This is a genomic window from Rhodococcus sp. NPDC059234 (assembly GCF_042754225.1).
In the GTDB taxonomy this organism is placed as follows: domain Bacteria; phylum Actinomycetota; class Actinomycetes; order Mycobacteriales; family Mycobacteriaceae; genus Rhodococcus_G.
Genome location: NZ_JBHZAH010000013.1, coordinates 1 through 57234 on the forward strand (window position 1 = coordinate 1; position 57234 = coordinate 57234).

General features: G+C 69.9%; 49 protein-coding genes and 1 pseudogene (1 of these 50 only partly in view). 31 read left to right on the forward strand and 19 right to left on the reverse strand.

Features of this window, described 5'->3' with window-relative positions:
- Window positions 1-196: 196 nt before the first annotated feature.
- Window positions 197-553 (reverse strand): annotated as a pseudogene (locus ACFXGJ_RS04720) (DUF5319 domain-containing protein); the annotation flags it as partial.
- Window positions 554-777: 224 nt separating this feature from the next.
- Here ACFXGJ_RS04720 and guaB point away from each other — a divergent pair.
- The 7 genes from guaB to ACFXGJ_RS04755 all read left to right on the forward strand — a co-directional run bounded on the left by guaB (window position 778) and on the right by ACFXGJ_RS04755 (window position 10607).
- A complete protein-coding gene (guaB, locus tag ACFXGJ_RS04725) occupies window positions 778-2301 on the forward strand; it encodes an IMP dehydrogenase (protein ID WP_378616992.1) in 1524 nt (507 codons plus the stop codon).
- A gap of 67 nt (window positions 2302-2368) precedes the next feature.
- A complete protein-coding gene (locus ACFXGJ_RS04730) occupies window positions 2369-3511 on the forward strand; it encodes a GuaB3 family IMP dehydrogenase-related protein (protein WP_378616994.1) in 1143 nt (380 codons plus the stop codon).
- A gap of 199 nt (window positions 3512-3710) precedes the next feature.
- Complete coding sequence (locus tag ACFXGJ_RS04735) at window positions 3711-5519, forward strand: FAD-dependent oxidoreductase (protein ID WP_378616996.1); 1809 nt, start codon at window positions 3711-3713, stop codon at window positions 5517-5519.
- A 31-nt stretch (window positions 5520-5550) separates the two neighbouring features.
- The gene (locus ACFXGJ_RS04740; protein WP_378616998.1) at window positions 5551-6324 is read left to right on the forward strand and encodes a trypsin-like serine peptidase; all 774 of its coding nucleotides are present in this window, start codon (window positions 5551-5553) and stop codon (window positions 6322-6324) included.
- Window positions 6325-6379: 55 nt separating this feature from the next.
- On the forward strand, window positions 6380-7966 hold the full coding sequence (guaA, locus tag ACFXGJ_RS04745) for a glutamine-hydrolyzing GMP synthase (RefSeq protein WP_378617000.1): 1587 nt from the start codon (window positions 6380-6382) through the stop codon (window positions 7964-7966).
- 79 nt (window positions 7967-8045) lie between these two features.
- Window positions 8046-10112 carry an ArnT family glycosyltransferase gene (locus ACFXGJ_RS04750; RefSeq protein WP_378617002.1) on the forward strand — a complete coding sequence of 689 codons (2067 nt, stop codon included), beginning with the start codon at window positions 8046-8048 and terminating at the stop codon, window positions 10110-10112.
- 138 nt (window positions 10113-10250) lie between these two features.
- Window positions 10251-10607: a hypothetical protein gene (locus ACFXGJ_RS04755; protein ID WP_378617004.1), complete on the forward strand. Its 357-nt coding sequence runs from the start codon at window positions 10251-10253 to the stop codon at window positions 10605-10607.
- A gap of 5 nt (window positions 10608-10612) precedes the next feature.
- On the opposite strand, the gene ACFXGJ_RS04760 is transcribed toward ACFXGJ_RS04755, so the two are convergent.
- On the reverse strand, window positions 10613-12022 hold the full coding sequence (locus ACFXGJ_RS04760) for an alpha/beta hydrolase (RefSeq protein WP_378617006.1): 1410 nt from the start codon (window positions 12020-12022) through the stop codon (window positions 10613-10615).
- Between the two features lie 137 nt (window positions 12023-12159).
- Here ACFXGJ_RS04760 and ACFXGJ_RS04765 point away from each other — a divergent pair, with 137 nt between their 5' ends.
- On the forward strand, window positions 12160-12675 hold the full coding sequence (locus tag ACFXGJ_RS04765; RefSeq protein ID WP_378617008.1) for a sigma factor-like helix-turn-helix DNA-binding protein: 516 nt from the start codon (window positions 12160-12162) through the stop codon (window positions 12673-12675).
- A gap of 48 nt (window positions 12676-12723) precedes the next feature.
- On the opposite strand, the gene ACFXGJ_RS04770 is transcribed toward ACFXGJ_RS04765, so the two are convergent.
- Both ACFXGJ_RS04770 and ACFXGJ_RS04775 read right to left on the reverse strand, forming a co-directional pair.
- Entirely contained in the window at window positions 12724-12942 is a 219-nt protein-coding gene (locus ACFXGJ_RS04770) for a hypothetical protein (protein WP_378617010.1), read from the reverse strand.
- Window positions 12935-14323 (reverse strand): PspC domain-containing protein, encoded by a 1389-nt coding sequence (locus ACFXGJ_RS04775; protein WP_378617012.1) that lies wholly within the window; start codon window positions 14321-14323, stop codon window positions 12935-12937. The genes ACFXGJ_RS04770 and ACFXGJ_RS04775 overlap by 8 nt, the downstream gene beginning before the upstream one ends.
- Before the next feature lie 96 nt (window positions 14324-14419).
- Between ACFXGJ_RS04775 and ACFXGJ_RS04780 the strand changes: the two genes are divergently transcribed.
- A complete protein-coding gene (locus tag ACFXGJ_RS04780; RefSeq protein WP_378617014.1) occupies window positions 14420-15781 on the forward strand; it encodes a PspC domain-containing protein in 1362 nt (453 codons plus the stop codon).
- Window positions 15778-16452 carry a response regulator gene (locus tag ACFXGJ_RS04785; protein WP_378617016.1) on the forward strand — a complete coding sequence of 225 codons (675 nt, stop codon included), beginning with the start codon at window positions 15778-15780 and terminating at the stop codon, window positions 16450-16452. Before ACFXGJ_RS04780 ends, ACFXGJ_RS04785 begins: the two co-directional genes overlap by 4 nt.
- On the opposite strand, the gene ACFXGJ_RS04790 is transcribed toward ACFXGJ_RS04785, so the two are convergent.
- The 3 genes from ACFXGJ_RS04790 to ACFXGJ_RS04800 all read right to left on the reverse strand — a co-directional run bounded on the left by ACFXGJ_RS04790 (window position 16440) and on the right by ACFXGJ_RS04800 (window position 19791).
- Window positions 16440-16682 carry a hypothetical protein gene (locus tag ACFXGJ_RS04790; protein WP_378617018.1) on the reverse strand — a complete coding sequence of 81 codons (243 nt, stop codon included), beginning with the start codon at window positions 16680-16682 and terminating at the stop codon, window positions 16440-16442. The genes ACFXGJ_RS04785 and ACFXGJ_RS04790 overlap by 13 nt on opposite strands.
- Window positions 16679-18418, reverse strand: coding sequence for a cytochrome c oxidase subunit I (gene ctaD / locus ACFXGJ_RS04795; protein WP_378617020.1), 1740 nt, complete (start codon window positions 18416-18418; stop codon window positions 16679-16681). The genes ACFXGJ_RS04790 and ctaD overlap by 4 nt, the downstream gene beginning before the upstream one ends.
- A gap of 191 nt (window positions 18419-18609) precedes the next feature.
- A complete protein-coding gene (locus ACFXGJ_RS04800) occupies window positions 18610-19791 on the reverse strand; it encodes a serine/threonine-protein kinase (RefSeq protein WP_378617022.1) in 1182 nt (393 codons plus the stop codon).
- A gap of 237 nt (window positions 19792-20028) precedes the next feature.
- Between ACFXGJ_RS04800 and ACFXGJ_RS04805 the strand changes: the two genes are divergently transcribed.
- From ACFXGJ_RS04805 to ACFXGJ_RS04820, 4 genes are read left to right on the forward strand one after another with little or no spacing between them, the layout of a single operon-like run.
- Window positions 20029-20853 (forward strand): hypothetical protein, encoded by an 825-nt coding sequence (locus ACFXGJ_RS04805; RefSeq protein WP_378617098.1) that lies wholly within the window; start codon window positions 20029-20031, stop codon window positions 20851-20853.
- Window positions 20850-22448: a DNA polymerase Y family protein gene (locus ACFXGJ_RS04810; RefSeq protein ID WP_378617024.1), complete on the forward strand. Its 1599-nt coding sequence runs from the start codon at window positions 20850-20852 to the stop codon at window positions 22446-22448. The genes ACFXGJ_RS04805 and ACFXGJ_RS04810 overlap by 4 nt, the downstream gene beginning before the upstream one ends.
- 55 nt (window positions 22449-22503) lie before the next feature.
- A complete protein-coding gene (locus ACFXGJ_RS04815) occupies window positions 22504-24672 on the forward strand; it encodes a heavy metal translocating P-type ATPase (protein WP_378617026.1) in 2169 nt (722 codons plus the stop codon).
- A gap of 47 nt (window positions 24673-24719) precedes the next feature.
- On the forward strand, window positions 24720-25460 hold the full coding sequence (locus tag ACFXGJ_RS04820; RefSeq protein WP_378617028.1) for an alpha/beta fold hydrolase: 741 nt from the start codon (window positions 24720-24722) through the stop codon (window positions 25458-25460).
- On the opposite strand, the gene ACFXGJ_RS04825 is transcribed toward ACFXGJ_RS04820, so the two are convergent.
- The 3 genes from ACFXGJ_RS04825 to ACFXGJ_RS04835 all read right to left on the reverse strand — a co-directional run bounded on the left by ACFXGJ_RS04825 (window position 25457) and on the right by ACFXGJ_RS04835 (window position 26894).
- The gene (locus ACFXGJ_RS04825; protein WP_378617030.1) at window positions 25457-25765 is read right to left on the reverse strand and encodes a hypothetical protein; all 309 of its coding nucleotides are present in this window, start codon (window positions 25763-25765) and stop codon (window positions 25457-25459) included. The two genes, ACFXGJ_RS04820 and ACFXGJ_RS04825, sit on opposite strands and share 4 nt — an antisense overlap.
- 63 nt (window positions 25766-25828) lie before the next feature.
- Complete coding sequence (locus tag ACFXGJ_RS04830) at window positions 25829-26041, reverse strand: hypothetical protein (RefSeq protein ID WP_378617032.1); 213 nt, start codon at window positions 26039-26041, stop codon at window positions 25829-25831.
- 37 nt (window positions 26042-26078) lie between these two features.
- Window positions 26079-26894 carry a DUF6597 domain-containing transcriptional factor gene (locus ACFXGJ_RS04835; protein WP_378617034.1) on the reverse strand — a complete coding sequence of 272 codons (816 nt, stop codon included), beginning with the start codon at window positions 26892-26894 and terminating at the stop codon, window positions 26079-26081.
- A gap of 39 nt (window positions 26895-26933) precedes the next feature.
- Between ACFXGJ_RS04835 and ACFXGJ_RS04840 the strand changes: the two genes are divergently transcribed.
- From ACFXGJ_RS04840 to ACFXGJ_RS04860, 5 genes are all read left to right on the forward strand, one after another.
- Complete coding sequence (locus ACFXGJ_RS04840) at window positions 26934-27479, forward strand: hypothetical protein (RefSeq protein WP_378617036.1); 546 nt, start codon at window positions 26934-26936, stop codon at window positions 27477-27479.
- 81 nt (window positions 27480-27560) lie between these two features.
- On the forward strand, window positions 27561-28136 hold the full coding sequence (locus ACFXGJ_RS04845) for a YdeI family protein (protein WP_378617038.1): 576 nt from the start codon (window positions 27561-27563) through the stop codon (window positions 28134-28136).
- Between the two features lie 20 nt (window positions 28137-28156).
- Entirely contained in the window at window positions 28157-29035 is an 879-nt protein-coding gene (locus ACFXGJ_RS04850; RefSeq protein ID WP_378617040.1) for a sucrase ferredoxin, read from the forward strand.
- A gap of 28 nt (window positions 29036-29063) precedes the next feature.
- Window positions 29064-29240, forward strand: coding sequence for a DUF1737 domain-containing protein (locus ACFXGJ_RS04855; protein ID WP_378617042.1), 177 nt, complete (start codon window positions 29064-29066; stop codon window positions 29238-29240).
- A gap of 329 nt (window positions 29241-29569) precedes the next feature.
- The gene (locus tag ACFXGJ_RS04860; RefSeq protein ID WP_378617044.1) at window positions 29570-31678 is read left to right on the forward strand and encodes a P-loop NTPase fold protein; all 2109 of its coding nucleotides are present in this window, start codon (window positions 29570-29572) and stop codon (window positions 31676-31678) included.
- Between the two features lie 98 nt (window positions 31679-31776).
- Here ACFXGJ_RS04860 and ACFXGJ_RS04865 read toward each other — a convergent pair whose 3' ends face one another.
- The 3 genes from ACFXGJ_RS04865 to ACFXGJ_RS04875 all read right to left on the reverse strand — a co-directional run bounded on the left by ACFXGJ_RS04865 (window position 31777) and on the right by ACFXGJ_RS04875 (window position 37220).
- Window positions 31777-33780, reverse strand: coding sequence for an SDR family oxidoreductase (locus ACFXGJ_RS04865; RefSeq protein ID WP_378617046.1), 2004 nt, complete (start codon window positions 33778-33780; stop codon window positions 31777-31779).
- Between the two features lie 115 nt (window positions 33781-33895).
- On the reverse strand, window positions 33896-34984 hold the full coding sequence (locus ACFXGJ_RS04870) for a sulfite oxidase (protein ID WP_378617048.1): 1089 nt from the start codon (window positions 34982-34984) through the stop codon (window positions 33896-33898).
- Window positions 34985-35108: 124 nt separating this feature from the next.
- Window positions 35109-37220 (reverse strand): MMPL family transporter, encoded by a 2112-nt coding sequence (locus ACFXGJ_RS04875; RefSeq protein ID WP_378617050.1) that lies wholly within the window; start codon window positions 37218-37220, stop codon window positions 35109-35111.
- 170 nt (window positions 37221-37390) lie between these two features.
- Here ACFXGJ_RS04875 and ACFXGJ_RS04880 point away from each other — a divergent pair, with 170 nt between their 5' ends.
- From ACFXGJ_RS04880 to ACFXGJ_RS04900, 5 genes are all read left to right on the forward strand, one after another.
- A complete protein-coding gene (locus ACFXGJ_RS04880; protein ID WP_378617052.1) occupies window positions 37391-39823 on the forward strand; it encodes a penicillin acylase family protein in 2433 nt (810 codons plus the stop codon).
- 62 nt (window positions 39824-39885) lie between these two features.
- Window positions 39886-40890: a zinc-binding alcohol dehydrogenase family protein gene (locus ACFXGJ_RS04885; protein ID WP_378617100.1), complete on the forward strand. Its 1005-nt coding sequence runs from the start codon at window positions 39886-39888 to the stop codon at window positions 40888-40890.
- 123 nt (window positions 40891-41013) lie between these two features.
- Entirely contained in the window at window positions 41014-41928 is a 915-nt protein-coding gene (locus tag ACFXGJ_RS04890) for an ABC transporter ATP-binding protein (RefSeq protein WP_378617054.1), read from the forward strand.
- Entirely contained in the window at window positions 41918-42706 is a 789-nt protein-coding gene (locus ACFXGJ_RS04895; protein ID WP_378617056.1) for an ABC transporter permease subunit, read from the forward strand. Before ACFXGJ_RS04890 ends, ACFXGJ_RS04895 begins: the two co-directional genes overlap by 11 nt.
- Before the next feature lie 61 nt (window positions 42707-42767).
- On the forward strand, window positions 42768-43202 hold the full coding sequence (locus ACFXGJ_RS04900) for a helix-turn-helix domain-containing protein (protein WP_378617058.1): 435 nt from the start codon (window positions 42768-42770) through the stop codon (window positions 43200-43202).
- Between the two features lie 2 nt (window positions 43203-43204).
- On the opposite strand, the gene ACFXGJ_RS04905 is transcribed toward ACFXGJ_RS04900, so the two are convergent.
- The 4 genes from ACFXGJ_RS04905 to ACFXGJ_RS04920 form a co-directional block, all read right to left on the reverse strand.
- Complete coding sequence (locus ACFXGJ_RS04905) at window positions 43205-44296, reverse strand: alpha/beta fold hydrolase (RefSeq protein WP_378617060.1); 1092 nt, start codon at window positions 44294-44296, stop codon at window positions 43205-43207.
- A gap of 142 nt (window positions 44297-44438) precedes the next feature.
- Window positions 44439-44753 carry a hypothetical protein gene (locus ACFXGJ_RS04910; RefSeq protein ID WP_378617062.1) on the reverse strand — a complete coding sequence of 105 codons (315 nt, stop codon included), beginning with the start codon at window positions 44751-44753 and terminating at the stop codon, window positions 44439-44441.
- Window positions 44754-44834: 81 nt separating this feature from the next.
- Window positions 44835-46517: a PHA/PHB synthase family protein gene (locus ACFXGJ_RS04915; RefSeq protein WP_378617064.1), complete on the reverse strand. Its 1683-nt coding sequence runs from the start codon at window positions 46515-46517 to the stop codon at window positions 44835-44837.
- Window positions 46510-46989 (reverse strand): MaoC family dehydratase, encoded by a 480-nt coding sequence (locus ACFXGJ_RS04920; protein WP_378617066.1) that lies wholly within the window; start codon window positions 46987-46989, stop codon window positions 46510-46512. Before ACFXGJ_RS04920 ends, ACFXGJ_RS04915 begins: the two co-directional genes overlap by 8 nt.
- A gap of 658 nt (window positions 46990-47647) precedes the next feature.
- On the opposite strand from ACFXGJ_RS04920, the gene ACFXGJ_RS04925 reads away from it, so the two are divergent.
- A complete protein-coding gene (locus ACFXGJ_RS04925; protein WP_378617068.1) occupies window positions 47648-50941 on the forward strand; it encodes an error-prone DNA polymerase in 3294 nt (1097 codons plus the stop codon).
- A gap of 95 nt (window positions 50942-51036) precedes the next feature.
- Window positions 51037-52695 carry an FAD-dependent oxidoreductase gene (locus tag ACFXGJ_RS04930; protein ID WP_378617070.1) on the forward strand — a complete coding sequence of 553 codons (1659 nt, stop codon included), beginning with the start codon at window positions 51037-51039 and terminating at the stop codon, window positions 52693-52695.
- Between the two features lie 7 nt (window positions 52696-52702).
- Here the strand turns inward: ACFXGJ_RS04930 and ACFXGJ_RS04935 are convergent, their stop codons facing one another.
- The gene (locus ACFXGJ_RS04935; protein ID WP_378617072.1) at window positions 52703-53146 is read right to left on the reverse strand and encodes a hypothetical protein; all 444 of its coding nucleotides are present in this window, start codon (window positions 53144-53146) and stop codon (window positions 52703-52705) included.
- A gap of 175 nt (window positions 53147-53321) precedes the next feature.
- Between ACFXGJ_RS04935 and ACFXGJ_RS04940 the strand changes: the two genes are divergently transcribed.
- The 4 genes from ACFXGJ_RS04940 (at window position 53322) to ACFXGJ_RS04955 (ending at window position 55905) form a co-directional block, all read left to right on the forward strand.
- The gene (locus ACFXGJ_RS04940) at window positions 53322-53591 is read left to right on the forward strand and encodes a metal-sensitive transcriptional regulator (protein ID WP_378422264.1); all 270 of its coding nucleotides are present in this window, start codon (window positions 53322-53324) and stop codon (window positions 53589-53591) included.
- A gap of 5 nt (window positions 53592-53596) precedes the next feature.
- On the forward strand, window positions 53597-54190 hold the full coding sequence (locus ACFXGJ_RS04945; RefSeq protein ID WP_378617075.1) for a class I SAM-dependent methyltransferase: 594 nt from the start codon (window positions 53597-53599) through the stop codon (window positions 54188-54190).
- 32 nt (window positions 54191-54222) lie between these two features.
- Window positions 54223-54612 (forward strand): DUF302 domain-containing protein, encoded by a 390-nt coding sequence (locus tag ACFXGJ_RS04950; protein WP_378617077.1) that lies wholly within the window; start codon window positions 54223-54225, stop codon window positions 54610-54612.
- Window positions 54613-54750: 138 nt separating this feature from the next.
- Entirely contained in the window at window positions 54751-55905 is a 1155-nt protein-coding gene (locus tag ACFXGJ_RS04955) for a hypothetical protein (protein ID WP_378617079.1), read from the forward strand.
- 28 nt (window positions 55906-55933) lie between these two features.
- On the opposite strand, the gene ACFXGJ_RS04960 is transcribed toward ACFXGJ_RS04955, so the two are convergent.
- On the reverse strand, window positions 55934-57016 hold the full coding sequence (locus ACFXGJ_RS04960) for a TDT family transporter (RefSeq protein WP_378617081.1): 1083 nt from the start codon (window positions 57014-57016) through the stop codon (window positions 55934-55936).
- Window positions 57017-57108: 92 nt separating this feature from the next.
- Between ACFXGJ_RS04960 and ACFXGJ_RS04965 the strand changes: the two genes are divergently transcribed.
- Window positions 57109-57234, forward strand: partial view of a LysR family transcriptional regulator gene (locus ACFXGJ_RS04965; protein WP_378617084.1) — the start only. It continues 762 nt past the right edge of the window; only the first 126 of its 888 coding nucleotides appear in the window; the start codon lies at window positions 57109-57111; its stop codon lies beyond the right edge, outside the window.

Below are 57234 nucleotides of genomic sequence, written 5' to 3' on the forward strand. Positions count from 1 at the left end.
GCTCAAAACGGTCTGTAAAGCGAGGGTCCTCCGGATTTTTCTTAGCAAGAGGAGAAATCTCTACAGGGTGGCCGTAAATAAATGTAGGCTGAATGAGTGTTTCTTCAATTTTTTGTTCGAAGAATTCATTGATGATATGACCCACCGTCATTGAGTTTGTGATCTCGATACCATGCTCTTTTGCATGACCGCGCGCCGCGTATCCGCGGCAGTAGTCCCACGTCACGTAGGCCTCGGGGATCGGGTCGTAGGCCGGCTCGTGCGGTCGCACTGTGCCGTCCACGAGCAGTTGCAGCAGGTTCGCCCGCAGCATGTCCCAGTCGTGGTAGTGGTCCTGCTGGCAGTCGTCGCAGCAGACCACCAGGCCGCGAATGCCGCGGTGGCCCAGCAGGGCCTCGTAGACGGCGAGGTCCGCGAGGTCCTCTTCGACGGCAAGGCGCTCGTGGGCGTCCAGTGGCTGACCGGGCTCGATTGCGTCGAGCGCGGCGGAGGGATCGGCGGGGTCACCGGCGAACGGGTCCGGCGGCAGACCGGGGGGCAGTTGATCTCGCACAGGTCCACGGTACGCAGCGCAGGCGGGTCTGCGCCAGCGGATCGGTCACCGCGTTCGCTCGCATGCTCGTACAGCCGATACCATTGTGGGCGGGCTGAGGGAATAGGTCGCCCTCGATCGAGCATTCTTCCCAGACCCGAAGCAATCACGACTTGACCGCGCCGCGGGGTTCCGACGCCCTGCACGGCGGCGCACCACAGTTCCAGGAAAGGGTCCCGAGCCGCATGAGTATTTCCGGAGGACACGTGCGTACCGGAGGGGACCGCCCCGACAAGGTTGCCATGCTCGGCCTCACCTTCGACGACGTGCTGCTGCTGCCCGCCGCGTCGGACGTCATCCCGAGCCAGGTCGACACCTCGAGCCAGTTGACCCGCGACATCCGTCTGCGGGTGCCGCTCGTGAGCTCCGCGATGGACACCGTCACCGAGTCGCGGATGGCGATCGCCATGGCGCGTGCGGGCGGCATGGGCGTGCTGCACCGGAACCTGTCGACCGAGGCGCAGGCCGGGCAGGTCGAGACCGTCAAGCGGTCCGAGGCGGGCATGGTCACCGATCCGGTGACCTGCAATCCCAGCGACACCCTCGCCGAGGTGGACGCCATGTGTGCCCGCTTCCGCATCTCGGGCCTGCCGGTGACCGACGAGCAGGGTCAGTTGGTCGGCATCATCACCAACCGCGACATGCGCTTCGAGGTCGACCAGAACCGCCCGGTCTCGGAGGTGATGACCCCGGCGCCGCTGATCACCGCGCGCGAGGGCGTCACGGCCGAGGCCGCGCTCGGCCTGCTGCGTCGCCACAAGATCGAGAAGCTGCCGATCGTGGACGGTCAGGGCAAGCTCACCGGACTGATCACGGTCAAGGACTTCGTCAAGACCGAGCAGCACCCCGACGCCACCAAGGACCGCGACGGCCGCCTGCTGGTCGGCGCCGCGGTCGGTGTCGGCGACGACGCATGGGCCCGGGCGATGACGCTCACCGATGCCGGTGTCGACGTGCTCGTCGTCGACAGTGCCCACGGCCACTCCCGGAACGTGCTCGAGATGATCACCAAGATCAAGGCCGAGGTCGGCGACCGGGTGCAGATCATCGGCGGCAACATCGCCACCCGAGGCGGCGCTCAGGCGCTGGTCGATGCCGGTGTGGACGCGGTCAAGGTCGGTGTCGGTCCGGGGTCGATCTGCACCACCCGCGTCATCGCCGGCGTCGGTGCCCCGCAGATCACCGCGATCCTCGAGGCCGTCGCCGCCTGCAAGCCGCTCGGCGTGCCGGTGATCGCGGACGGTGGCCTGCAGTTCTCCGGCGACATCGCCAAGGCGCTGGCGGCAGGCGCGTCGACCGCGATGCTCGGCTCGCTGCTCGCGGGCACCGCCGAGTCGCCCGGCGAGATGGTCCTGGTCGGCGGCAAGCAGTTCAAGAGCTACCGCGGCATGGGTTCGCTCGGCGCGATGCAGAGCCGCGGCCAGGGCAAGTCCTACTCCAAGGACCGCTACTTCCAGGACGACGTGCTCTCCGAGGACAAGCTGGTGCCCGAGGGCATCGAGGGCCGGGTTCCCTTCCGTGGCCCGCTCTCGCAGGTCATCCATCAGCTCACCGGCGGACTGCGTGCGGCGATGGGCTACGCGGGTTCCGAGACCATCGAGGACCTGCAGGAGGCGCAGTTCGTGCAGATCACCGCGGCGGGGCTCAAGGAGAGCCACCCGCACGACATCACCATGACGGTGGAAGCGCCGAACTACGCCGCGCGCTGACGCCGCGGGATAGTTTTCCAGCGAAGATCCAAGGCAAGCATCAGCCACAACGAAGAAAGGGGCGCGCGTGCGCGACCTCGTTGAAATCGGCATGGGCCGGACAGCCCGCCGCACCTACGAGCTGGACGACATCGACATCGTCCCCTCGCGCCGGACTCGGTCCTCCAAGGAGGTGTCGACGGCCTGGCAGCTGGATGCGTACCGTTTCGAGATCCCGGTGCTCGCCCACCCGACCGATGCGTTGGTCTCGCCGTCGTTCGCGATCGAACTCGGCAAGCGCGGCGGACTCGGCGTCATCAACGGCGAGGGGCTGTGGGGTCGGCACGCCGACGTCGACGCCGCGATCGCCGGGCTGATCGAGGTCGCCGAGTCCGACACCGACGCGGACGCGCCGATCGCGAAGCTGCAGCAGTTGCATGCCGCACCGATCCAGCCGGACCTGCTCGCCGCCGCGGTCGCGCAGGTGCGCGAGGCGGGCGTGACGACCGCGGTCCGGGTCAGCCCGCAGAACGCGCGGGCGCTGACGCCGGCGCTGGTCAAGGCGGGCATCGACCTGCTGGTCATCCACGGCACCATCATCTCCGCCGAGCACGTCGCGCACGGCGACAGCGAGCCGCTGAACCTCAAGACCTTCATCTCGGAGCTTGACGTGCCGGTCGTCGCGGGCGGCGTCAGCGACCACCGCACGGCGCTGCACCTGATGCGCACCGGCGCGGCCGGCGTCATCGTCGGCTACGGCTCCACCGAGGGCGCCACCACCACCGGTGAGGTGCTCGGCATCGGAGTGCACATGGCGACGGCGATCGCGGACGCCGCGGCCGCCCGCCGGGACTACCTGGACGAGACCGGCGGCCGGTACGTGCACGTCATCGCGGACGGGGACATCCGGACCTCCGGCGATCTCGCCAAGGCCATCGCGTGCGGCGCCGACGCCGCCGTCCTCGGCGCCCCCCTCGCGGTCGCCGCCGAGGCGCCCGGGCACGGCTGGTACTGGCCGTCCGCTGCGGCGCATCCGTCGATGCCTCGCGGTGCGCTGCTGCCGGTCTCCTTCGGCGAGGAGCGGCCGTCCCTCGACCGGGTGCTCACCGGTCCGTCGGACGATCCGTACGGCTCGCTCAACCTGGTCGGCGGCCTGCGCCGCTCGATGGCCAAGTCGGGCTACTCCGACCTCAAGGAGTTCCAGAAGGTCGGACTGACGGTCCGCGCCTGACCTCCCCGCACGTGTGAACGGACCGTGCGGCGCCCACACGGCGCTGCACGGTCCGTTCGCGTTCGCGGGGGATCCGCCCGGGCGTTCATCTGCAGTTTCTGGTACCTGTCGTGACAGTTAGGCAACCCTTGTGGTATCGGTCACAGTCGCAGGGTGCATACTGGCGGGTAACTAACGGGTTCATGGTGGAGGTGTCCTGATGGGCAAGCGTGCAACGGATTTCGACGTCCTGATCATCGGCTCGGGATTCGGCGGCAGCGTCACCGCGCTGCGGCTGGTCGAGAAGGGCTACAAGGTCGGTGTGCTCGAGGCCGGGCGGCGGTACGCCGATGCGGACTTCGCGAAGACGAGCTGGGACCTCAAGCGGTTCCTCTGGGCCCCCGCCCTCGGCTGCTACGGCATCCAGCGCGTGCACATGCTGCGCGACGTCCTGATCCTCGCGGGTGCCGGAGTCGGTGGCGGTTCGCTGAACTACGCGAACACGCTCTACAAGCCGCCGACGTCGTTCTTCCAGGACCCGCAGTGGCGCGAGATCACCGACTGGGACGCCGAGCTGACGCCGCACTACGAGCAGGCCCGCAAGATGCTCGGCGTCGTGCAGAACCCGCACATGACCCCCGCCGACGACATCATCAAGTCGGTCGCCGACGACATGGGGGTCGGCGACACCTTCATCCAGACCCCGGTCGGCGTCTTCTTCGGGGAGCCCGGCGAGACCGTGAAGGATCCGTTCTTCGGCGGTGCCGGCCCGGACCGCACCGGCTGCATCGAGTGCGGCGAGTGCATGACCGGCTGCCGGCACGGCGCGAAGAACACCCTGGTCAAGAACTACCTCGGGCTGGCCGAGAAGGCCGGCGCGCGCGTGGTCCCGATGACCACCGTCACCGGACTGCACGAGGCCTCGGACGGGACCTGGGACGTGGTGACCCGCCGCACCGGCGCCAAGGTTCGCAAGAACCACAAGACCTACACCGCGCAGCACGTCGTCGTCGCGGCCGGGACGTGGGGCACCCAGCAGTTGCTGCACAAGATGAAGGACACCGGCGCGCTGCCGAAGCTCTCGTCGACGCTCGGCGAACTGACCCGGACGAACTCCGAGGCGATCCTCGGGGCCGCGAAGCTGAAGGTCGACCCGAACCTCGACCTCACCAAGGGCGTCGCGATCACCTCCTCGTTCCATCCCGCCGCCGACACCCACATCGAGCCGGTCCGCTACGGCAAGGGGTCGAACGCGATGGGCATGCTGCAGACCCTGTTGACCGACGGCGGCGGCACCACGCCCCGCTGGGTGAAGCTGGTCAAGGTGATCGCCGCCAACCCCTCGCAGATGGCCCGGATGCTGTCGGTCAAGAACTGGAGCGAGCGGACGATCATCGCCCTGGTCATGCAGAACCTCGACAACTCGATCACCACCTACACCAAGCGGGGCCTCCTCGGTCGCCGCAAGGTGACCAGCAGGCAGGGCCACGGCGAGCCGAACCCGACGTGGATCCCGGCCGGAAACGAGGCCACCCGCCGGATCGCCGAGAAGATCGACGGTGTCGCGGGCGGCACCTGGGGTGAGGTCTTCAACGTGCCGTTGACGGCGCATTTCCTCGGCGGCTGCGCGATCGCGGCGGACCGGGAGCACGGAGTCATCGACCCGTACCACCGCGTGTACGGGTACCCGACGCTCAGCGTGGTCGACGGTGCCGCGGTGTCGGCGAACCTCGGCGTGAACCCGTCGCTGACCATCAGCGCGCAGGCCGAGCGCGCCGCGTCGCTGTGGCCCAACAAGGGCGAGCAGGACACCCGGCCGGGGCAGGGCGAGGGCTATCAGCGACTGAATCCGGTCGCGCCGAACAGCCCGGTCGTGCCCGCGGGCGCGCCGGCCGCGCTGGTGCTGCCCATCGTCGAGATCCGCAGCAGCATCCCTGCCGCGAAGAAGCCCGCCGCGAAGAAGCCCGCCGCGAAGAAGCCGGTCGCGCAGAAGGACGAGAAGTCCGAGTCCGGTACCGGCGCGGCCTGACACGAACGGCCCGGGGGAGCATGATCGACCCGTGGATCGTCGGGTGGTCGGGCGCGTGACGGGGGCGGTCGCGACGGTTCTGCTCGCCGCGACCGTCGCGTCCGCCGGGTCGCCGGTGGCCTCGGCGGGCCCGGTGGCCCGTGCGACCGATCCCGACCCGCGGATCGGTCCGCTGTTCGTCGCGGGCACCCCGGTGCACTTCTGCAGCGGGGCGGTCCTCCACAGCGCGGGCGGCGACCTGGTGGTGACCGCCGCGCACTGCCTGGCGGGCACCGGCGTCGGGGTCGGTTTCGTCCCGGGGTTCGACCGTGGCGCGGCGCCGTTCGGTGAATGGGCGGTGACGGAGGTGTACCTCGACCCCCGGTGGGTCGCGACGCAGGATCCCCGCAGCGACTACGCGGTGGTCCGCGTGCGACGCGCCGACGCTGTTGGCAGCGTGGAGGCGTCGGTCGGGGGAGGGCTACCGATGACGGTCGCGCCGGCCGCCGGGGTGGGAGTGACGGTGACCGGGTACCCCGCAGGCGACGACCGTCCCGTCACGTGTGCCGGCGGGGTCACCTCGACGACCGGCTACCCGACCCTGGCCTGCGACGGCCTCAGCGGCGGTACGAGCGGGGCGCCGTGGGTGGACGCGTCGGGGGTCGGTGCGGTGATCGGCGGGCTCGAACAGGGCGGCTGCACGGACTCGGTCTCCTACTCGTCCGCGTTCGGTCCCGACGCGCTGACACTGGTTGGCCGGGCGGACGCCGGCGCGCCGGGTGACGTCGCGCCGTTGGCCCCGATGGGCCCGTGCACCGGGTCGTGACCGCCCGCCCACGGGCTGTGCGAGGTGCCGGAGCTGGGCAGATTAGACTGAGCGGGTGGTAGACACCCAGCATTCCGGCCCCTCACAGCAGAATCCCGTCCTCGTCGTCGATTTCGGGGCGCAGTACGCGCAGCTGATCGCGCGACGGGTGCGCGAGGCCAGCGTCTACTCGGAGGTCGTGCCGCACACCGCGACCGTCGAGGAGATCGTGGCCCGCAAGCCGGCGGCGGTGATCCTGTCCGGCGGACCGTCCAGCGTCTACGCCGACGGCGCCCCGCAGCTCGACGCTCGGCTGTTCGACCACGACATCCCGGTGTTCGGCATCTGCTACGGATTCCAGGCGATGGCGGGCGCGCTCGGCGGCACCGTCACGCACACCGGCACCCGCGAGTACGGCCGCACTCAGCTCAGCGTGGACGGCGGCGTCCTGCACGAGGGCCTGCCCGCGACGCAGCCGGTGTGGATGAGCCACGGCGACGCCGTCACCGACGCCCCGCACGGCTTCGAGGTCACCGCGACCAGCGCCGGCGCGCCCGTCGCCGCGTTCGAGGACCGGGCTCGCAGGCTCGCCGGCGTCCAGTACCACCCGGAGGTGCTGCACTCGCCGCACGGCCAGCAGGTGCTCACGCGCTTCCTCCGTGAGATCGCCGGGATCGCCCCCACGTGGACCGCCGCAAACATCGCCGACGCGCTGATCGAGCAGGTCCGCGAGCAGGTCGGCGACGGCAAGGCGATCTGCGGCCTGTCCGGCGGCGTCGACTCCGCGGTCGCGGCCGCACTCGTGCAGCGCGCCATCGGCGACCGCCTCACCTGTGTGTTCGTCGACCACGGCCTGCTGCGAGCGGGGGAGCGCGAGCAGGTCCAGCAGGACTTCGTCGCGTCGACCGGCGCGAAGCTGATCACCGTCGACGCGGTCGACACCTTCCTCGGGGAACTGGACGGTGTCTCCGACCCGGAGAGCAAGCGCAAGATCATCGGCCGCGAGTTCATCCGCAGCTTCGAGGGCGCGGTGAGCGAGGTGCTCGGCGAGTCCGCGGTGCACGGCGAGGCGGTCGAGTTCCTGGTCCAGGGCACCCTGTACCCGGACGTCGTCGAGTCCGGCGGCGGCACCGGCACGGCGAACATCAAGAGCCACCACAACGTCGGCGGGCTGCCCGAGGATCTGCAGTTCGCCCTCGTCGAGCCGCTGCGCCTGCTGTTCAAGGACGAGGTCCGCGCGGTCGGGCGGGCGTTGGGCCTGCCCGAGGAAATCGTTGCGCGCCAGCCGTTCCCGGGTCCCGGTCTCGCGATCCGCATCGTCGGTGAGGTGACCCGTGACCGGCTGGAGCTGCTGCGTCAGGCCGACTCGATCGCCCGCGAGGAGCTCACCGCCGCCGGTCTCGACGGCCAGATCTGGCAGTGCCCGGTGGTGCTGCTCGCCGACGTGCGTAGCGTCGGCGTCCAGGGCGACGGCCGCACCTACGGCCACCCGATCGTGCTGCGGCCGGTCTCCAGCGAGGACGCGATGACCGCCGACTGGACCCGGTTGCCGTACGACGTGCTCGAGCGGATCTCCACCCGCATCACCAACGAGGTGCCCGACGTCAACCGCGTCGTCCTCGACGTCACGAGCAAGCCGCCGGGAACCATCGAGTGGGAGTGATGCGCCGCAGGCGCTGATTCCCAGCAGATTCGCAGGAACAGCCCAGGGTCCTCGCCGGGGAGCGTGACTCAATGGCGGAGTGACCCAGACCCGCACAGAGTTGACCGATCCGACGACCGCCGCGCCGCCGCGGCCGGCGGGCCCGCCCGCCGCGTCGGGGACCAGGCGCCCGGCCACCCGGTGGGAGCGGATCGGACTCGCGGTCCTGCTCGCCGGCACCGCGGTGGCGTACCTGTGGAACATCACCGTCAACGGCATGGGCAACCAGTTCTACGCCGCCGCGGCGCAGGCCGGTTCGCGCAGCTGGAAGGCGCTGCTGTTCGGTTCGCTCGACAGCGCCAACTTCATCACCGTCGACAAGCCGCCGGTCTCCCAGTGGGTGATGGGCCTGTCGGGACAGATATTCGGCTTCGGCAGTGCCAGCATGCTGATCCCGCAGGCGCTGATGGCGGTCGCGTCCGTCGCGCTGCTCCACGGCGCGGTGGGCCGGGTCAGCGGCCGCGGTGCGGGGCTGTTGGCCGGGGCAGCGCTGGCGCTGACACCCGTTGCGGCGCTGATGTTCCGGTTCAACAATCCGGACGCCGTGATGGTCCTGCTGATGACGGCCGGGGCCTACGCCGCGGTGCGTTCGCTGGAACGGGCCAGTGCCCGGTGGATCGCGCTCGCCGGGGCCGCGCTCGGGTTCGCGTTCCTGGCCAAGATGCTCGAGGGCCTGATGGTGATGCCCGCACTGGTGGTCGCATTCGCGGTGGCCGCGCCTGCGCCGGTGCGTGCCCGGCTGGTGCGGTTGCTCGGCGCGCTGGCGGCGTTCCTGGTCTCGTCCGGGTGGTTCGTCCTGTTGACGTTGGTGTGGCCGGCGAGTTCGCGGCCGTACCTGGCCGGGTCCACCGACGACAATTTCATGAACCTGGTGCTCGGCTACAACGGTTTTGCGCGGGTCCTCGGGCGTAACCACCCCGGCGGCGGTGCCGGTGGCCCGGGCCCCGGACAGGGCGCCGTGGTGCCGCCGAACGGTCAGGCCGCCCACGACGTCGCGGCCGGATCCGCCGCGCACGGCGGCGGTTTCGGTGGTTTCGGCGGCCAGACGCAAGGTCTCGGCCGGCTGTTCACCGGCGAGTTCGGGTTCGAGATCGGGTGGCTCGTCCCGGCCGCCCTGCTGGCCATGGTCCTGGTGGTCGCGTCGCGGTGGCGGGCGCCGCGCACCGACCTGGTGCGGGCGGGCGCGATCGTCTTCGGCGGCTGGCTGGTGGTGGACGGGTTGGTCCTGAGCTACATGAGCGGCACCATCCACCCCTACTACTGCCTCTCGCTCGCCCCCGCGGTGGCGGGCATGTTCGCTATCGGAGTGCACGAGATGTGGACAAGGCGGACAACGTGGTTCGGCAGGTCGGGGCTGGCCGGCATCCTGCTCGCGGCAGGGGTGTGGAGCTTCTGGATCCTGGGCCGCAACGCGGACTGGATGCCCGCATTGCGGTGGGTGATCCTGGCCGTATCGGTGGTGTCCGCGGCGACGGTGCTGGCGCCACGGGTCGGCCGCGACGGTCGTCTCGGGACGGTTGCCGTCGTGGTGGGAATCGTTGCAGCACTGTCGGGCTCGGGTGCCTACGCGATCGCGACCCTGGGACAGCCGCACACCGGTGGCGGTCCGACGGTGGGTCCCGCGGCAGCGCACCGGTCCGGCGGGCCCGGCGGGGCGTTCGGGGAGGGCGAGTCCGATCCGCAACTGGACTCGATGCTCGCGACCACCGACACGACGTGGTCCGCCGCCGTCGACCGGTCCTCGACCGCCGCGGGACTCGAGCTGTCGAGTGACACCGCGGTGATGGCGATCGGCGGGTTCACCGGTTCGGACCCGACCCCGACGCTTGCCGAGTTCGTCGACTACGTCAGGAACGGCCAGGTGACGTACTACCTCGTGCAGAACCGTGCGCAGGACGGCGGCGACCGGTCGCCGGGCGGCCAGGACGCTACCGCGCAGTCCGGACAACAGTCGCAGGCAGGGCAGCAGGCGCGGGCCGGTCGCGGGGCTGCACCCGGGGGCAGGGAGAGCGCGCACAAGGACATCGCGGACTGGGTGGCGGCTCACTTCACACCGATCACCGTGGGTTCGACAACGGTGTACGACCTGTCCGGCTACCGGGGCTGACGGCGGCACCCGAGTGCCCGGAGATTCACAGCGGATTGCCAGTTCGGGGCCCCCGCAGCGGAGTTGACTGGAGTTAGCGCCGCAGAGCAGTCGTGGCTCCTCACCGCAGCCTCTCCGGTGCACGAGGAAGGATCGACGATGAACACGGTAGGCGGGACGGGCTCCCGCAGAATTCTTGCCAGGTGCCTGGTGGCGGGCGCGCTCGTCACGATGCCGGTGGTCGCGGCGGCGGCCCCGGCCGAGGCGGCGGCGACGGGACCCGCTCCGGTCGCCGCGGCCTGGCAGCACGGCAACGATCACCACGGCAACGGGTGGAATCAGGGTCACCACATGGGCTGCCCCGGCGGCGGGGGCTGGCGCGACAACGACGGCAACTGGCACCGCCACGACTGCGACGGGAACCGCGGCAACCAGAATCCGTGGTGGAACTGGCAGCAGCCGGGTCCTGCGCAGAACCCGTTCGCCGGACTGTTCGGCGGATTCCTCGGCAGCTGACCGAGCTATCCCGAAGCGGGAGGCGACGGGACGTCGGTCGAGCCGGGTACCCCGAGGCGGTCGGCCAGCCACGGCAGGCCGTCGGTGACGGCTTGGGTGGCGAACTGCCAGGTGTGTCCGCCCGGGCTGGTGTGCACCGAGCAGCTCACCTGTAGGGCGGTGGCGGACGCGCACAGGGCGTCCGCTGCGCCCTTCTCGTCGGTGTCCGGGGTGCCGTCGCGCCCGCCGTAGCCGCTGCCCCCGCCGTCGGACTGGGGTGCCCGGCCGCCCGCGTGGGCTGGGTTGCCGCGCCGCGGCGGCGCCGCGTTGTCCTCGAACAGACCGGACACCCCGGTGTACGGGCCGTGCGCGGCCATGACGGTGGTCGGGTCGAATTCGGCCCACGCCGCGGCGTTGCCGCCGTAGAGACGGTCGACGGTCTGCTCCTTGGTCCCGGACGTGGGTCCGAGGTCGCCGGCGATGTCGACGAAGCTGCTGAACAGTTCCGGATGCATGACCGTGAGGTCGACGGCGCAGGTTCCGCCCATCGACCAGCCGATGACGCCCCAGTTCGCCGGGTTCGCCGAGGCGCCGAAGGTGGACACCACGTACGGCCGCACGTCCTCGGTGAGGTGGTCGGCGGCGTTTCCTCGCGGACCGTCGACGCACTCGGTGTCGTTGTTGAAGCTGCCGCCCGCGTCGACGAACACCAGGATCGGAGCCTGCCCGCCATGACCGTTCGCGTACGCGTCCACCGTCGAGGTGATGTTGCCGCTGCGCATCCAGTCTGCGGGGGTGTTGAACTCGCCCGCGATCATCATGACGGCGGGCAGGGTGGGCGGGGTGGCCCCGGCGAACCATGCGGGCGGGAGGTAGACGTATTCGGTGCGGTGCGTGAACCCGCTCGCGGTGTCGGGAATGTCCACGGGCACTACCTTTCCCGTGGACGGGGACGTGCCGCGCAGGCCGGGCAGCTCGTCGGCGGACACCTGGTCCGGCAGCGGTCCCGCGGTGACCGCGCCCCACGCGGCCGCCACGGTCGGGTAGTACCCGACCCACTGGTTCAGGACCAGGCCGACGCACAGGAGGCTCAGCGGTATCGCGAGCAGTGACAGTCCGCGGCGCCACCACCGACTGCCCCGCCACCCGACCGTCGCCACGGCAGCCGAGCCCACGCACACCGCCACCCAGATCCACAGCGGAGCGGGGGCGGGATCGGAGGACAATCCTTGGGAATTCATGTACCAGTGAGTGATCAGTGCACCGGACACCCCGATCGCCACGCAGACCGGAAGCCAGAGCAGCCGCCAACGGGCACTGCGCCACCCGACGACCGCGAGTACCGCCGCGACCGTGACGATCTCGACGGTGAGCGGCAGCCATCCGCCGAGAAGTGACACACCCTGGTGATAGCTTCCGGTGGCATTGAAATTCACGCGGCCAGTGTGAGGGCGTTCCCTGTGAGGTCGCTGTGTGATTCGGCGACTTTCTGCCAGCCGGCACCCAGGTTGGGGGAGTTCACTGAGTTCGACGTTCCGATTCGACGAGATCGTGTGGCGAGAGGAGATCGACGATGAGTCATGCGGTGTACGCGACCGGCACGACCGCCTCGGCCGACGGACTCCCCGGCGTCGACGAACTCGACGATGCCGCGATCGCGTCGGCGGCCGGGGATCGGCACGCGACGGCGCGGGTGATCACGATCCTCCGGCCGTTGGTGACCCGACTGTGCCGTGCCGAACTGGGCTCGGGCGCCGGCGTGGACGAGCGCGCCGCCGGCATCTGCCGCGATGTGGCAGTCGCGGTCGTGACCGCCCGCCGGGGACCGCGGCTGCGCATTGCCTACGAGGCGACGCTCCGGGCTCTCGACGGCGTGCGTCGGGACAGCCCGGCCGTGCTGGACGGTGTTTCGCGGCGCGGACGCGAAGTGCTGACCTTGCGGATCGCCGTCGGGCTGAGTGTGGAGCAGGCGGCTGCGGCGCTCGGGATCGCCCCGGGCCGGGTGCGCGTCGAGCAGCATCGAGCGTTGACCGCACTCCGCACCCCGACGGTTCGGGGTGCGGGCGGCGCGGCGGGGTCCACCGCGTAGTCCTCGCTGCGACGGTTCACTGCTCGGGCCCGATCGCGACGACCGGCGTTACTGCTTTCGGCGTCCGGGTGCGAACACCAGGATCACCCCGACCGCGACCGCCACGATCACGAAGATCCACCGGAACTCGGCGCCGCCGAGCGCGTCGAACCGGTCGGGTCCGATGATCGCCCACGCGCTGATGACGAGTGCGGTCAGTCCGCTCAGCAGCAGGAGCGCGGACGGCCGCCGGCTCGGCTTGCTGTCGATGTCGTTCTTGTCAGCCACGGTGCACCGCCATGTCTCCGACCTTGCCGGTCATGTTGAGGGTCAGTTTCGGTTTGTCGGCGCCCTCCGTGCCGACGCTGAGCCCGTCGGCCAGGCACGCCAGGTCGCCGACGGTGATCGCGCAGTGGTTCTCGACGTTCATGGTCGGTGGGACCAGGACCGTGAAACTGCCTACCCCCGAACTGATGTCGACGGTCTTGTTCTCGGTCAGCTGCACCGAGCGCAGGTCGAGAGTGAAGTCGCCGAGCTGTCCGGAGTACGAGGACTGCAACTCGGATGCGCTGGTCGGGCGCCACTCACGGGTGCCGACGTTCTGGCTGTTCCAGTCCACGGGCCCGACCAGGGAAGCCAGCATGACGAAGCCGATCAGCGGTCCCGTGACGACGAGGAGTCCGTAGCCGCGGCGCAGGAACGCCCCGACGATCAGTCCGATGCCGATCACGGTGAGTCCGACGGCGCCGATTCGACCGGGGGACAACCACTCCGCCCCGCTGGCCGCGCTGACTCCCCAGGTTGCGGCGGACGCGATGATGGCGACGCCGAGCACCGTCGAGGTGAGCCGGGACTTCGGTTGCTCGGGGAGCGCGGGCACGGCGGGCTGCGCCGGTTCGGGCAGGTCCCAGGCGAACGGAGCGACGCCCAGCGGATCCCAGGAAGGGGGCTGCGGGCCGGCCGGCGGCTCGGCCGGGGCGTCGGCGTCCCGGATCGCGGCGTCCTCGGGGGCCGTCGCGGCGGAGGGAGTAGCCACCGTCGGCTCGGCCACCGTCGGCGTCGTGGCGGTCGTGGCGGTCGTGGCGGTCGTGGCTGCCGTCGGTTCGTAGGTCTTCGGCAGCGTCGTGTACACGCCGGGCGCGGTGAACCCGCCGTACTCGGCGGCCGGAGCGACGGTGCCCGGGTACCCGGTCGGTTGGGTCGGGTACGTGAAGCCCACGTCCGTGCCGCCGGGCAGCGGGGGCGGTACCGGTCGGCGCTCGTGCAGCAGCCACAGTCCGCCGAGCATCAGCGCGAGACTGATCAGGCCGGAGCCGCCGAGCCCGACGCCGACCGGGCCGAGGGTGCTCATCGCGATGACCAGCGCCACCGCCAGCACCACCTTCTTGGTGCCGGACTCGGAGCTCTGCCCCCGCCCGATCATCGACTCGGCGGCAGAGACCTGGTCGCCCGCCTGCGGCAGCACCAGCCAGCACGCGAGGTAGAGGACGATGCCCACGCCGCCGAAGATCGTCGAGACCGCGAACGCGACCCGAACCAGGACGGGGTCGACGGAGTACCGGTAGCCGATGCCCGCGGCGACGCCGGCCAGCGGACCCCGGCGGGGCAACCGGACCGGCCTGGTGCGCCACAGCTCGTGCAGCTGATCGGGGAAGCTCGGATTGCTCATGTCACCATCGTGGCGGCGACGGGCCCCTCGACACATCGGGACAAACCCTGATCTTTCCGACCACCCGGTCGCCCGGGCAGATCAGGGTCTGCCCTGATGCGCGGCGCCGCGGGCTCGTGCCACCATCGTGGTGTGCAGCCGCTCCCGCATGCCTTCGTCCCGCCGGAGGTGCCCCAGCCCCGTCTCGAACGCCGCGTCGGCGGTCGGGTGATCGGTGGTGTCGCGGGCGGTCTCGCCGATCACCTCGGTATCGACGTGACCAAGGTGCGGGTGGCGTTCGTGGTCCTGTCCGCGCTCACCGGCATCGGCATCGTGGCGTACGGGCTGCTGTGGATCTTCACCCCGCCCGGCAACGACACCGAACGGCCGAGCGCCGCCGAACGCAGGCGCGCGCTGGGGCTGGCGGTCATCGGCCTTGCGCTGTCGACCGGGCTGGCCTGGCTCGTGAGTGGCACGGCCGCCTCGGTGATCGCGCCGATCATCGTCGTCGCGGTCGGCGCGGCACTGGTGTGGCGTGAGTACGACGACGAGGGTCCGCGCTCGGCGCTCGGGTTGCCGCAACGACCGACCGTGCTGACCTGGGCGCGGGTGCTGGGCGGCGCGACGTTGATCGTGTTCGGTCTCGGCGTGGTGGTGTTGGCGCGGGTGGACATCGAGGCGCTGCGCTCCTCGCTGCTCGCGGTGATCGTGACGTTGATCGGTGCCGGCCTGCTGACCGTGCCGCTGTGGCTGCGCATGTGGCGGGCGCTGGGCGAGGAACGCGCGGCGCGTATCCGCAACGACGAGCGCGAGGAGATCGCCTCGCACCTGCACGATTCGGTGTTGCAGACCCTGGCGCTGATCCAGAAGCAGGCCGACCGTCCGCAGGAGGTGGTGCGGCTGGCACGCAGCCAGGAACGTGAACTGCGCAAGTGGCTCTTCGGCGGCGGGGAGGCGGCGCACGCGAGCCTGGCGGAGGCGCTGCGCACCATCGCCGGCGAGGTCGAGGACCAGCACTGCATCACCGTGCGGCCGGTGACCGTCGGCGACGTGCGACTGGACGAACCGGACTGCGGGCTGTCCAAGGAGGCCTTCACCGCGCTGCTGGGTGCGACCCGTGAGGCGCTCGTCAACGCCGCGAAGCACTCGGGGGAGACGAACGTGGACCTGTTCGCCGAGGCGGAGGCGCGGGAGGTGAACGTCTTCGTTCGGGACCGTGGCACGGGGTTCGACCTGGACGCGGTGCCCGCGGACCGGCAGGGACTGGCCAAGTCGATCCGGGCGCGGGTGGAGCGCCGCGGGGGCCAGGTGGAGGTGCAGTCCGCGCCCGGGCGGGGGACCGAAGTGCGGATCCGGATACCGTTGGGCGGCAACGGCCACGGCTCGGACGAGGCCGCCGATTCCGAGGATCGATCCGCGGAGACCTCACCGTCGACCGCCGAGCATCCCGCAGCAGAACCGAAGGAGCAGCCCAGGTGACAACGCCCGGAACCGACGCGACGGGTTCCACCGTGTTTCGCGTCTTTCTCGTCGACGACCACGCCGTGTTCCGGTCCGGGGTGCGCGCCGAACTCGGTTCCGAACCCGACATCGAGGTGGTCGGCGAGGCCGGCGGGGTGGCGGAGGCTGTCGCGGGTATCAATGCGTCCAAGCCCGACGTCGTGCTGCTGGACGTGCACATGCCGGACGGCGGCGGCGTCGCGGTGCTCGGCGGGATCGAGCCCGGCCCGGTCTGCCTGGCGCTGAGCGTGTCCGACGCCGCCGAGGACGTCATCGCCGTGATCAGGGCCGGCGCGAGGGGCTACGTCACCAAGACGATCTCGGGGTCCGAACTGGCCGACGGGGTGCGTCGGGTGGCGGGCGGCGACGCGGTGTTCGGCCCGCGGCTGGCAGGCTTCGTACTGGACTCGTTCACCGGCCGTTCCGCGGCTCCGGAACCGCCGCTGGACCCGGAACTCGACTCGCTGACCCCGCGCGAACTCGAGGTGCTGCGACTGCTGGCTCGCGGCTACACCTACCGGGAGATCGCCGAGAACCTGGTGATCTCGGTGAAGACCGTCGAGACGCATGCGTCGAACGTGTTGCGAAAGACCCAGCAGTCCAACCGGAATGCGTTGACCCGCTGGGCCCATCGACGTCAGATCGAGTGATCGTCGCCGTAGCGGGCCGGGGCGACGCCCGGCCCGCCCAGCCGTACCCTCGCCGCGAACCACCAGGCGGCGGCCGCGACGAGGATGAACGCGACCGGGATCGGTACCACCAGGGGTGCGGCCAGCGCCGCCACGAGGGTGAGCAGCGGGACCAGCAGCGCCCCGGGGTCCGGCCGGTTCGAGTGCGGCACATCGCAGTTCAGCCAGGCCGGGGCCCCGCCCGCCCTCACCTTCGCGCTCCCGTTCCCGCCGCGACCGGACGCTCGCTGTGCCCGGTTCCGATGTGCGCCTCGGCGCGCATCCGCTCGACCATGTGGGGGTAGTGCAGCTCGAACGCCGGGCGCTCGGACCGGATCCGGGGCAGCTCGGTGAAGTTGTGCCGCGGCGGCGGGCAACTGGTGGCCCACTCGAGCGAGTTGCCGTAGCCCCACGGGTCGTCCACGGTGACGATCTCGCCGTAGCGGTAGCTCTTGAAGACGTTCCACAGGAACGGCAGCGTGGAGGCGCCGAGGATGAAGGCACCGATCGTGGAGACGGTATTGAGGGTGGTGAACCCGTCCGTCGGCAGGTAGTCGGCGTAGCGGCGGGGCATGCCCTCTGCGCCGAGCCAGTGCTGGACCAGGAACGTGGTGTGAAAACCGATGAAGGTGGTCCAGAAGTGCCACTTCGCGAGGCGCTCGTCCATCAGGCGCCCAGTCATCTTCGGGAACCAGAAGTAGATGCCGGCGTAGGTGGCGAACACAATGGTGCCGAAGAGCACGTAGTGGAAGTGCGCGACCACGAAATAGGTGTCGGTGACGTGGAAGTCGATCGGCGGGCTGGCCAGCAGCACGCCGGACAGGCCACCGAACAGGAACGTCACGAGGAAGCCGACCGAGAACAGCATCGGCGACTCGAACGTGAGCTGACCGCGCCACATCGTGCCGATCCAGTTGAAGAACTTCACGCCGGTCGGGACCGCGATGAGGAACGTCATGAAGGAGAAGAACGGCAGCAGCACCGCGCCGGTGGCGTACATGTGGTGCGCCCACACCGCGATCGACAGGGCGGCGATACCCAGAGTCGCGTAGACCAGGCCGCTGTAGCCGAAGATCGGCTTACGCGAGAAGACCGGGAAGATCTCCGACACGATGCCGAAGAACGGCAGTGCCAGGATGTACACCTCGGGGTGGCCGAAGAACCAGAACAGGTGCTGCCACAACATCACTCCGCCGTTGGCGGGGTCGAAGAGGTGGGCGCCGAGCTTGCGATCCACGAACAGTGCGATCAACGCCGATGCCAGCAGCGGGAAGACCAGCAGGCTCAGCAGGCTCGCGACGAGCACGTTCCAGGTGAAGATCGGCATCCGGAACATGGTCATGCCCGGAGCGCGCAGGCAGACAATGGTGGTCACCAGGTTCACCGCGCCGAGGATGGTGCCGAGACCGCCCAGGGTCAGGCCGATGATCCACAGGTCGGCACCGACGCCCGGCGAGTGCGTCGGGTCGGTCAGCGGCACGTAGGCGGTCCAGCCGAAATCCGCTGCGCCGCCGGGGGTGAGGAAGCCGGCGGATGCGATCAGCCCGCCGAAGAGGTAGAACCAGTAGCTCACGGCGTTCAGTCGCGGGAACGCGACGTCGGGCGAGCCGATCTGCAGCGGCATCAGGTAGTTCGCGAAGCCGAAGAACACCGGAGTGGCGTAGAGCAGCAGCATGATCGTGCCGTGCATGGTGAACAGCTGGTTGAACTGCTCGTTCGAGAGGAACTGCATGCCCGGGACCGCGAGCTCCGTGCGCATCAGCAGGGCCATCAGGCCGCCGACGAGGAAGAACGCGAACGAGGTCACGATGTACATCAGGCCGATGGTCTTGTGATCGGTCGTGGTGAGGATCGTGACGATCTTCGAACCCTTGGGTGCGGACACCGGCGGGTAGGGGCGCTCGGAAGCGGCGACCGAGGTCGCTGGGCGGGGCGCGATGTCAACCACGAGCCACGCTCGCGCGGGTGAGATCGGTCAGTCGTGGTGCCCGGGGTTTCGTTTGCACACGCATGAACCGGAATGATTGCCCGCGCTCAGGATTGCCACTAGGGGCGAAGGTCCCGAGGACGGCGGGATCTGTGTCACAGTCCCCGCCGGTGCCTGAGGATTCTATGAATCACGAAGGCACGGAGTATGTTTCACAACGCGATCATGAGCACCACGGCGACGACGACGGCGATCGCGACGAACAGCAGCACGATGGCGACGGCCAGCGGAACGGCCGAGTGCGCAGCGGGCTTTTGCTGCGGTTCGACGACCGGAGCGGTCGGTACCCGCGGACCGGGCCGGGGCACGCTCTGCAGCGGGACGCTGTTCTGAGCGGCGGGCAGGCCGGTGATCGTGCTGGTGGGCAACCGGTTCGCCGTTCGTGACGGGCCGCTGGTCGCGGAGCGGCGGGCCCAGAACGGCACGGTGCCGTCGGCGCCCCGCAGGGGGGTGTCCAGGACGTAGCTGACGCTGCCACCCGCTCCGGCGGCGACCTGCGCCAACAGGTCCCGGGCCTGCGCCATGGTCGGCCGGCGTGCCGGGTCCGGTTCGAGCAGGTGCAGCAGCACGTCGGTCAGGTCGCCGCTGTGCACCGGGCGCATGATCTCCGCCTTGGCCACCTTGTGCAGCAGTGCGATGGTGTTGTCGTCGATGCCGAACGGCGGCTGGCCCTCGGTGGCGGTGTACAGCGTGGCGCCGAGGGAGAACACGTCCGAGGCCTCGGTGGGATCGTCGCCGCGGGCCACCTCCGGGGCGAAGTACGCGGGGGTGCCGGTGATCACCCCCGCCCGGGTGAGCTGCGCGTCGCCCTTGGCGCGGGAGATGCCGAAGTCGCTGATCTTGACGGTCCCGGCGGCCCGGCCACGATCGGCGATCAGGATGTTGCCGGGCTTGATGTCGCGGTGCACGATTCCCGCGGCGTGGGCCTCGGCGAGCGCGTCGGCGACCTGCGCGCCGATCTGGGCGACCTGCAGCGGCGGCAGCGCCTCGGTGAGGTTGAGGGCCTGGGCCAGGCTGCGCGAGGGCAGGTACTCCATCACCAGCCAGGGTTCACCGCTCTCGAGGGCGACGTCGTACATGGCGATGGCGTGGTCGTGGGACAGGCGGGCCGCGATCCGGCCCTCGCGCATGGCCCGGGCCCGAATCTCCTGGGCGGCCTCCTCGGTGAGGCCCGCGGTGGAGACCACCTGCTTGATGGCGACCTCGCGGTCGAGCAGGGTGTCGTGGGCGAGCCAGACCGATCCCATGCCGCCGCCGCCCAGTTTGGAGCGCAGTCGGTAGCGGCCGGCCACCAGGTAGTCCGGTCCGACGATTCGCTGCTCCTGCTCCGCCACACCGTGAGGGTAGTGGACATCCGTTCAGGCCCGCCGTGCGCTGCGATACGGCGGCGCCTTGACGGGTGCCGGGGAAGCGGCTTTACTGAGTGTATTCGAATATGTGTTCGAGTTTGTTTCAGTCGTGGCCGCGCCTTCCCCGCGGATGTCGACCGGCCGGGTGCCGGGCGGAGGGAGGCAGTGGTGACGAGCGTCGCCCCAGAGGTTGTGGACGCAGAGGTCGTGGACGGGGAGGACCTGGACGCAGAAGGTGTTGCCGCAGACAGTGCGCTCTCGCAGGAGTTCGGCCTGGCCGGGTTGTCCAGGCAGGAACGCCTCGACCAGCTCCGGCGCCGGATGGCGGCGGTGCCCGCGCGCGGCGAGGCGGTGGCGGTCCGGCCTGTCCACGAGCCCGACGGCGGCGCGCCCGGAGACGGCAGGCAGGTGCTCCCGGTCCCGACCGCGCTGGCGGCGCTGTTGCCCCGCGGCGGACTCGCCCGGGGCACGGTGGTCTCGGTGTCCGGTGCCGGTTCGCTGCTGCTGGGCCTGCTCGCGTCGGTGACGGAGTCCGGCGGGCATGCGGCAGTGATCGGACTGCCCCGGCTCGGCCTGCTCTCGGCCGCCGAGATGGGGGCCGAACTCGGTCGGCTGGCGCTGATCCCGGATCCGGGACCGGACCCGGTGGAGGTGGCGGCGGTGCTCCTCGACGGCATGGACATGGTGGTGCTGGGCCTCGGCGGACTCTCGGTACCGCCCTCGCGGGCGCGGGCCGTGGTGGCGCGGGCGCGCAGCAAGGGGTCGACGTTGGTGGTGACGGACGGCCGCTGGGGTGGTGCGGAGGTCAGGCTGGAGGCCGCGGTCCGGGACTACGACGGGCTGGGTCGCGGCCTCGAGTCGGGGCGTGGCCGGTTGCGCGGGCTGCGGCTGGCGGTCAGTGCCGAGGGTCGCGCGTTCCAGCGGCGGACCGCCCGGCTCGACGTCCGACCGGTGGGCGGCCGGGTGGAATGGCTGCCGGACACGCCCGCCCGGGATCTGGGATCGCCCGAGCGTGCGGGTGCATTCCGCAGCAGCGGTGTGGCATGACCGCCGCGTCCGCCTCGCGAGTGCTGGCGCTGTGGTGCCCCGACTGGCCCGCGATCGCGGCCGCGGCGGTCGCGGATCTGCCGCCGACCGAGCCGGTGGCGGTGACGTCGGGAAACCGGGTCGTCGCGTGTTCGGCGACCGCCCGCGCCGACGGGGTGCGACGTGGGCTGCGCAGGCGGGAGGCGCAGGCCCGGTGCCCGCGACTGCGGGTGTTCACCGCGGACTCGGCTCGTGACGCCCGGATGTTCGAGCCGGTCGCCGCGGCGATCGACGCGGTGGCTCCGGGGGTGGAGGTGCTGCGCCCAGGGCTGCTGGTGCTCGCCGCCAGGGGAGTCGGTCGCTACTTCGGCTCCGAGGAAGCCGCCGCGGAGCGCCTCGTCGACGAGGCCTCGGTGGCCGGGGTGGAATGCCAGGTCGGAGTGGCGGACGAGCTGTCCACCGCGGTCATCGCGGCTCGCCGGTCGGTGCTGGTTCCATCCGGCGGCGGCGCTCGGTTCCTGGCGCCGCTCCCGGTGGCGGAGTTGGCCGCCGAGCCGAGTCTCGCGGCCGCCGAGCGGGCGGACCTGGTGGATCTGCTGCACCGGCTCGGACTGCGCACCGTGGGTGACTTCGCGGCCCTGGCTCCGGTGGCGGTGGCATCCAGGTTCGGGACCGACGCGGTGATGGCGCACCGCAGTGCGCGGGGCGAGCCGGAGCGACCGCCGTCGGCTCGGCCGCTGCCGCCGGACCTCGACGTCGAACAGCTCTGCGACCCGCCGGTGGACCGGGTCGATGCGGCGGCCTTCGCCGGGCGGGCGCTCGCGGAGCGGCTGCACGTCAAGTTGTCCGCGGCCTCGGTCGCCTGCACCCGACTGCTGGTACGCGCCAGTACCGGTAACGGAGAACATCTTTCGCGTACCTGGCGGTGCGCGGAACCGCTCACCCCGGAGGGCACTGCCGACCGGGTGCGCTGGCAGCTGGACGGCTGGCTCACCGGTCGCAGCGAGTCCCGGCCGACGGCGGGGATCGAGGTGCTGCGACTCGAGCCGGTCGAGGTGGTGGCGGCCGGGGCGCTGCAGTTGGGGCTGTGGGGCGGAGTCGGCGCCGAGGACGAGCGGGCCAGGCGGGCGCTGGTCCGGGTCCAGGGACTGCTCGGCGGTGACTCGGTGCGGGTGGGGGTGCTCAGTGGTGGGCGGGGTCCGGGGGAGCGGGTCACGCTGCTGTCGCTCGGCGACGAGCTGGTGCCGGAGTCGGATCCGTCGGCGCCGTGGCCGGGCAGGCTGCCCGAGCCCGCGCCCTCGGCGGTGCTGCCGGGGCGGCCGCCGGTGGCGCTCGAGGACGCGGAGGGTGCGGCGGTGGCGGTCACCGCCCGCGGCGCCTTCACCACTCCGCCGTCGCGGTTGCGGTGGGGAGCGCGGAGCTGGGAGCTCTCCGGCTGGGCGGGGCCGTGGCCGGTGGACGAGCGGTGGTGGGACCCGGCGGAGGCGCGGCGGTCGGCCCGGGCGCAGGTGCTGCTCGCCCAGGCGCGCGATCGCACCCCGGGTGACGCCGAGCCTCGGGCGTTGCTGCTGATCTTCGGTGGGACCGGGTGGAACATCGAGGGAGTGTACGAGTGAATCGAGGGTCCGCCCAGCGATTGCGCTATACCTACTGGGGGTATAGCGTCGGCTCATGACCTCCGAGCGGGGAACACATGCCGACCATCGGCCCCACGCGGGCGACTCGCAACTCGGGGCTCCGCCGGTCGAGCATGCGGACCACGGCGACGACACCGGACACGCGGGCCACGGCGGACATGCCGGTCACGGCGACCACGCGGGTCACGGCGACCACGCCGGTCAGTTCCGGCGTCTGTTCTGGATCATGCTCGCCGTCGCGGTGCCGGTCGTGCTCGCCAACGCGATGTTCGCCGACCTGATCGGGTACACGCTCCCGCACGACGGCCCGGTCACCTGGATCTCGCCGCTGCTCGGCACCGTGATGTACGTCTGCGGTGGCAGACCCTTCCTCGCCGGTGCGGTCTCGGAGATCCGGGCCAGGCAGCCCGGGATGATGCTGCTCATCGCGTTGGCCATCACGGTCGCCTTCGTCTCGTCCTGGGGCGCGAGCCTCGGCATCCTCAGTCACGAACTCGACTTCTGGTGGGAGCTGGCACTTCTCATCGTCATCATGCTGCTCGGGCACTGGATCGAGATGCGTTCACTCGGCCAGGCGTCGAGCGCGTTGGAGTCGCTCGCCGCGCTGCTGCCCGACGAGGCGGAGCGCCTCGATGCCGCCGACGGCGCGGCGGAAGACGCGGTGACCGTACCGATCTCGGAGCTGGCGGCGGGTGATCTCGTCATCGTCCGGCCCGGTGGGCGAGTCCCCGCGGACGGCACCATTGCGATGGGCACCGCCGACGTCGACGAGTCGATGATCACCGGCGAGTCGCTGGCGGTCCGTCGTGCGCCCGGCGATCGGGTGGTCGCGGGCACCGTCACGACGGACTCGGCGCTGCGGGTGCGGATCACCGCGGTCGGCGAGGACACCGCGCTCGCCGGCATCCGGCGTCTGGTCGCCGAGGCGCAGAATTCGTCTTCTCGCGCACAGGTTCTCGCCGACCGGGCCGCGGGCTGGCTGTTCTGGTTCGCGCTCGGCGCGGCCGTACTGACGGCGTTCGCCTGGCTGCTCCTGGGCACCCCCGAGGAGGCGGTGACACGCACCATCACTGTGCTCGTCATCGCCTGCCCGCACGCGCTCGGTCTGGCGATTCCGTTGGTGGTGTCCATCGCCACCGAACGCGCGGCCCGGGCCGGGGTGCTCGTCACCGACCGTCGCTCGCTCGAGACGATGCGCACCGTCGACGCCGTCCTGTTCGACAAGACGGGCACCCTCACCAAGGGTGAGCCCGCGGTGGTCGGGGTGGTGGCGGTCGCCGGGCACACCGAGGACGCAGTGGTCGCGCTGGCCGCGGCGGTGGAGGGCGACAGCGAACATCCGCTCGGCCGGGCCATCGTCGATGCCGCCCGGCTCCGTGGGGCGGTCGAGGGCGGGCGGGACGAGCACACCGCGCCCGTGGCCACCGCCTTCCAGGCCCGCAACGGGGTCGGGGTCACCGCCACCGTGGACGGGGTGCAGGTCAGTGTCGGCGGTCCCGGCATGCTTGCCGACCACCGGGTGACCGCGCTCGCGCAGACCGAGGACTGGGCCGGCCAGGGGTCCACGGTGCTGCACGTGATCCGCGACGGCGGGGTGATCGGGGCGCTCGCCCTCGCCGACGAGATCAGGCCGGAGTCGAAGCAGGCGATCGACGCCCTGCACGAGCGTGGCGTGCACGTCGCCATGATCACCGGCGACGCCGAGCCGGTCGCCCAGGCCGTCGCCCGCAGCCTGGGAATCGACGAGGTGTTCGCCGGGGTGCTGCCGCAGGACAAGGGCGCGAAGGTCAAGGCCCTGCAGGCCGCGGGCCGGACGGTGGCGATGGTCGGCGACGGCGTCAACGACGCGCCCGCGCTCGCGCAGGCCGACGTCGGCATCGCGATCGGCGCGGGCACCGACGTCGCGATCGCGTCGGCCGGGGTGGTCCTCGCCAGCGACGACCCCCGCTCGGTGTTGTCGGTGATCGAACTGTCCCGGGCCGCCTACCGGAAGATGGTGCAGAACCTGAGCTGGGCGGCCGGGTACAACGCCATCGCGGTGCCGCTGGCGGCGGGTGTCCTGGCGCCGTGGGGATTCACCCTCCCGATGGAGGTCGGCGCCCTGCTGATGTCCGCGTCCACCGTGGTCGTGGCTGTCAACGCCCAGTTGCTGCGGCGGCTGGACCTGCGGCCCGACTCGATTCTCGACGGGGCCGGTGACTAGCCTGGCCGACGGGAATGCGTAGGTCCCGAAGGGCGGCGTGAGGACGAGTGACGACGACTACGGCCACCCTCGGCGGCATCGACATCGCCTATCGCGACTCGGGCGGACCCGACCCGGTGCCGGTCGTGCTCGTGCACGGGATGGGCGGAGACAGTCACACCTGGGATCGATTCGCCCGGACCCTGATTCGCGGCGGGCGGCGTGTGGTCTCGGTCGACCTGCGCGGCCACGGCCGCAGCGCGCACGCGCAGTCGTACCGGTTCGCCGAGTTCGGCGACGACCTGATTGCGCTGATCGACCACCTCGACCTCGGGCAGTCCGACCTCGTCGGGCACTCGCTCGGCGGGCACGCAGCCTCGCTCGTCGCGCAGGCGCGCCCGGACCTGGTGCGCAGGCTGGTGCTCGAGGAGGCGCCGCTGCCGCTGCGCCCCGACGAGGCGATGGGGGCGTTGACGCGACGGCTGCCGACGCCGGTGGAGTTGTGGCATGCGGTGACCAGCATGGCCCGCAGTCCGCGGGCCCTGATCGCGTTCGACCGGTCGATGACCCGTTCCGCGCTCGCGCAGTTCCACGCCGCGCACCCGGACTGGTGGGCGGGCCTGCCGTCGATGACCGCGCCGACCCTGGTGATCACCGGTGGGCCCCGCGGGATGGTCGACCCGGGCCGACTCGCGGCCGCGCTCGCCGCGATGCCCGACGCCCGCGCGGTGACCATCGAGGTCGGGCACAGCGTGCACCGGGACCGCCCGGACGAGTTTGACGCCGAGGTCACGGCGTTTCTCGCCTAGTTGCGCGCGTTACCAGCCGGCGCTGAAGGAGTACCAGGGCCCGCGCAGGTGCCAGACCCGCACGCCCTCGCCGACCGGATCGGGGTGGCCGGCTCCCCGTCGGGTAGGTAGGCGATCCCGTCGTCGTCCAGGAAGCCGCTGTCGGTCACGACGAAATAGACGTTGTCGCCGTGACGGCGCACGGTTCGGACGTCGTAACTGCCGATCCGGCGCTCGATGACACCGGACCGGGTGCCAGACGGGAGGTCGTCGACCGCAGCCGCGAACTCCGCCTGCGACCACTGCCAGCGCGCCTGCCGCGGCACGTCGAACGAGACCAGGGTGAGGCTGGTGAGGACGGCGAGCGGAACCGCGGTGATCCAGTTCGACTACGAGCCGTGACGTAGGAAGTGCGAGCCGGTCTTGGCCGTCCAGCCGACCGCGACGAGTACCGCCGGCCGGAAGCAGCCGAGTATCAGGATCCAGCCGTTCGGCGTCGGATAGCTGCACGCCCACAATGCCGCGAGGCAGACGGCGATCGCCCAGGTCAGCAGGACGCCGCGGGGAGGCTTGTCCCAGAATGCATTCCACCACCGCCGCATGGCATCCCCCTTGCCGTCGGCCCGACCGATCCGGAGCCTACCTGCCTGACGGGCGCCAACTGCCGATCTGCCGGACGTAGGTGGCGGGCGGGGTCCCCACCGCCGCGGTGAAGTCTCGGATCAGATGGGCCTGGTCGCTGAACCCCAGTTCCTCGGCCAGTTCCGCCCATGCGATAGGGGTGCCGCTGTGCGCGCGCTCCGCGGCGTCGAGCAGGCGGTGACGTCGGATCACCCACTTCGGACCGACCCCGACGTACTCGGTGAACAGGCGTTGCAAGGAGCGCACGCTCAGCCTGGCCACCGCCGCGACCTCGTCGACCCGGTGGATCGACTTGTCCTGTTCGATCCGGGTGACGAGTTCGGAGACCCTGTCGACAGCCGGATCTGGTCGGGGCGACAGTGATTCCAGGTAGTCCTCGACGGCGGCAGTCATCGCGTCGTCGTCCGTGGTGGCGAGGGCGGCCACGGCCACCGGAGTGTCGTCCACACCGAGCAGCGGACCGGCGGGGAGGACCTGCCCTGCGAGGTCGCCGACACTCGACCGCAGGAAGGGGTGGAATCCGCCCGCCCGGAACGCGACCCCGATCACGTGCCCGGTGCCGCCCAGGTGCCGGTGGAACGGATCGCGGCTGACCCCGTGCACGAGCAGTCGGCCGTCCTCGGCGGCGAGGTGAATCTTGGGCTGTGGCAACACCTGCTGGTCGCGAGAGCCGTCCACGCGCCAGTGCACGATCCAGAGGTACTCCACGAACGGCCGCAACGATTCCCGTGGCAGGCGACGCGAGACGTCGATCGACCGAGCCGCCTCGTCGGGACGCACGATCGCCTCGGGCAGGCCGCGGGGTTCGGTCATGTCCAAAGATAGTAGGCGCCCGGCTTCTAGGATCTCGGCATGGCACTGACAGCTCTCGACCGCAAGCTCCTCGGCTGGTCCGCCGCCTACGTGGTCTCCCAGGCGAACATCGCACGACTGCTCGGCCCCACCGGTCCGAAGCTCCTCGCGACCCAGACCGCGATGTCGGCGCGCTCCTACCGCGCCGTCCTCGACAGCATGGACGAGGCGGAAACCGCGCGATTCCGTAGCCATTTCGGTCCGGACATGGTGCATCCGATCATCTACGCGGTCGCCCTGTGCACCGGCGCGAAGCGGCTCGGGCAGCTCGCCGACCTGTCCCCGGCAACCAGGCGCGCGCTCTACGCGGCGCCCGTGGTCGCGGCGGCTGCCGACTACGTGGAGAACGTGGTGGATCTGCACCTGCTCGACCATCGCGAGGCGATCACCGACGCCCGGGTCCGGTCGATCTCGACGGTGAGCATCACCAAGTGGATCCTCAGCCTCGGGACCCTCGCCTACCTGTCGCAGGGCTTCGTGCGGGTATGGGCCGCGATGGCGACCGGCCGCCGCGACCTCTCGGGCGAAGCCTCGGGTAATATCTGACCTCTCGCGCGAAGCCTCGGGCAGTATTGACAGTCGCGTTTGTTCAAGCCCCCGGCCGCGTCCTCGCCGTAGCGTGGGTGGATGGCAGCGGAACGGACCACCGAGCACTTCGCCGGCGCGTCGGACTTTCGGAACTGGCTTGTCGCGCATCACGCCAGTTCGCCCGGGATCTGGCTGAAGATCGCGAAGAAGGACTGCGCGCAGCCGAGCGTCAGCTACGACGAGGCGCTGAACGCCGCGCTGTGTTTCGGGTGGATCGACGGGCAGAAGCGCAGCTTCGACGACGACCACTGGTTGCAGGGTTTCACCGCACGAAGAGCCCGCAGTCCGTGGTCCAAGCGCAACCGGGAGAAGGCGGAGCAGCTGCTCGCGCAGGGCCTGGTGGTTGCGCCGGGACTGGCCGAGATCGAGGCGGCCAAGGCCGACGGGCGCTGGGACCGCGCCTACGAGGGCCAGTCGACGGCGGCGGTGCCGCAGGACTTCCTGGACGCGTTGGCGCAGGTTCCCGCGGCGGAACAGTTCTTCGCCACGCTGAACAAGGTCAACCGGTACGCGGTGGCCTACCGGCTGCAGGACGCCAAGAGGCGCGAGACCCGGGCCCGTCGCATCGAGAAGTTCGTACAGATGTTCTCGGAGGGCAAGAAGATCCACGAGTGACCCGCGGGCACAATGGTGCGGTGACCGACCCCGCGACCTGCTCGTTCCTGTCCGCCGCCGACGAACCGCTGCCTGGCACCGCCGCGCACACCACCGGGTGGCTGTGTCTCGAGCACCCGGGGGCCTGGGGCCGTGACGTGTTCGGTGGCGAGGCGCTGGGCGCTGAGCTGTCCGCCCGGCTCGAGCGCCACGTGGCGGCGGCAGGTGTCCGGCTGCTGCTCATCCGCCGGCCCGGCCGTCCGGCGTCGGCGCCGCCGGAGCGCACGGTGCTGCTCGCGCGCACTCATCCCGACGGAGCCTGGTGTGAGCGGCTGACGGTGGGTGATCCCGCCGAGCTGCTCGAGCTGGACCTGGCGATGCCGGCCGCCGCCCCCGGGATTGGCGAGGTCGTGACCGATCCGGTGGTTCTGGTGTGCGCGCACGGCAAGCGTGACCAGTGCTGCGCGGTGCTCGGTCGCCCGATCGCGGCGGCGCTCTCCGACCGGTTCGGCGACACGGTGTGGGAGTGCTCGCACACCGGCGGGCACCGCTTCGCGCCGTCGATGATCCTGCTGCCGAGCGGCTACACCTACGGGCGTCTGGACGCCGAACAGAGCGTGGCCGCGGTACTCGCCGCGGGCCGAGGCGAGGTGTACCAGAGGGGGCTGCGAGGGCGCAGCACCTGGACCGACGCCGGTCAGGTCGCCGAAATCGCGGTGCGGGAATCGGTTTCGGCGGCGTCCGCCGAGCTGACGGTCGACGAGACCGGCGCTCGACCGGTGGTCCGGCACCGCGACGGCCGGGCGTGGGAGGTCGCGATGTCCGGCGTGGAGCTGCAGGCGCGCCCACCCAGCTGCGGAGCCGTTCCGAAGGCCGTTCTCGCCCTCGTCGCCGACGGGGTGCGGGCACTGCCGGTGTGAGCGCGCGCGGCCAGGGAGACTGAACCGCATGTCCGACACGAGCGATCTGCCGCGCTACCGCGTTCTCACCGGGCCCGACGATGTCGAGTTCTGCAACCGGGTCAGCGCGGCCCTCGACGCGGGCTACGACCTGCACGGTTCGCTCGCGCTCACCTTCGACGGGGACCGGGTCATCGTGGCGCAGGCGCTGATCCGTCCGCGGTAGCCCGACTGACACACGTCACCAGTGGGTGCCGGGCACCACGCGGGCGATGCGTCGTCCGAGCGATATGCCAAAACAAGGCTTGATCCGGCCCACAGGCAGTAGCCCTCGCGACATGTGGGAGCGGATCATTCGGCCAGCGTGATGGCCCAGCGACGACCGCGATGAAGCTGGCAGCGAGTTGCTTTGTAGGGGAAGGCCAGTGCGCGGCGGCTAGCGTCGACAAGGGGCGGCCCACAGATGGCGAGGGGTCGTTCGATCTATGCAGTCATAGCTGTTGTTATCCACCGTGTGTTCGACGCAGCGGGCCGAGCTTGTGATGAAGTGAGTGCATGACTTTTGATTCAGCGACACATGTCTTCACCGACGCACCGATCGTGGGTTCTCGTGCTGATCGCCTCGAACGACAGACTTTTGCGGAGCACGTTGCCGACAGGATTGTCGCCGCCGGTGGTGGAGACAGTGTTGCGTTCGGGTTGACGGGGGCATGGGGAAGCGGAAAGACGTCCGTGCTGCGGATGATTGAGGAAAAGATGCCACAGGAGTGGGCAGTCCGCTACTTCACTCCGTGGGCTGCCTCGGATCCCGCATCGTTGGTTGGTGAGTTCTACGCAACGATCAGCTCGGCTCTTCCTGCAGTTTTTCGCAGGAAGATCGTGAAGAAGTTTCAGGCGATGGTGCCGATTGTGGCGGGAGCGGCCGCTGCGATACCGGTGGCCGGGCAGGCCGCCAGTTCAACCGTCAAAGAGGCTGCGAAATTGCTCGACAAATCATTCCAGGACCAGTTCAAAAAAGCGTCGAGAGATTTCGTCGAAGCTGGAATTAAGGTGCTCGTAATCATTGATGATATCGACCGGTTGCATTCTGACGAACTTGTCGCTGTGTTGAAGACGGTTCGGTTGCTGGGGAGCTTTCCAGGGGTTCACTACCTACTGGCATATGACCAAGAAACAGTTTGCGATGTCTTGAGGACTACGTCGATTGCAGCAACTTCTGATCGAGCGCTGCAGTTCCTGGAGAAGATTGTGCAGTATCCATTCGATCTGCCGCCTATGCAGTCGGCGCACCGGGTGCGCGAACTTACTGCAGCACTAGCGCGAGTAGAGGCGGCACACAATCTTGGGCCGATTCTGACGGGGCGAACACAGTTCGGTTCCTTGATCGGTGATTTTCTAGCACTCGTCCCCGAAGGTGATCTCGCAACCCTTCGTACAATCCACCGCCTAGTTACTCAGTTCGACATTGCGTTGACGGTGATTCAGCCCGATGAGATCAACGCTGAGGACCTGCTTCTGCTGACCTTTCTCCGTGTTCGATACCCGAGGCTGTACCGGATGCTTCCAGGATGGAAAGACGGGTTGCTTTGGAGTGGCTCGGTGTCGCGCCAGGGAGACTCATCGACCCATCAGTTGGTGGCGAGTTGCTTTGACGAATCAGATGACTCGCGCGTCGCGGCGTTGACAAAGTTGCTGAACCATATTTTCCCCACGGTTGAAGTTAATGGATGGATCGGTTCCGGGCGACCATCAGGAAGTTGCAGGGCGTCCGAGAGTGCGTACTTCGACAGGTACTTCGTAATGGGTATCCCGGTGGGTGATATCAGCGACAAGCATGTCCGCGCCGGATTGGCACAGTTGGCGAGTGCGGGTGTGCTCGACGACAAGTCGCCGCTCGGAGTGGCCTTGGCAGACAAGGAGGCCACGGATCGCGCGGCCGAAAAGGCGTGCAGGTTGCTGACTGAAACCATGGAGAGTATTACATCGGCGAATGCACTGTCGGCGGCGCTGGACGTCGGACGACGCGTTGCTGACTTCGAGGAGGATTCGTGGTTGTCGGCGCGACTTCGGTTCCCTGGCGAACTCGCGGGCATTGCAGTTGAGCGAGCCGGGTCAAGGGACGCCTCTCGTGTCGTGGTCGACGAGCTGGAGCGTGAATGGGGGCTGACCGCGACAGTTCGTTCGCTCCACCCCACATTGTCGGCTCCGCACGACACGTTGTCTGAGCCGATCAGATTGGCTATGGAGGATGTTCGGCGCAGGTGTTTGAACGCGTGCATCGCTGATTTCGAGGATGAAGATCCTAAAACTGGATCGGTGTTATTTCACCTGTCGTATCTGGACGAGGAGGGCATGAATGAGTTGGGAGGGAAAGTTCAGGCGATGATTAGTGGTGGGCGGGAGCTCGATGACATCGCTGCCCGCTTCGTCTCGACCTACACCCTCCTTGCCAGCGAAGGTCCAACCACAACCGCGAATCGGTACGAACTTGGCGGCTTGCAGCTGGCCGATTTCGAGAAGGTGATACCTCGCAGTTTCTGGAAGGAGTTTTTCGTGAAGAGTTCGGGAGATCACGAGAAATTCGATGAGCACGACGTTTCGTTCACGAACCGTAAGCGGTGCGCTCGGCAGGCTCTCGCTCAGCTTGAAGCAGAGGGTTCGTGATGGGCAATTTGGACGTGTCTCGCTGCTGTATTGCGTGACGGTGGTGCTCACAGTTATCGTGCGGCCGTTGCATTTTCGTGAGGGCCGACCGCCGCGCGTCACCAGTGGGTGCCGGGCACCACGCGGGCGATGCGTCGTCCCACCTTCGAGACGGTGGAGTTGTGCCTCGGTTTCGCCGCGGGTGCCGCCGCGGGCGGTGTGGCGGTGACGGCGCCGCCGCTCTCGGTCACGCCCTTGGAGGCTGGGGAGTCCGGGAACGCCCGGTACATCTGGTGCAGCACTCGGTCCTTGACGCCGGGCGCGAACACGTGGCCGTACTCGCCGAGCGTGCCGAGTGGGTCGTCGATCCGCTTCGGCCGTTCGACCAGGCCCCGGACCACCATCGCGGCCGCCTTCTCCGGGCTGATCACCCGGCCGATGTTGGCCTTCCCCGACGGCGTGATCATCGGCGTCTCGACGAGCGGCATGTGGATGGTGGTGAACGTGATGCCGGTCGAGAGCGTCTCGGACGCAATGGTGTCGGTGAATCCGTCGAGGGCGGCCTTGCTGGCCACGTAGGCGGAGAACCGCGGCGTGTGGCTCTGCACGGCCGCGCTGCTGATGTTGACGACGTGCCCGAACCGGCGCGCACGCATCTGGGGAAGCAGCCCGAGGATCAGCCGCACCGCCCCGAAGTAGTTGACCGCCATGGTGCGTTCGTAGTCGTGGATCCGGTCGGTGGAGGCGAACACGCCGCGGCGAATGGACCGGCCGGCATTGTTGACCAGCATGTCGACGTGGTCGTGTGCGTCGAGAATCGTCTCGAGGGTCCGGTCGACCGACTCGCCGTCGGTGACGTCGCACCGATAGCCGAAGGCCCGTCCGCCCTCGGCCCGGATCTCGGCGACCGTCGCGTCGAGCTCCTCGGCGCCGCGGGCGATCAGCAGCACCGTCGCGCCCTTCGCGGCGACCGCCCGCGCGGAGGCGCGGCCGATCCCCGATGAAGCGCCGGTGATGATCACGTGCCGTCCGACCAGCGGCCCGGACGGGTCGTCGCGGCGGTGCCGGTTGGGGTCGAGGTTGCCCCGCCAGTACCGCCACAGGGTGTCCGCGTAGGAACCGAACGGCGGCACGGTGATTCCGCTCCCGTCCAGGGCCTGCTGGGTCCGGGTCGAGTCGAAGACGGTGGGCAGGGTGAGGTGGTCCACGATGACCGGTGGGATGCCGAGCCGGTCGAGCACCAGGTCGCGGGCGGCGGTGGCCGCTCGGGTGGGCGGGCGGAGTACGGGGGCGGCGACGACCTCGGGCAGGTCCGCGACCGGACGCGGTGCGCCCGCGGCGTGGGCCAGTGCCGCGTAGACCTCCCGCATCGGTTGCGGCTCGGGGTTCACCAGGTGGAACACCTCGCCGTCGCGACCCGGTGCGAGCATCAGTCCGACGATCGCCTGTGCGACGTAGTCGACCGGGACCAGGTTCGTCGCGCCCAGGCTCGGCACCCCGACCGGCAGTCGCGACGGCAGCTTCGCCAGCTCGGCGATGGCCGGGAACAGGTAGTACGGGCCGTCGACCTTGTCCATCTCGCCGGTCGTCGAGTCGCCGACCACCGCGGCGGGGCGGTACACGCGCCAGCGCAGGCCGGGGGTCTCGCGGACCAGCCGCTCGGCCTCGAACTTCGTCCGGTGGTACGCGGTGGGGAAGGACTGGCCTCGGTCGAAGTCGTCCTCGGTGAACCCGCCCGGGTAGTCGCCGGCGACGGCGATCGAGGACACGTGGTGCATTGTGGCGCCGAGCCTTTCGGTCAGTTCGGCGACTGCGCGGGTGCCCTCGACGTTGGTGCTCGACTGCTCGTCGCCCGCGGTCATGTCGTAGACGGCGCCGAGGTGCAGGACGTGCTCGGCCGCGGGCGGCGGACCGTCGAGTCCCAGCCCGGGTGCGGTGAGGTCGCCGATCAGCGGGTGCACGCGATCGCCGCCGTCCCAGCCGGCCGCGAGCCGTCCGAGCCGGGCGGCCGATGCCGGTCGGACCAGGACGTGGACCTGCGCGTCGGGCACCCGGGCGAGCAGCAGAGGCAGCACGTTGCGGCCGAGGAATCCGGTCCCGCCGGTCACGATGAAGGTCGACATCAGCACTCCTCCTGAAGGGGCTACGACTACATCACCCGAGGCTCCGCCCGAGAGTGTCAGTTAACTTACTTCAAAGTAAGTAGTGTGGGAACCCATGGCGGACCAGCGGAGGCGGTCAGTCGCGCCCGATCACGTGGATGCGTGCCCAGGAGTTGTTGACGTAGCCCTTGGGGTTCCACAGGTGCCGAGCGGATTCGGGCTGGCATGCGGCGGCCGTGTCCCAGGCCCTGGCCGTGATCACGGCCGGCCCGACGGGCAGGTCGAGCGTCACCCGCCACAGCCGCCACGCCCACGGATCGGCGCGCTCGTCGAGGTCGGCCTGCACCCAGCTGTCGCCGAGGTCGAGGGAGACGTCGACGCGGGCGACGCCGCGTTCGCCGGCGAACGCGTAGCCGCTGATCTCGGTCGCGCCGGCCGGAAGGACCTCACCGTCACCTGGTCGCAGGATGTCGGCGTTGACCGCCACCGGGCCGAGCGACAGGCCGTCGCCGGGTCCCGTCGCCGACGGGTCGGCGTCCGCGGTCAGCAGGCGGTACACGGTGGCCTGGAAGTAGTTGTCCGACGGTCGCTCCTGCGCCGTCACGCGATGCACCCACTTGACGCTGCGCGCGCCGATGTGGCCGGGCACCACCACCCGGACCGGACCGCCGTGCACCGCGGGCAGGGGAGCGCCGTTCATGCCCCAGGCCAGCAGCACCTCGCCGGCGAGGGCCTTGGCGACCGGGATCGAGCCGCCGTACGGTTGCGGCGGATCGGCCTCTGCCGCGACGTCGGGGGCGGCGAACGCCACGTGCGCGGCGCGCGGTCCGAGTCCCGCGGCGCCGAGCACGTCGGCGAGGCGGACGCCGGTCCACTCCGCGGTCGAGATCGCGCCCGAGCCCCACGGCGCCTCGCCCGGAATGTCGCCGACCTCGATCAGTCCAGCCCGCCGATTGCCGGCGCACTGCAGCGTCGCCGTGAGCGTCCGGTGCTCGAACCCCGACCGCAGGTCGGACAGAGACAGCGCGAGTTCGCGTTCGACCTCGCCGTCGACGGACAGTCGCCAGGCCCGCGGGTCGAGCCGGGGGATCGGCCCGTGGTTGCGGCTGTAGAAGGTGTCGACGGGGGTCAGCGCCCGATCTGCCAGCGCGCGCGGCGGCGGCTCGGCGTTGTACGGCTCCGCCTCGTGCACGATCATGTCCTCGCGCTTGCCCCACCTGCTCATCGCCCGGACCTCCCGGCTCGCGCGCCGGCCCCGCGTCCGCGTTGCAGGGCATTGCGCGTCGGGATCCACTCCACCACCAACCAGCCCTCGGTTCAACGGCGCTGCGGTGGGCCCGGCATCGGCGTCAGTGCCCGATGCCGACCTTCTCGTACACCCGCCGCATCCATGCGGGCGCCCACCAGTTGGCCTCGCCCATCAGTTTGACCAGGGAGGGCACCAGCAGCATGCGCACCACGGTGGCGTCGATGATCAGCGCCAGGATCATCCCGACTCCCAGGAACCGCATGATCGACAGGCCGGAGAGGGTGAAGGCGCCGGTCACGATGATGAGAAGGGCCGCGGCGGCGGTCACGATCCGGCCGGTGCGTGCGGTGCCGATCCGCACCGCCTCCTCGGTGCTCGCCCCGTTCTCCCGGGCCTCGACCATCCGGGACATCAGGAACACCTCGTAGTCGGTCGACAGCCCGAACACCACCGCGAGGATCAACACCACGAACGTCGGTTCCAGTGGGTTCGGTGTCACCCCGAGCATGGCCGCACCGTGGCCCTGCTGGAAGATCCAGGTCAGCACGCCGAACGTGGCGGCCAGGCTCAGTCCGGCCATCGCGACGGCCTTGATCGGCAGCACCACCGATCCGAACGCGAGGAACAGCAGAACCAGCGTCGAGCCGACCATGATCGCGATCATCCACGGCAGGTGCGCGACGATCGAGGAGTTGGTGTCCTCGGTCAGGGCCACGCCGCCACCGACCCCCAGGCTGGTGCCAGCCGGCGGGTCGATCGCACGCAACGCGCGCACCGTGTCCGCGGGTGGGGTGCCCTCGGCGTAGACGGCCTGCAGGACGGCGAAGTCGTCGGTCGAGGCGACCAGCCGGACCTGGGCGACGCCCTCGACGGCCCGCGCCTCGGCGGTGAACTCGCCGAGCTGCGCGGTGGTGGGCCGCACGCCGTCCTCCCCGCGCAACATCAGCTGCGCGCTGTCGCCGGTGCTGGTGAAGTCCTCGGCGAGCGTCTGCGAGGCCGCGCGGGACGGATCGTTCGCGGGCAGTGCGGTGTAGGTGATCTCGCCGAGTGTCACGCCAAGCAGTGGCGAGGCCAGCACGAGCAGTCCGGCGGTGATGGTGACCGCGACGGTGACCGGGCGCCGCATCACCCGGGTCACCACGCCGCTCCAGAACCGGGCCGCCCGCTCCTCGCCGCGCTCGACCGCCCCGCGGCGCCAGGCCAGCGAGTTGATCCGGCGGCCGAGGATCGCCAGCAGTGCGGGCACCGCGGTGAGCGAGAGCACGGCCGCGCTGACGACGGCGGCGATCGCGCCGTAGCCGAGGGACCGGATCACCGGCTGCGGGAAGATCAGCATGCCGCCGAACGCGCACACCAGCAGCAGCCCCGAGAACATCACCGTCCGGCCCGCGGTGCAGACGGTGCGACGAACGGCCTCGGCGGGCTCGCTGCCGCCGGCCAGTTCCTCGCGATACCGGCTCACGATGAACAGTCCGTAGTCGATTGCGAGGCCGAGGCCCAACAGCGAGGCGACGTTGAGCGCGAACGAACTCACCTCGGTGAGCGTGGTCAGCGCGCGCAGGGTGGCGAGCGCGCTGAAGACGGTGAGCATGCCGACGAAGACGGGGACCGCGGCGGCCACGACGGTGCCGAAGATCAGCACGAGCAGCACCAGGGTGATGGGCAGGGCGATCGCCTCCGCCTTGACCAGGTCCTGCGTCAGGTGCTGGTTGAACGAGTGCCCGACGACCGTGCCGCCGCCGAACTGCGTCTCGATCCCGGGCGGGCTCAGCGCCTTGGTCATCGAATCCAGGTCCGCGAGTGTGGGTCCGGCGTCCCAGTCGACGAAGACGGTCGCCAGCGCCTTGGTGCCGTCCTTGGACAGCATCAGCTTCGCGGTGGACGGGTCCACCGACCAGTAGGAGGTGACCGACCGGGTGGGCCACTGCTCGCGGAATGCGGTGAGGGTCTGCTGGACCTGCGGGCCGATGTCTGCGACGGTCCTGCCCTCGGGTGCCGTGTAGATCGCGACGATGTCCGGCGACTGCTGTCCGAGCTTGTCGTCGATGAGCAGGCTCACCCGTGCGGACTCGCTGTTCGGGTCGAAGTAGCCGCCCTGGCTCAGCTTGCCGAAGACGCCGAGCCCCCACAGTCCGCTGACGAGGACGGCCAGTACTGCGAGGACCAGCACCCACCATTTCCGGGATGCGACGAACGAGGCCCAGCGCGACATGGAAGCTGCTCTCTTCAGGTGGGGTCGGGACGGCGCCACGACTCTACCGACGGCAGCCGACGCCGTGAACGGCTTCCGGTGGATGAAAGGTCGCGCCGGGACCTTGACGTGGAGGGTGGTCCGCGTCACAATTACCAACCGAACGGACGGTAATAGATCTGGGGAGTTCGATGGACAAGAGAAAGTCACTGCTCGCGCTCGGTCTGGCCGCGGGCCTGCTCCTCGCCGGCTGCTCGAGCAGCTCGACCGAACAGGCCGCGGCGGTCGGGGTCACGGTCAAACGCAACGGGTACGGAATCCCGAACGTGTACGCCGACAACGTGCGCGACCTCTACTACGGCTACGGCTACGCGGTCGCCGAGGATCGGCTCTTCCAGATGGAGATGGCCAGGCGGTCGTCGATCGGGACCGCGGCGGAGGTCCTGGGACCGGACTACCTGGCGACCGACAAGACGGCGCGAAACAGCATCGACCCGCAGTCGATTCACGATCAGCTCGCGAAGCTGCCGCAGCAGGACCGCGACATCTTCGACGGCTACGCGGACGGGTTCAACCGGCGGATCGGCAAGGTGCGGGCGAATCCGTCCGCGCTGATGCCGAAGCAGTTCCTGGACAACGGCTTCGAGCCCGAGCCCTGGTCCGGGTACGACGTCGCGATGGTCTGGGTGCAGACGATGGCGAACCGGTTCTCCCAGTCGAGCAGCGAACTGGCCAACCTCGAGGTGCTCCGGAGCCTGCAGGCGAAGAACGGTGACCAGAAGGGCCGGGAGCTGTTCGACCAGCTGGTGTGGCCGCAGGAGGACCCGACCGCTCCGACCACCGTCCCGCGCGCCGGTCATTCGGCGAGCGACCTGCCGCAGGCGATGTCTCAGGAGGCCGGCCTCTCCGGCGTGACGCAGGCCCTGCCGGACGCGAACCTGACCCGTATGAAGCAGTCCGGCGGCGGTGACTGGCCGCACATGAAGCCGGAGGCCAGCAATCTCTGGATGGTCGGCGCGGACAAGACCACCAACGGCACCTCGATCCTGATGAACGGACCGCAGTTCGGCTGGTTCAACCCCTCGTACGTGTACGGCGTCGGCCTGCACGGAGCCGGGTTCGACGTCGCGGGCAACACGCCGTTCGCGGCACCCACCGTGCTGTTCGGCACGAACAAGACGATCTCCTGGGGTGCGACCGCCGGCCCACTCGACGTCAACGACGTCTACCAGGAGGTCCTCAACCCCGCGAACGAGCACGAGTACAAGTTCGACGGCGCGTACAAGCCGATGGACGTGCGGCCCGAAACCATCAAGGTGCGCGGCGGCTCGGACGTCGACTACCCGATCTACTCGACCGTGCACGGGCGGGTCACCAGCTTCGACACCCCGAACGGCAGCGCCTACTCGCTGAAGGAGAGCTGGGCGGGGTACGAGATCCAGTCGCTGGTCGCGTGGATCGACATCATGAAGGCCACCAGTTGGGACGAGTTCCTCGCGCAGGCGCAGAAGGTCGCCATCACCATCAACTGGTACTACGCCGACGACAAGGGGAACATCGGCTACGTCTCGCCCGGCCGGCTGCCCGTCCGGCCGGCGGGCCAGGACCTGCGACTGCCCGCGATCGGCGACGGCACCATGGAGTGGTCGGGCATCCGCCCCTTCTCGGACAACCCGCAGTCGTACAACCCCGAGCAGGGATACCTCGCCAACTGGAACAACCAGTCCGCGCCGGGCGCGCTCGCCGACGGCTACAACTGGTCGCCGGTGGACCGGGTGCGGGCGCTGACCAGTCGCCTCGAGGCGAAGGACAAGTTGACCCCCGGCGATATCTGGGACATCAACCGGCAGGCGTCCTTCGCCGACCTGAACATCGACTACCTGTTGCCCTACCTGGAGAAGGCCACCGCGCAACTCCCGGCCGGTGATCCCGTCGCCGGTGGTACCGCGTTGCTGCGCAACTGGAACGGTCAGGCCACGGACAACGACTCGGACGGTAGCTACGACGGGCCGCAGGCCGCGATCATGCGGACCTGGCTGCCGATCCTGTTCCAGACGGTGCTCGCGGACGATCTTCCGCCGGACGTGTACGCCGACTACGCCGCGAGGATCTACCCCGCCGCCGGGACCGCGCGCCCCGCCGAGGCGACGAAGCTGATCTACAACGCACTGCTCGGCGCCAAGTCCGGGGTGCCGCAGACCACCGACTTCTTCAACGGCGCCGACCCGATGGCGGTGCTGCGAGACACGTTCGGACAGGCACTGGCCAAGCTCGGAACCGAGCAGGGGCCGGATCCCGCGAGCTGGAAGATGCCGGTGAGCGCCAACAAGTTCGACTACAAGAACTACCTGGGCGTTCCGCAGGCGGGCGCGGGTGAGGTGCTGAGCCTGTCGCCGTACATGAACCGGGGCACCCAGAACGACCGGATCGTCCTCGGCGACGGGATCGCCGACCTGTGCACGGTGGCGCCGCCCGGGCAGAGCGGATTCATCGCGCCGGACGGCACCCGGTCGTCGCATTACAGCGACCAGATGGACTTGTACCGGAACTTCCAGTGCAAGACCGATCCGCTGACGACGGAGTCGGTGGACGCCACCGAGTCCGGCGAGGTCGTCTTGAAGTAGCCCGATCCCTGGCGCGCGGCCGGCCGAGCGCGGACAGTTGACGCATGGGCATTCCGAGTGTGATGACGGGATGGCAGGTGCGTCGGCCTGGACCGATGCGCGGCCGGCCGCTCCGGTCGGTGTCGATGCCGGTTCCCGAGCCGGGTCCCGGCGACCTGCTCGTGCGCGTCCTGGTGTGCGGGGTGTGCCGGACCGACCTGCACGTCGCGGAGGGGGATCTGCCCGTCCACCGTCAGTTCGTGGTGCCCGGTCACGAGGTGGTCGGTGAGGTGGTCGCGTGGGGTGACGCGGTGGGAGCGGGCTTCGGCCTGGGCGACCGGGTCGGCATCGGCTGGCTGCGGGAGACCTGCGGCGAGTGCCGCTACTGCCTGCGCGGGCGGGAAAACCTCTGCCCGGGTTCGCGATACACCGGATGGGACGAGGACGGCGGGTACGCCGAGTACGCCGTGGTGCCCGCGGCGTTCGCGCACCGGCTGCCCGACGGCTACCTCGACGAGGAACTGGCGCCGCTGCTGTGCGCGGGCATCATCGGCTATCGGGCGCTCGCCTGCGCGGAAGTACCCGAGGGCGGGCGACTGGGGATCTACGGGTTCGGTGGCAGCGCGCACCTGGCCGCCCAGGTGGCGATCGCCCGTGGCGCGGAGGTGCACGTGATGACCCGCGGCGACCATGCGCGGACGCTGGCGCTCGAGCTCGGCGCGGCCTCGGTGCAGGGCCCGGCGGATCCGCCTCCGGTGCCCTTGGATTCGGCGATCCTGTTCGCCCCGGTGGGCACGCTCGTCCCGCCCGCACTCGAGGCGCTCGACCGCGGCGGGACGCTCGCGGTCGCGGGCATTCACCTGTCCGACATCCCGCGGCTGAACTATCAGCGGCACCTCTTCGAGGAGCGCCGGCTCCGCTCTGTCACCGCGAACACGCGCGCCGATGCCCGTGCGTTCCTGGACTTCGCGGGAACGCACCGCCTGCTGGTGACCGCGAAGGGCTACACGCTGGACGAGGCCGACCGCGCGCTGACCGACCTGCGTGAGGGCCGGGTGACCGGTGCCGCCGTGCTGATCCTCGGCTGACGCAGTTCCCGTGTGTCACCCGTGGCAGGTGAAGCCCGGCCCGCGCCGGGCGGGCACGATCGGGTACGCGCCGGTGGTGGACGTCGCGCGCACACGAGAACCTCGCGGACAAGGAGCGCCGAGATGACGACGGTGATCGCGGCGGATCGGCTGACTCGGCGGTTCGGCCCTCGCCGGGGCGTCGACGACATCACGTTCGAGGTCGACGAGGGGGAGATCTTCGGATTCCTCGGCCCGAACGGTGCGGGAAAGTCGACCACCATCCGGATGCTTCTCGGGCTCTACCGGCGCACGTCGGGGACGGCGACCGTGTTCGGTCTGGACGCGGCGAGCCAGGCGGCACGGATCCATCGACGGACCGGGTACCTGCCCGGCGAACTCGCCCTCTTCCCCAAACTCACCGGCCGCGAGCACCTGGACCGGTTCGGCAAGCTGAAGGGGTCGCGGGACCGGCGGTACCGCGACGACCTGGTCGAACGTTTCGGTGTCGAACTCGATCGGCCGGTGCACATGCTGTCCAAGGGCAATGCCCAGAAGATCGGTGTGGTGATGGCGTTCGGTCACCGCCCCGATCTGCTCGTGCTGGACGAGCCGACCTCCGGGCTCGACCCGCTGCTGCAGGACGAGTTCGTGAGGCTGGTCCGCGAGACGACGGCCGAGGGGCGGACCGTGTTCCTGTCCTCGCACGACCTCGACGAGGTCCAGCGGCTCGCCGATCGGGTGTCGATCATCAAGGAGGGCCGGCTCGTGGTCACCGACACCGTGGCCGACCTGCGGCGTAGCGCGCCGCGCACGGTCGAGTTCCGGTTCGATCGCGCGGTCGACGTGGGGAGCTTCGCCGGCCTGGACGGGGTGCGCGTGGTGAGCTCCGCCGCGGACGGCGTGGTGCTCTCCGTGGCAGGCTCGGTGGCGCCGCTGCTGCGGGTCGCCGCCGAGCTCGAACCCGTCGAGATGAGCGCGCGGGGCGCCGATCTCGACGAACTGTTCCTCGGGTACTACCGGGACGACTCGTCGCAGGAGGATGCGCATGTCGATTGACCTGACCGCGCTCGACCTTCGGCTGCGCCGGCGGTCCATCTTCTTCTACGCCCTGGGCATGGCCCTCTACGCGCTGATCATCGTGGTCCTGTACCCGTCGTTCAAGAACGACACCGGCCTGGACGAATTGTTCTCCAGCAACTCCACCTTCGGGGCGCTGTTCGGCATCGCCGGTTCGCTGACCTCTCCCTCCGGGTGGTTGAACGCGAATCTGTACGCGAACTTCCTCCCGCTGATCGTGCTGATGGTGACCATCGGCTACGGGGCGTCCTGCATCGCCGGGCAGGACGAGGACGGAACGCTGGCGCTGATCGCGACGTTGCCGGTCTCGCGCCGGTGGATCGCGCTGCAGAAGGCCGCCGCCATGGTCGCGCTGAGCCTGCCGGTGCCGATCGTCACGGGGCTGTGTGTGGTGGTCGGGCGCGGCTTCGGCCTCGACGTCGACCTGTGGAACCTGGTCGGCACCACCGTCGGCGTCGTGCTGCTGGGCCTGGCCTTCGGCCTGCTGGCGATGGTCGTCGCCGCGGCCGGGGCGAGCCGGGGAGCGGCGATCGGTGTTGCCAGTGCGGTCGCCGCCGCGTCCTATCTGGTCAGTTCCCTTGCCCCGGCGATCAACTGGCTGCACTCGGCGAAGTACGCGTCGCTGTTCTACTACGCGGTCGGCGACAACCAGCTCGACGAGGGCCTGTCGTGGCTCGCCCTCGCGGTGCTGCTGGCGACGACGGTCGTGCTCCTCGTCGCCACGGTGATCGCCTTCGACAGCCGCGACATCCGCTGACCCTCCCGTGGCCGCGCTCACCGTCCGAGGTCGGGTGAGCCGGTTCAGTAGGCTTGCGCGCATGGTGGACGACGACGCCCGGCCCTCGACACTCGGCGAAATCATCCGGCAACAGCGCGAGCTGGCGGCGGTTCCGATGCGCAAGTTCGCCGAGCTGGTCGGGATCTCCAATCCCTACCTCTCCCAGATCGAGCGAAACCTGAGGGAGCCGAGTGAGCAGGTGCTGGAGGCGATCGCCGAGCACTTGCACACGTCCGCCGATCTGCTGGCCGCTCAGGTGCATCGGGTCGATGCCGGACAGCTGCCCGAGGTGGTGGCCGCGATCCGCCGCGACTCGGATCTGACCAAGGCGCAGCGGGCGGCGCTCGAGGAGATGTACGAGACGTTCCGGGAGGTGACGGTCGCGAAGCGGCGCCGCGGGGGAGTGTCGCCCCGCGACCGGTCCGCGTCCTCGGACCCGGACCGGTCCGGCGACGGCGACGGCGACGGCGTCTGAGGTCACGCCCCGGACAGGTCCACGACCTCCCGAAGGATCGGCAGCCAGTGCCCTCGGAGCACGTCCGGGTCCGTGATCATCCCGAGATGGCCGGTGTCGACGGCCCGGCGTGTGATCCGATTCCTTGCGGTCGAGACGTGATCGGCCAGCGCCCACAGCTGCCGGGCGGTGACGATTCGATCGCGGGTTCCGGCGAGCAGGAACAGGGGGCAGGCGATGGCACCGAGATCGACGGCCCCGCCGCCCACTTCCAGCTCACCGCGCACCAGCTCGTTGCGTAGGAACAGGTGTAGCGCAGCCCACCGGTACAAGTCCGGTGGAACGTCCTGCGGCGCGTCGAGCCAGCTCTCGAAGGCGACATGCGCCGCGACTCGGGCCGGGTCGCGGATGTGTGCCCACAGGTCCATCAGGCGGGCCCAGTCCTCGGGCCATTCGGCCAGCCGGAGCGCGACCGGGGTGGCGACCGTGGGTAGGACGCCCGTCGCGCGGCACGCGGTCGCGATGCCGGGCAGCCCGGCGGCCGGCCCGCCACCGGGCACATTGCGCGTCCCGGGCAGGCCGAGCGCGAAGTCGATCGGTGCCGCCGCCACGGTGAGCGCGTTGACCCGTGCCGGATGCACGGCGGCGTAGACGGTTGCCAGCCAACCGCCCTGCGAGTAGGCGACCAGGTTCACGGTGCCCCCGAGTTCCTCGATCGCGCCGGAGATCACCGCAACGAGGTCGTCGATACCGGCGGCCGAGGTGCGTGTCGTGGGCGGTAGCCATTCGAGGCAGTGCACTCCGGTCAGGCCCGCATCGTGGACGGTCCCGATCAGGCTGCGGTCGGCGGTCAAGTCGATCACGGTCGATGCATGTCCGGACAGTGGCGGCAGCACCAGGGTGGCCACCGAACCGTCCACGGTCGGCGAGAACTCTCGCAACCGGGCCAGCGGCCATTCGCGCCTGACGGTGTTCGGGTGGGCGAATCGGGTCGGGCGGCGCCGAGTCGCGGCCCGCCAGAACTCGACGCAGTCGAGCGCCACCTCGACCGGGGTGACGCCGCGGCGGGCCGCTGATCGCAGGTATCCGTTCCACCCCGCCCTCGCCGCCGACACCAGTTGCCTCTGTGTTTCTGTTGCGACCCAGAACAATTCGCGAGTCCCGAACATCAAGCCCTACCCCCGGATCTCGTGGTGACTGCGATCGGCCCCGGACGGTTCGACGAACCGTCCGGGGCCGATCGGTGACGCGGTCGAGCTACTTGAGGATCTCGCGGGCCGCCGTGGTGGCGGCCGAGCTGACCCCCTTGACCAGCGAGGCCTGCGCGTCCACCACGGCGGTGAGCCAGTCCAGCTTGGTGGCGCCCGCGATCGACTTCTGGAAGTCGAGGACGGAGGTGACGGCCTTCTCGTAGGTGTCGATCGACAGGTTGCCGCTCAGCTTCGCCGCATCGACGAACTTCTCGTTGAGTCCCTGAACGCGCTCGAGGTTCTCGTCGAAGGACTTGGTGATGGATTCGACGCCCTCGGCGACGACGTTCTTGGTGCCGGTGGTGGTTGCCTGCGCGACCATGTGATGTCTCCTCGGTGTGGTTCGGACTACCGTTAGCAAGTTAGCATGATGACTGCTAACGGTCTAGTGGTCGCGGTCGAGTCAGCCGAAAACGTATGTGCCGGGTGCTGTTCCAACACTCGGGTGCCGTTCGCTCCCCATCGGCGGCGGCGCCTGCAGCTCGCCGGCCCGAGGCCCTGCCCACGCGGCCCAGTCCTCCCACCACGACACGCCGTGACGCTGCGCCGACGTCCGCCAGGTTGCCGGGTCCGCCGGCAACGCGGGTGCGGCCGGGTCCTCGGGTGTGCCGAGCGTTTCGACCCAGCTCCTCTTCCCCGGCGGGTTGACGATGCCGGCTATGTGTCCCCCGTTCGAGAGGACGAATCGCGCCTTGCCGCCGAACAGCAGGGCGCCCGCGTACGACGACTCCCAGGGCACGATGTGGTCGTCGATCGCGCCCACGATGTACACGTCACTGTCGACGTCGGCCAGCGAGATCGCTTGTCCGGCAATCGTGAATGTTCCCTGTGCCAACTGGTTCTCGCCGTACAGCGTGCGCAGGTAGGTGCTGTGCATCGCGGCGGGCATCCGGGTCGAGTCCTCGTTCCAGGCCAGTAGGTCGAATGCCTGGGGCGCCTCTCCCAGCATCCAGCGGCTGACCCAGTATCTGAAGATCAGGTCGTTGGCCCGCAGCAGGTCGAAGGTCAGGGACATGTCCGCGCCCGGAAGGTAGCCGTCCCGCGCCATCAGGATGTCCGCGTTGGCCCGGGTTCCGGGATCGGTCAGCAGACCGAGGATCCCGGGTTCGCTGTAGTCGAGCAGCGTGTTCGCCAACGTCAGCGTGCCGAGCCGGGAATCGTCCGTGCCGGACAGGTAGCCGGCCGCGATCGAGGCCATCGCCCCGCCCAGGCACAGCCCGACGAGGTCGATCTTCGGTGCCCCGGTGATCTCCTCGACGACGTTCATCGCCGCTTTCACGCCGTCGACGAGGTAGTCGTCGAAACCGATGTCCCGCATCGACTCGTCGGGGTTGCGGTAGGAGATGAGGAAGACGGTCCGATGGTGCGCAATCGCCCATTCGACGAAGCTGCGGCCCGGGGCGATGTCCATGATGTAGTACTTGTTGATCCACGGTGGGCACGCCAGCAGCGGCGTCGCGTGGACCTGCTCGGTCTGGGGTGCGTACTGGATCAGCTCGATCAGATCGTTCCGGAAGACCACCTTGCCGGGTGTGGCGGCCATGTTCTCGCCGAGGGTGAAGGCGCTCTCGTCGATCCGCAGCGGTCGGCCGCCGCGCTTGACGACGTCCTCGATCAGGTGCGTGGCGCCGCGGGCCAGGTTCTTGCCGCCCGTCTCGATCGCGCGGGTGAGCACCTCCGGGTTGGTGACGGGGTTGTTGGTCGGCGCGACGGCGTCGAGCAGCAAGTGGGCGAACTGGCGGGCCTTCGCGGCCTTGAAGGCGTCTTCGGCGCCCGCGTCGACCAGTCGATCGACATACGACCGCGCGCACAGGTAGGAGCGGAGTACGGCGAAGTACGCCGGGTTGTCCCGCCAGGCGGGGTTGCGGAACCGGGCGTCGTCCGTGGCGACGGGCTCGGTGTCCGCACCGACGGCCACCCGCAGGGTGTCGGGTGGGATCTGCGCCAGGCCCATCGCGAGCTTGCCGGTGGCGGCGGCGACGGCCGCTGGATTGCGCGCGGCGCCCCTGGCGACGGATGCGCTCGCGGAGAACCAGCCGACCGGATCGACCTTCGCTGACAGTTGTTGCCGCACCTGCTCAAGCACGGTTGCCTCCCTCTGCGCCTGCGCCTGCGCCCGTGACGTCGCCGAGGTAACGCACGATCATCTGCGCAACGCAGACCGGGCGGTCGATGCCCTGCGCGTCGAAGGTGAGGGTCGCCGCTAGCTGGTAGCCGCCAGCGCACGGCTCGACCGACGTCACATCGGCGACAGCGCCGACCGAGGAGTCGACCGGCACCGGGGCCGGAAAGCGGACCCTGTCGAGCCCGTAGTTGATCACCTGGGCGCAGTCGGTCACGTCGAGCAGGTGCGAGAAGAGCTCGACGGCGAGAGACAGAGTGAGGTAGCCGTGGGCGATCGGGGTACCGAACGGCCCGCTGCGGGCGCGGTCCGGGTCGACGTGGATCCACTGGTGGTCGTTGGTCGCGTCGGCGAACAGGTTGATCCGTTCCTGCGTGATCAGGACTCGGGACGACGCGCCGAGGCTCTTGCCTGCGAGCTCGGGAAGTTCGGCCATGGTGACGCGACGCGCGACCTGGCTGTCGGTGGTGTTGATAGTCGTAGTCCCCCTGTGTGTGGATTCGAGTGTTCCCCGAATCTGTGAGCGTCGGCTGCGGTTTTCGTCGATCCGACCGCCAATCCGAGAATTGCCTAGTGAATACGGATTGCGGTTACGCGCATTCACGTGAATTTCCGGTCGGGGGCCGAACGGGCGGAGCATATACCGACAAAAGAAATTATTGCCAACATGTCCATCGACACCCTTGTTTGACATATGTCCAGGTCACAGTGTTGCTGATTCCGATTTGTACCTTTTATGGACCGGCCGATCGATGCGTGCAGGACATTTGCCGCAATTGCGATATGTTCCCTATTGGAACGAATTCTGTTTCTACTTTCCGGTAACAATTCCACTTACTTTCGGGTAAGGAAATTGTCTACCTGTCGGTAAGAATGTGGGTCACATCAAACGGGTCGGGTTGCGGGCCCGCGAGTGGCGAAATGCCGAATGGGCGGGGGTGGGCTCGAACGCTTCGGTCGCTTCGGTCGCTTCGGTCGCCTCGGTTGACATGGCCGACCCCGCGCTGCATGCTAGAACACACGTTCGATGCGACTTCCCCGCACGAGTATCGCGACCGACTCCGGTGGCGGGTGCGACAGGGAAGGTGTGGGCGATGGGCTGGGGAAACGGGCCGCCGACGTGGTCGGAGATGGAGCGGGTGCTCTCGGGGCGTCCGGGGAGGAACCCGCCGGAGGCGATGTACCCCGGCGACGGGAGTGACAGTCCGGCGTGGTCCCGCAAGCGCGGCGAGTACCGCGCGGGACGTGTGGGGTCGGTCGAGGGTCCGGTCGTGCCCTACGCGGAGTTGCACGCGCACTCGGCGTTCAGCTTCCTCGACGGCGCCTCCTCGCCCGAGGAACTGGTCGAGGAGGCCGTCCGGCTGGGGCTCGAGGCGATCGCGCTGACCGATCACGACGGACTCTACGGGGTGGTCCGCTTCGCGGAGGCAGCCAAGGAACTGAGCATGCGTACCGTGTTCGGTGCCGAATTGTCGCTCGGTTCAACGGATTCACGGGCAGGAGTGCCGGATCCGGACGGCACGCACCTGCTGGTTCTGGCGCGCGGGCACGAGGGCTACCGTCGGCTGTCCCGGCAGATCGCGGCCGCGCACCTGGCCGGCGGTGAGAAGGGCAAACCGCGTTACGACCTCGACTCGCTGACCGATGCGGCGGGCGGGCACTGGCAGATCCTCACGGGTTGTCGCAAGGGGCATGTGCGCGGCGCATTGGCGAGCAGCGGCGCCGCGGCCGCGGAGGACGAGTTGCGCAGGCTCGTCGAACGATTCGGCCCCGACCGGGTCAGTGTCGAACTCACCCACCACGGGATCGCAGAGGACGACGAACGCAACGCCGCACTGGCCGACCTCGCGTTCCGATGCGGGCTACCCGTCGTCGCGACCACCGCCGCGCACTTCGCCGATCCGCAGCGGCGGCGGCTCGCGATGGCGATGGCCGCGGTCCGGGCCAGGCGGAGTCTGGACGATGCGGCGGGTTGGCTGGCCCCGGCCGGGGGAGCGCATCTGCGCTCGGGGGCGGAGATGACGCGGCTGTTCGCCGCGCACCCCGCGGCGGTGCCGGGCGCGGCCGACCTCGGCCGTGAATGCGCATTCGACCTGCGGTTGATCGCGCCGAAGCTGCCGCCCTTCGACGTCCCGGACGGGCACACCGAGGACAGTTGGTTGCGCGAGCTGACGATGGCCGGTGCACACCGGCGCTACGGCACTCCCGCGCGCCGGCCCGACGCCTACCGGCAGATCGAACACGAACTGGCCATCGTTGCGCAGCTGAGCTTTCCGGGCTACTTCCTGGTGGTGCACGACATCGTGTCCTTCTGTCGCCGCAACGACATCCTCTGCCAGGGCCGTGGCTCGGCGGCCAACTCGGCGATCTGCTACGCCATCGGCATCACCAACGTGGACCCGGTCGGCAACAAGCTGCTGTTCGAGCGGTTCCTCTCGCCGGAACGGGACGGTCCGCCGGACATCGACGTGGACATCGAGTCCGATCGGCGCGAGGAGGCGATCCAGTACGTCTACAACCGGTACGGCCGCGACTACGCCGCGCAGGTCGCCAATGTCATCACCTACCGCGGCAAGATGGCGGTCCGGGACATGGCTCGCGCGCTGGGCTACTCGCAGGGCCAGCAGGACGCGTGGAGCAAACAGGTCAGCCGCTGGTCCGGCGTGAAGGACGAGGCGGGGACGGACATCCCGCCCGCGGTGCTCGAGCTCGCCGGCGAGATCGAGGGTTTTCCACGGCATCTCGGTATCCACTCCGGTGGCATGGTGATCTGCGACCGTCCCATCGCGGACGTGTGCCCGGTGGAGTGGGCGCGGATGGAGAACCGCAGCGTCCTGCAGTGGGACAAGGACGACTGCGCCGCGGTGGGCCTGGTCAAGTTCGATCTACTCGGGCTCGGCATGCTCTCTGCGCTGCACTACATGATCGACATGGTCGCCGAGCACAAGGCCGTCGAGGTGGACCTGGCCGCGCTGGACCTGTCCGAGGCTGCGGTCTACGAGATGCTCTGCCGAGCAGACTCGGTCGGCGTGTTCCAGGTGGAGTCCCGGGCGCAGATGGCCACCCTGCCGAGGCTCAAGCCGCGTAACTTCTACGACCTGGTGGTGGAGGTTGCATTGATCCGGCCCGGGCCCATCCAGGGCGGGTCGGTGCACCCGTACATTCGGCGCCGCAACGAGATCGAGCCCGTCACATACGACCACCCCGCACTGGAGAACTCCCTCGAGCGCACCCTCGGGGTGCCGCTGTTCCAGGAGCAGCTGATGCAGATGGCGGTGGATGTCGCGGGGTTCACCGCGGCGGAGGCCGACCAGTTGCGCCGGGCGATGGGGTCCAAGCGTTCTCCGGAGCGGATGGAGCGGCTGCGGGGCAGGCTGTACGACGGCATGCGGGAGCTGCACGGCATCACCGGAGAAGTCGCGGACCGGATCTACGAGAAGCTGTACGCCTTCGCGAACTTCGGTTTCCCCGAGAGCCATTCGCAGTCCTTCGCCTCGCTGGTGTTCTACTCGGCGTGGTTCAAGCTGCATCATCCGGCCGCCTTCTGTGCCGGTCTGCTGCGGGCCCAGCCGATGGGGTTCTACTCGCCACAGTCGTTGGTCGCGGACGCCCGCCGGCACGGGGTGCGGGTGCACGGGCCGGACGTGAATGCGAGCCTGGCCTACGCGAGTCTCAAGTGTGGCGGTACCGAGGTGCGACTCGGACTCGGGGAGGTCCGGCACATCGGGTCGGCACTGGCCGAGAAGATCGTCGCCGCGCGGTGCGAGGGTGGGTGCTTCGCGTCGCTGCTCGACCTGACCGGCCGGGTGGAACTGACTACCGCGCAGGCGGAGTCGCTGGCCACCGCGGGTGCGCTGGCCTGTTTCTCCGGTTCGCGTCGGCAGGCCCTGTGGGCGGCGGGTGCGGCGGCGGGGGAGCGACCGGACCGGCTGCCGGGCACGGGAACCGCGGTGACCTCGCCGACCCTGCCGGGCATGAGCGACGTGGAACTGGCCGCGGCCGACGTGTGGGCGACCGGGGTGTCTCCGGACACCTATCCCACCCAGTTCCTGCGCCCGCAGTTGGATGCGCTCGGGGTGATCCCGGCGTCCGGTCTGCTGGCGGTGCCCGACGGTGACCGGGTGCTCGTCGGCGGGGCGGTGACCCATCGGCAGCGCCCGGCGACCGCGGCCGGGGTCACCTTCATCAATCTCGAGGACGAGACGGGGATGGTGAACGTGGTCTGCTCGGTGGGGCTGTGGGCCCGCTATCGGAACCTCGCACACACCGCCCCCGCCCTGCTGGTCCGCGGGAAGGTGCAGAACGCGGAGGGGGCGGTGACGGTGGTCGCCGACCGGTTGCAGCGAATGGACCTGCGGATGGCGGGAAAATCGCGGGACTTCCGCTGAGCGGTCGCGACCCGCGTCACACCGGGAACATCGGGCTCGTCCGCCCGGTTGACATACCCCAGGGGGTATAGTTCACCGAAACGAAAGGGGTCGACGTGAAGGTCGTCATCGTGGGTGGGGTTGCCGGCGGAATGTCCGCCGCGACCAGGTTGCGCCGGCTGGACGAGGCGGCGGACATCGTGGTCTTCGAGCGGGGTGGTCACGTCTCGTTCGCGAACTGCGGTTTGCCGTACTACGCGGGCGGCGTGATCGAGGATCGTGACGCGCTGCTGCTGCAGACACCGGAGAGCCTCGCCGCCCGGTTCCGGCTGGATGTGCGGGTGCGCACCGAGGTGACGGCGATCGACACCGCGACCCGCACGGTCACCGCGCGCGACCTGCTCACCGGTGCCGAGTACACCGAGTCCTACGACTCCCTGGTCCTGAGCCCCGGCGCGAGTCCGATCGTCCCCGGCGTCGAGGGGGTCGACCGCGCGCTGGTGCTGCGCGACGTGGACGACGTGGACCGGCTGGTGGGTGCGATCGAGGGCTCGGCGCGCTCCGCGGTGATCGTGGGGGCCGGCTTCATCGGCGTCGAACTCGCCGAGAATCTGCGCAATCGTGGCCTCGCGGTCTCCGTTGTCGAACTCGCCGACCAGGTGCTCGCGCCGCTCGACCCGGAGATGGCGGCCCCGGTCGCGGACGAACTGCGCGGCAACGACGTTCGGCTCGAGCTCGGCACCCAGGTGGTCTCGATCGACGCGGACACCGCGACCCTGGCCGACGGCCGGACGCTGCCCGCCGACGTGGTCGTGATGGCCATCGGCGTGCGACCCGAGACCGGACTGGCGGTCGCCGCCGGTATCGAGATCGGTCCGCGCGGCGGCATCCGGGTGGACGAGTCGATGCGCACCTCCGCCGAACACGTCTACGCGGTCGGCGACGCGGTCGAGAAGGTCGACGCGGTCGCGGGCGAGCCCGGACTGGTTCCGCTGGCGAACCCGGCGAACCGACAGGGCCGGCTCGTCGCCGACGTCATCGCCGGACTGCCGGTGCGGCCGCGCCGCGTGGTCGGCACCGCGATCGTCGGCGTGTTCTCGCTGATGGCGGCGGCGGTGGGCTGGAACGAGAAGCGGTTGCGCGCGGCGGGCAGGCCCTACCGGGCGATCCACACGCACCCGCAGTCGCACGCGGGGTACTACCCGGGCGCCGAGGGCATGTCGCTCAAGCTGCTCGTCGATCCGGAGACCGACGCGATCCTCGGTGCCCAGGGTGTCGGCGGCGACGGCGTCGACAAGCGCATCGACGTGATCGCCACCGCGATGGTCGGCGGCATCACGGCCTCCGAACTCGCGGACCTGGAGTTGGCCTACGCGCCGCAGTTCGGTTCCGCGAAGGATCCGGTGAACATGCTCGGCTACATCGCAGACAACCTGCGCGCGGGCACGGCCGCGACCGTGCAGTGGCACGAGCTGCCCGACCTGCAGGCCGCGGGTGCGGTGCTGGTCGACGTCCGCACGCCGGAGGAGTTCGCCGCCGGGACCGTTCCGGGCGCGGTCAACGTCGAGCTCGACGAGCTGCGGTCCCGGGCGCACGAGCTGCCGGACGGGGAACTCGTCGTGCACTGCCAGGTCGGCCAGCGCGGCCACACCGCGGCGCGTCTGCTGCGTCAGCTCGGGCGTTCGGTCCGCAACCTCGACGGCGGCTACCGCACCTGGCAGTCGGGTCAGGCCTCGGTCGGTGACCCCGTGTCTCGGGTCGGTGACCCCGTGTAGCGGCAGGTCAGGCGTCGGCGTCGGGAGCGTCGGGCTGCCCCTCGGGCCGCTGGTCCGTCGGCTCGGGGGCCGGGTTCTCGTCCAGGACGCCCACGGTGACGCCGTAGGGCAGGAAGCGGACCAGGCGCCGGGGGTCGATGTTGCTCTTGTTGGCACGCAGGGCGTCGAGTTCGCTCGAGAAGACCTGCTCGACGCGGGCGGCGCCCGCGTCGTCGACGAGGTAGATCGCCCAGACCCCGTCCCCGGTGTCGCCGGTGGTGGTCGGGCGCGCCGCCGGCCACACCCGGTGGGTGGTGTGCCCGTCCATGCCGCTGGACCACACGGAGCCGATGCCCGCCTCGCCGAGGAAGCTGCCGACCTTCCCGAGGGCGTCTCGGAGGCCGTCGCCCACCTCGCGGGCCATGCGGTCGAGATCCTCCGGGTCGAAGCCGAAGGGCCCGTTCTCGCTCATGATGTCTCCTGCGCTGGTGTCGGGGGGCGAACTGGCCTCGCCTCCAGTGTGGACGCGGTGCGGCGCCAGCGCCAGGAGGCGACCCGCAAGATACCCCACGGGGTACCCTGAATCCGGGTCGATCGACGAAGTATCCAAGAAAGACGAAGTATCCAAGAAAGAGGGAGGTGTCGCCATGACCGGCGACGAGGAGAGCATTGCGCTGGTGCTGAACCGGCTCCGGCGCGCGCAGGGCCAGCTGGCCGGGGTCATCTCGATGATCGAGAGCGGCCGCGACTGCAAGGATGTCGTCACCCAGCTCGCCGCGGTCTCGCGGGCCCTCGACCGGGCCGGCTTCAAGATCGTCGCGACCGGGCTGCGGGACTGCCTCGAGGGCAAGGACCGCGACAACCAGGCCCCGATGACCGAGGCGGAGCTCGAGAAGCTCTTCCTCGCCCTGGCGTGACGGGAATGGACGCGAGCGCCTGGGACGACCGGTACCGCGACCGCCCGGATCCGTGGGGGTCCGAGCCTGCCGAGGCCATCCGCGAACGGCTCGCCGACGCGGTGCCGGGGCGGGCCGTCGACCTCGCCTGCGGTGACGGTAGGCACGCCCGGTGGCTCGACCGCACCGGCTGGACGGTCACCGCCGTCGACTACTCGGCCGTGGCGATCGAACAGGCCCGCGGGCGCGATCCCGAGCGGCGGATCGACTGGCGGGTCGGTGACGTCACCGACTGGTCGCCGGACGGTCCGGTGGACCTGGTGCTGCTGAGCTTCCTGCACCTGCCGATCGAGCAGTTGCAGGCCCAGATCGCCCGTGCGGCGGGCTGGCTCGCCCCCGACGGCCGCCTGCTCTACCTCGGGCACTCGCTGGAGAACTATCACCGCGGGGTCGGCGGCCCGCCGGACCCCGCGATCCTGCCGACCATTGCCGACCTCGCCAGCGCGGCCGACGGGATGCGGGTCGACGCGCTCGAGCACGTGTGCCGGGCCGTCGACGCGGGCACCGCGGTGGACATCCTGCTCGACGCACGGCCGTGGGGACTCGCCCCGCACCGGTGAGGAACACCGAACACGAAACGAGGACACAGATCATGGAACTAGGCATCGCCACCACACTGACCACCTCCTTCGACGAGGCGGTCGCACGCGCCCGCGCCGCGCTGCAGGAGCAGGGCTTCGGCGTGCTCACCGAGATCGACATGCAGGCCACCCTGAAGGCGAAGCTCGGCGAGGACATCGGGCGGTACCTGATCCTCGGGGCCTGCAACCCGATGCTCGCCCACCGCGCGGTCAGTCTGAACCGGCAGATCGGCCTGCTGCTGCCCTGCAACGTGGTGGTGCGGGCGGACGGCGACGCGGTGGTGGTGGAGGCGATGAACCCGCAGCTCATGGTCGAGGTCGCCGACGATGCCGAGCTCGCGGTCGTCGCCGACGAGGCAACGACGCGCCTGCGGACCGCGATCGACTCGCTCGCCGACTGAAACAACCGCCCGGTCCCCGGCGGGGCGTGGTGCGTGCGGGATCGTCGGCATAGCAATATGTAACCCTGCATCCCGCCGAACGATTCGCGTTCGGCGGCGTGCGGTTGCGAGCTGTTCGACACCGAATGGGGAACGTGCATGTCCGTGGGAATTGGGATCCGGATCGGCAGTCTGGTGTCCACCCTGGTGGTGGCGTCGAACGAGCCGGGCACTCCCGACCCGATCGTCATCGTCCGCGACACCGTGCTGTATCTGTGCTCGGACGGTGAGGCCGTGCTCGGCGGCGCGGATCCGGGCGGCGACTCGGAGTTCGTCAGCACCATGTCGGGTTTCGTTGCGCGGGTGGGGGATCCGGAGGGTGTCGCGACCAGCGACGGCACCCGCTACCGAGCCGAGGACGTCGTGGCCACCGCGATGCGGAGCCTGGTCCGCGAGTGCGAGCCGTTGCCCACGTTCGGCGGACGGGACGGAGGCGCACCCAAGGTGGTGGCCACCCACCCGTCGTCCTGGGATTCGGAGACGGTGGCGGAGCTGCGCAATTCGCTGAACTACTCAGGGCTGTCCGAGGTGTCGCTGGTCTCGGACGCCGAGGCGGCCTGTGCGTGGTTCGAGTCGGAGGTGGCCGAGAAGCCCGGCCAGTTGATCGGCAGCTATCACGTCGACGATGCCGGGGCGACGGTCACGCTGGTGCGCTCCGGCGTCTCCAGCGGGCGGTCGTTCCGATTCGCGGCCGGTCGCGGCGCATCGCCGACCGCGCAGTTGTCCAGTGCGCTCGGCGCATTCGGATGGCTGCCGTCGAACCTCGACGCCGTCGTGGTGACCGCGGACGGACTGGTTGCACGAGACGACGCCGCGCTGCGCGGCGTGGCGAACGCTCTCGCGGAGAAGTTCGGTGTGCACTGCGTGGTCGGTCCGGGACCGGAGCAGGCGGCCGCGCTCGGTGCCGCCATTCTCGCGGCGGGATACCGGACCTCGCACCACGGCAACAACAAGCCGATCGGTCTGCCGCCGTCCTACGACGTCACCGAGGTGCTCACGGCCATCGGGCGGATCCGGCCGGTCCCCGACGCGGCGGAGGTCGCCGCCGTGCCCGAGTCGGTCAGCGCGGGTGCAACTCTCGTGACGACGACTCCGGACGACGCCAAGTCCGCGGTGGACGGCGTGGCCGTCGTCGACGGGGAGACTGTGGAGGCGCCGGCCGGGCACCGCGTGCGCACTGTGCTCGTCGTGTTGGCCGCGATCGCGGCGATACTGGTCCTGATCGGCGCAGGGGTCGCGTTCGCGCTGCTCTGATCGCGCCGGGTGGGTGAACGGCCCGGCCTCAGCCGGCGAACAGTGTCCGCGTCCACACTCCGCGGGCGGTGTGTGCGGCGACCACCAGCCACGCACCGATCAGCAGGACCAGTAGTGCGGCAGAGAGTCTTTGCACCGCAAGCGATTCGGTTGCGGTGCCGAGTGCCGCCGCCCCGACTGCGCAGGCGCCGACGGGGAAGGTGAAGCTCCACCAGGTCATCGAGAAGCGCAGTCCGCGACCGGTCGCGTGGGCGGTGAGCAGGCAGGCGCAGCAGAAGGCCAACACCCCGACGGCGCCCGTCACGATGCCGTACCCGACACCGAAGGTGCGCAGGTCGGCAGCCACCGACGGGTCCACCGCCCCCACCGAGACCCGGCCGAGCAGGTTCGCCGCCGCGATCGACTGGCCGATCACGCCGAGGGGAATCCAGAAGGTGGGCAATGCCTGCAGCGTGGGCAGGCCGTTGCGGTAGGTGTGGACCGCGACGACCGACACCGTCGCGAGCGCCGCGGCCAGGGCCGTGCCGAACAGGGCGTAGCAGGTGAGCAGCAGGGTGAGCTGGGCCGCGCCCTCGGGGAGGTGCGGGATCAGCGCGGCCCCGGTCGTGGCCGAGACCATCGGCGGCACCACGGGCATCAGCCAGGCCGGGGACGGCGTTCCACCGCAGCGCATCCGGGGCGGAACCGCGACCAGCGCCGCGATCCCGGTGACGGTGCCGACGACCCACAGCGACGCGGAGATGCCGATCGCGAACGGGCCGAGCAGGTCGGAGCCGACCGCGAGCGACCCGGCGCCGACGGTGAGCAGCGCCATGGGCAGTGCGCCGTAGAACGGTGTCGTCGCGGGATTGCGGGCGTAGCCGAGCGCGTGTTCGCGATGCCGAATCCAGTGCGCCGCGAACGCCACCGACAGAACCAGTAGTTCCGCGGTCGCGAGCAGCCAGAACGTTCGCGCGAGTGCCTCGCGTCCGGGAAACTCCAACGGGAGCGAGGCGGCGCCCACCGCGATGATGCCGGTGCCCATCACGACCCCGAACCAGTTCGGCGTCACGTGTGCCAGCGCTCGATGCGGAGTCGGTCCGGCGGACGGGGGTGCGGCGGTGGTGAGCATGTATCCACCATCGCGCGAGCGGATCGTCGCCGGTAGAGGCGTTGCGCTTGCCCTGTCACAACCGTTGATTGTGACCCGGCTAGGCTGGGGGCATGCCGATCTCGCCCCGCGTCCCCGAGTTGGCCGCACTCGACGTGCTGGTCTCCGTAGCCCGCCTGGGCAGCATGGGCGCCGCCGGTCGCGAACACGGACTCAGCCAGCAGGCGATCAGCGCCCGC

What these genes read in the sequence shown, in the direction of transcription:
- guaB (WP_378616992.1), top strand. Translation starts at nt 778, where the DNA reads ATGAGTATTTCCGGAGGACACGTGCGTACCGGAGGGGACCGCCCCGAC.
- ACFXGJ_RS04830 (WP_378617032.1), bottom strand. Translation starts at nt 26,041, where the DNA reads ATGCGGCGGTGGTGGAATGCATTCTGGGACAAGCCTCCCCGCGGCGTC.
- ACFXGJ_RS04780 (WP_378617014.1), top strand. Translation starts at nt 14,420, where the DNA reads ATGCGCGGCGCCGCGGGCTCGTGCCACCATCGTGGTGTGCAGCCGCTC.
- ACFXGJ_RS04735 (WP_378616996.1), top strand. Translation starts at nt 3,711, where the DNA reads ATGGGCAAGCGTGCAACGGATTTCGACGTCCTGATCATCGGCTCGGGA.
- ACFXGJ_RS04815 (WP_378617026.1), top strand. Translation starts at nt 22,504, where the DNA reads ATGACCTCCGAGCGGGGAACACATGCCGACCATCGGCCCCACGCGGGC.
- ACFXGJ_RS04860 (WP_378617044.1), top strand. Translation starts at nt 29,570, where the DNA reads ATGACTTTTGATTCAGCGACACATGTCTTCACCGACGCACCGATCGTG.
- ACFXGJ_RS04890 (WP_378617054.1), top strand. Translation starts at nt 41,014, where the DNA reads ATGACGACGGTGATCGCGGCGGATCGGCTGACTCGGCGGTTCGGCCCT.
- ACFXGJ_RS04835 (WP_378617034.1), bottom strand. Translation starts at nt 26,894, where the DNA reads ATGACCGAACCCCGCGGCCTGCCCGAGGCGATCGTGCGTCCCGACGAG.
- ACFXGJ_RS04875 (WP_378617050.1), bottom strand. Translation starts at nt 37,220, where the DNA reads ATGTCGCGCTGGGCCTCGTTCGTCGCATCCCGGAAATGGTGGGTGCTG.
- ACFXGJ_RS04870 (WP_378617048.1), bottom strand. Translation starts at nt 34,984, where the DNA reads ATGAGCAGGTGGGGCAAGCGCGAGGACATGATCGTGCACGAGGCGGAG.
- ACFXGJ_RS04955 (WP_378617079.1), top strand. Translation starts at nt 54,751, where the DNA reads ATGTCCGTGGGAATTGGGATCCGGATCGGCAGTCTGGTGTCCACCCTG.
- ACFXGJ_RS04935 (WP_378617072.1), bottom strand. Translation starts at nt 53,146, where the DNA reads ATGAGCGAGAACGGGCCCTTCGGCTTCGACCCGGAGGATCTCGACCGC.
- ACFXGJ_RS04910 (WP_378617062.1), bottom strand. Translation starts at nt 44,753, where the DNA reads ATGGTCGCGCAGGCAACCACCACCGGCACCAAGAACGTCGTCGCCGAG.
- ACFXGJ_RS04950 (WP_378617077.1), top strand. Translation starts at nt 54,223, where the DNA reads ATGGAACTAGGCATCGCCACCACACTGACCACCTCCTTCGACGAGGCG.
- ACFXGJ_RS04865 (WP_378617046.1), bottom strand. Translation starts at nt 33,780, where the DNA reads ATGTCGACCTTCATCGTGACCGGCGGGACCGGATTCCTCGGCCGCAAC.
- ACFXGJ_RS04960 (WP_378617081.1), bottom strand. Translation starts at nt 57,016, where the DNA reads ATGCTCACCACCGCCGCACCCCCGTCCGCCGGACCGACTCCGCATCGA.
- ACFXGJ_RS04900 (WP_378617058.1), top strand. Translation starts at nt 42,768, where the DNA reads ATGGTGGACGACGACGCCCGGCCCTCGACACTCGGCGAAATCATCCGG.
- ACFXGJ_RS04855 (WP_378617042.1), top strand. Translation starts at nt 29,064, where the DNA reads ATGTCCGACACGAGCGATCTGCCGCGCTACCGCGTTCTCACCGGGCCC.
- ACFXGJ_RS04845 (WP_378617038.1), top strand. Translation starts at nt 27,561, where the DNA reads ATGGCAGCGGAACGGACCACCGAGCACTTCGCCGGCGCGTCGGACTTT.
- ACFXGJ_RS04765 (WP_378617008.1), top strand. Translation starts at nt 12,160, where the DNA reads ATGAGTCATGCGGTGTACGCGACCGGCACGACCGCCTCGGCCGACGGA.
- ACFXGJ_RS04885 (WP_378617100.1), top strand. Translation starts at nt 39,886, where the DNA reads ATGACGGGATGGCAGGTGCGTCGGCCTGGACCGATGCGCGGCCGGCCG.
- ACFXGJ_RS04810 (WP_378617024.1), top strand. Translation starts at nt 20,850, where the DNA reads ATGACCGCCGCGTCCGCCTCGCGAGTGCTGGCGCTGTGGTGCCCCGAC.
- ACFXGJ_RS04755 (WP_378617004.1), top strand. Translation starts at nt 10,251, where the DNA reads ATGAACACGGTAGGCGGGACGGGCTCCCGCAGAATTCTTGCCAGGTGC.
- ACFXGJ_RS04925 (WP_378617068.1), top strand. Translation starts at nt 47,648, where the DNA reads ATGGGCTGGGGAAACGGGCCGCCGACGTGGTCGGAGATGGAGCGGGTG.
- ACFXGJ_RS04895 (WP_378617056.1), top strand. Translation starts at nt 41,918, where the DNA reads ATGTCGATTGACCTGACCGCGCTCGACCTTCGGCTGCGCCGGCGGTCC.
- ACFXGJ_RS04840 (WP_378617036.1), top strand. Translation starts at nt 26,934, where the DNA reads ATGGCACTGACAGCTCTCGACCGCAAGCTCCTCGGCTGGTCCGCCGCC.
- ACFXGJ_RS04775 (WP_378617012.1), bottom strand. Translation starts at nt 14,323, where the DNA reads ATGAGCAATCCGAGCTTCCCCGATCAGCTGCACGAGCTGTGGCGCACC.
- ACFXGJ_RS04880 (WP_378617052.1), top strand. Translation starts at nt 37,391, where the DNA reads ATGGACAAGAGAAAGTCACTGCTCGCGCTCGGTCTGGCCGCGGGCCTG.
- ACFXGJ_RS04920 (WP_378617066.1), bottom strand. Translation starts at nt 46,989, where the DNA reads ATGGCCGAACTTCCCGAGCTCGCAGGCAAGAGCCTCGGCGCGTCGTCC.
- ACFXGJ_RS04940 (WP_378422264.1), top strand. Translation starts at nt 53,322, where the DNA reads ATGACCGGCGACGAGGAGAGCATTGCGCTGGTGCTGAACCGGCTCCGG.
- ACFXGJ_RS04945 (WP_378617075.1), top strand. Translation starts at nt 53,597, where the DNA reads ATGGACGCGAGCGCCTGGGACGACCGGTACCGCGACCGCCCGGATCCG.